The organism is Skermanella aerolata KACC 11604 (assembly GCF_000936425.1).
Lineage (GTDB): Bacteria > Pseudomonadota > Alphaproteobacteria > Azospirillales > Azospirillaceae > Skermanella > Skermanella aerolata.
Window position 1 is genome coordinate 112470 of sequence record NZ_AVFK01000010.1, and the last position, 57278, is coordinate 169747.

A 57278-nucleotide genomic window follows, 5' to 3' on the forward strand; every position below is an offset into this window, starting at 1 on the left:
AAGGCCGCCGGGGTCAAGTACAAGGCCGGCAAGTTCCCCTTCACCGCCAACGGTCGCGCCCGCGCTCTCGGCTACACCGACGGTTTCGTGAAGATCCTGGCCGATGCGGCGAGCGACAAGGTGCTGGGCGTCCACATCGTCGGCCCCAATGCCGGTGACCTGATCGCCGAAGTGACCCTGGCGATCGAGTTCGGCGCTTCGGCCGAGGATATCGGCCGTACCTGCCATGCTCACCCAACCCTGGCCGAAGCGGTCAAGGAAGCAGCATTGGCGGTGGATGGCCGGCCGATCCATATCTGATCCGGCGCCCGGTTCGGCGTTCCGCCTTACGGTGGTGCTCTGCCTTGCCGAGGTTCTCGGCATGGCGGGCACCATGACTTTCCCGGCCCTTCTGCCCGCCTTCTTCGCTCAGTGGGGGATCGGGAATGTCGAGGCGGGCTGGATCAACGGGGTGTTCCACGGCGGCTATGTCGCCGCCGTGCCCGTCCTGGTAACCTTGACCGACCGGGTCGATCCCCGGCGGATATATCTGTTCTCAACAGCCATCAGCGCCATAGCCCTGCTCGGCTTCGCCCTGTTCGCCGATGGACTGTGGAGCGCTTCGCTGTACCGGGCGATCGGCGGCGTGGGGCTAGCGGGAACCTATATGCCGGGCCTGCGCATCCTGTCGGACAATACCGGCGGACCGCGCCAGGGCCGTTACCTTTCGTTCTACACCGCCTGCTATGCGCTGGGATCCAGCACCTCGGTCCTGCTTGCCGGTCTGGTCGGCGGAGCGATGGATTGGCCTGCCGCCTTCACCGCCTCGGCTGCCGCTACCGCCGTGGCGCTGGTTCTGGCATGGTGGGGAATCCCCAGGACGGGGCCGGAGCGGGTGGTGTCGCCACAGGCGCTCTTAGACTTCCGACCCGTCCTGCGCAACCGGGCCGCGATGGGCTATATCCTGGCCTATTCCGCCCACTGCTACGAGTTGTTCGGACTGCGCGCTTGGCTGGTCGCCTTCCTGGCCTTCGCTTTCGCCTATGACCGGGGAGCGGTGTCGGATGGCGGCATTCCGGCCGTGGTGACGATGCTCGGAACCGTCATCCTCCTGCTCGGCCTGCCGGCCAGCATCCTGGGGAACGAGGCCGCGACCCGGTTCGGCCGCCGCCGCTTCCTGATCGGCATCATGACGGGATCGGCTGCGCTGGCCTGTTTCGTCGGGTTTTCGGCGGCGCTGCCATTCTGGCTGGCCGTCATCATCGTCGGTCTCTACGGGATCACCGTCACCGCGGACAGCGCGTCGCTGACGGTCGGCGCCGTTACCAATGCCGCTGCCGGCCAGCGCGGAGCCACCATGGCGGTCCACTCCTTCCTGGGGTTCACGGCTGCCTTCGTGGGGTCCGTCGCCTTCGGCGGCATCCTGGACCTTGCCGGGGGCGGCGCCAGCCTGCTTGCCTGGGGACTGGCCTTCGCGGCCCAGGGCGCCGTCGTCGCGCTTGGGCCGGTAGCACTGATGGTCTTGGGTGACATGGGTGCCGTCAGGCAGCGCTAGCTTGCCGCCTATTCGGTCTTCTTCGTCCGTGCCCTCGGATGGGCGTTCTCGTAGATCCCGAGCATCTGTTCAGGATCGAGATCCGTGTAGAGCTGTGTGCTCGATAGGGAGGCATGGCCGAGAAGGTCCTGGATGGCGCGCAGATCGCTGCCGTCGGCCAGCAGGTGAGTGGCGAAGCTGTGGCGCAGCGCGTGCGGAGTGGCGGTATCCGGAAGCCCCATCAGCGGCCGCAGGTCGCGCATTCGTTTCTGGGCGATCGACGCGTTCAGCCGCCCGCCGCGCGACCCGACGAACAGGGGGCCGTCGGCGGCCAAGGCATAGGGACAGGCCGCGACGTAGCTTTCCAGCGCTTCCCGGACCACGGGGAGCACGGGGATCATCCGCTGCTTGCGGCCCTTGCCGGTAACTAGGAGAGTCTCATCCGGCATGTCGGACCGGTTCAGGCTCAGCGCTTCGTCGATTCGGAGGCCGCAGCCGTACAGCAGCGTGAACAGCGCGCGGTCGCGCTTGCCGATCCAGGCTTCGTCCGCCCATTCCTCGGCTGTGGTCAGAAGGCTGGCGGCATCTCCTTCCGTCAGCGGCTTCGGGAGCCGCGTCGGCAGCTTGGGCGCCTGCATCAGGCCGATCGTCGGGTTGTGCATCCGCCCGCTTCGGTCAAGCCAGCGGAAGAAGTTGCGGACGCCGGACAGCGCGCGGGCACGGCTTGCCGTGCCCAGCCCATCGGCCGCCTGCCGCGCCAGCCAAGCGCGGAAGTCCATGAAGCGGGCTTCGCTCAGGTCGTTGATCGAGGGAGGACGGCCGTGATAGCCGGTCAGAAAATCCAGGAATCCGGAAAGATCGGCGGTATAGGCGCTGAGCGTGTGCCGGGACACCCGCTTTTCCATCTCCAGCCATCGCCGCCACACCGCGATCGCGGCGTTGACGTCCTCGGCGCATGAGAAGCCGAGGACTCGCGCGGGTTTTACTCCGGCAGGTCCAGCCATGCCCGGATACTGCGTTCGATCACACGGGCCAGGAAACAGACGAGTTCGGTGCCCTGACCGGAATGGAACATCTCCGGATCGCGGCTGCCGAAGGCCAGCAGGCCGGCGGGCGTGTCTTCGCTCACCTGAATGCGGATCAACGCCTGCGACCGCACCAGACCGGCGGCGGCGCCGAAGATCGCGGGATCGCCGTTCAGGTCGGAATAGAGCATGACGTCGCGCTTGCCCAGCCAGCCATCGACCGTACCCGACTCGACGACCCGTACGCCGGTGGTGTGTACGTGCGGCTTCTCGGCGCCGTTGGCCTCGACCGCCAGCGCCGCCACGTCCAAGTCCAGCAGGACGGCCAAATCGGTCGTGATGGTCTGGATCAGCTGCTCGAACGTACGGGCATCCAGAAGGAACAGAACAGCGGCGTGGATGCGGTTCTGGTTGTTGATGTTCGCGCGGGTGGTCGAGATCAGCTCGCGCTGCTGGTCTTTCAGCCGCCCAAGCTCACCCCGCAGCCGCTCCACCATGAAATACTGGAAATCCGCCACGCCGTTGCCATGAGACATGGCGGGAGGAGTCAGATGCTGGACCAGATCGGCGTGCTGGTTCAGGAAATCGGGATGTTCGCGCAGATATGCCGCGACATCCTCCGCGTTCAGCGCATCCATCGTCCGGTGGCTATGTCCGCTCTCCCGAGCCATCAGCGTCGGCCCCCTGCCATCATCCAACCCCGTGCCATTTCCCAAGGATATCACCCGTGTCCTAACGGTTTCTCTCCTGGCAACGTCTTGTGAGCTTACTTCGCGGTCTTGTCCAGGATCGACTGACCCGTTTTGGCCCAATCCGCGACGAATTGGGCAAGACCTTTTTCGGTCAAGGGATGGTTGAAGAGCTGGCGCAGCACCGACGGCGGCATCGTCGCGACATGGGCGCCCATCTTGGCGCTTTCGGTGATGTGGATCGGGTTGCGGATCGACGCCACCAGGACCTCGGTCGTGATGCCGGGATACTGGTCGTAGATCTGCACGATGTCCGAGATCAGCTCCAGCCCGTTATGGCCGATATCGTCCAGGCGGCCGACGAAGGGAGAGATGAAGCTGGCGCCGGCCTTGGCGGCCAGCAGCGCCTGTGCCGCGGAAAAACACAAGGTGACATTGACCATCGTGCCGCCGGACGACAGGATCTTGCAGACCTTCAGCCCGGCGGGGGTCAGCGGTACCTTGACGGCGATGTTCGGCGCCAGCGTCGCCAGATAGCGGCCTTCCTCCAGCATCGTGTCGAAGTCGATCGCGGCCACTTCGGCGCTGACCGGACCAGGAACGATCTGGCAGATTTCCTTGACCAGCTCGATGAAATTCTGGCCGGACTTGGCTACCAGGGAGGGGTTGGTGGTAACACCGTCCAGGAGGCCGGTCTCGGCGAGATCCCGGATTTCGGCGAGATCGGCGGTGTCGATGAAGAACTTCATCAGGAATTGGTCCTTGATTGATCTTTGCAGCGGTTGCGGCAAGTGCCAGCCCACCTGGCGGATTGCAAGTGGGCGGCGTGTAAACCCGGAGGCAGTTTAACCCATGGCGGACCATGGTTCCAGTTCCGCCCCCGGATTCGATTTCGGCGATGAAGAACAGGTCGGTGCCAGCCGTGCCGTGCCCCAGGCCCGGCGCGTAGCCGTCCTGCTGCCCCTGCCGCTGCCCGAAGCCTACGACTACAAGGTTCCCGCTGGGATGGAACTGGGGGAGGGCAACTATGTCGAAGTGCCGCTGGGTCCGCGTCACCTGCTGGGCGTGGTCTGGGGGCCGGGAGCGGGCGAGGTTTCCGATACCAAGCTCCGTCCGGTGGCGCAGCGCTTCGACATCCCGCCGATGCCGGAAATCCACCGCCGCTTCATCGACTGGGTCGCTGCCTACACCATGGCGCCGCCAGGGGCCGTGCTGCGCATGGCCCTGAGCGCCATCGGCGGGATGGAGCCGCCGAAGCCTATCACCGCCTATCAGCTATTCGATCCCGGACGGCTGGCGGAGTTGCGGATGACCGCGGCACGACGCCGCGTGCTCGACCTGCTGGCCGACGGGCCGCCGCGTCCTTCGGCGGAACTCGCGCTGGAGGCCGGATGCAGCGCCGCGGTCGTCCGCGGTCTGGCCGATGCCGGCGTGCTGGAACCGGTGCTGCTGCACCCGACCCGCAACATACCGGCGCCGGATTGGCGGTTGCCCGGACCCGTCCTGTCGCCCGAACAGGCGGCGGCGGCGGAGTCGCTGCGCGGCAAGGTCGCGGCGGCCGGCTTCAGCACGACGCTGCTGGACGGCGTCACCGGTTCCGGCAAGACAGAGGTCTATTCCGAAGCCATCGCCGCATGCCTGGAGGCCGGACGGCAAGTGCTGGTCCTGCTGCCGGAAATCGCCTTGTCCGCCCAATGGCTGGAGCGCTTCGCCACCCGGTTCGGAGCACCCCCGCACCAGTGGCACAGCGACCTGTCCGGCACCCAGCGGCGGGCGACGTGGCGAGATGTCGCAACGGGAGCCGCCCGCGTCGTCGTTGGTGCTCGATCCGCCCTGTTCCTGCCCTATCCCGACCTTGGCCTGATCCTGATCGACGAGGAACACGACCCCTCCTTCAAGCAGGAAGACGGGGTGATCTACAACGCGCGCGACATGGCGGTTGCCCGTGCCCATCTCGGCGCCATCCCCATCGTGCTCGTGTCGGCGACCCCGTCGCTCGAATCGTCGATCAACGCCGACGCCGGGCGCTACGGCAGGCTCGACCTGCCGGCCCGCCACGGCGGCGCCAGCATGCCGGACCTCAAGCTGATCGACCTGCGGCTCGACCGGCCGCCGCGCAACCGCTGGCTTGCGCCGTCGCTGGTCACGGCCCTGACCGAGACCTTCGCGGAAGGGGAGCAGGCGATGCTGTTCCTCAACCGCCGGGGCTATGCGCCGCTGACCCTGTGCCGCTCCTGTGGCCACCGCATGCAGTGCCCCAACTGCACGGCATGGCTGGTAGAGCACCGGCTGGCCGGCAAACTTCAATGCCACCACTGCGACTTCACGATGAAGCTGCTGGATGTCTGCCCGTCGTGCAGCGCCGAAGGCTCCATGACCGCCTGCGGACCCGGTGTCGAGCGGATCGCGGAGGAGGTGACGCAGCTCTTCCCCGACCAGCGGATGGCGCTGATGACCAGCGACAGCCTGATCGGACCGCACGCGATCCGGGAGATGGTCCGACGTGTCCAGGACCACGAGATCGACCTTCTGATCGGTACCCAGGTGATGGCGAAAGGCCACCACTTCCCGATGCTGACGCTGGTCGGCGTCGTGGACTCGGACTTGGGGCTGGGTGGCGGCGACCTGCGCGCCGCCGAGCGGACCTACCAACTTCTCCAGCAGGTCGCCGGCCGGGCAGGACGGGCCGAGCGGGCAGGACGCGTCTTCCTCCAGACCTACATGCCGGAACACCCGGTCCTTCAGGCGCTGATTTCCGGTGACCGGGCGTCGTTCTACGAACGCGAAGCGGACGAGCGCCACGAGCACGGCATGCCGCCGTTCGGCCGGCTGGCTGCACTAATCGTTTCGGGCGAGGAGGAAACCACCGTCGATGTGGTTGCCCGCGCCCTGGGGCGGACGGCGCCGCGTTCCGAGACAGTCCAGGTGCTCGGCCCCGCCCCGGCCCCTTACGCCTTGCTGCGCGGCCGCCATCGCCGCCGGCTTCTGCTGAAGGCCCCTCGGGCGGTGTCGGTGCAGCCGCTGATCGCCGAATGGCTGTCGCGGGTAGAAGTGCCGGGGAGCGTCAGGGTGCAGGTGGATATCGATCCCTACAGCTTTCTATAGGGGTAGCGTACACTTGTATTCAATGCGTGATAAACGCTAGTAATGCGCCTTGTTGGAAGTGGGGTTTGTAACTACAATGTAGTTACGGACAGGGTCGTATGGAATTCGAGTGGGCGGAGGAGAAGCGGTTCAGCACGCTGGATGCGCGCGACATCGATTTTTTGGATATGTGTCAGCTTTCCGACGGAAGGCCGGTTTACATCCATGCTTCGACGCAGGGCACGGAGGAACGATGGGTCACCATAGGCCGAATACAGGGTAAATTTTATGCCGTCGTGTGGACGCTCCGCGAAACGCGGGTCAGAATCATCTCGGCAAGGAGGGCGAGGAATGGCGAAGAAAGACGATATCGTACGCTACACGGCGGAGGAAATTGACGCCATGATAGCCGCTGGCGAGAGTCGTACCGACTGGTCGCGCAACGATACCTACGAGGAGATCGAAGCGCAGATTGCCTCCGACCCCGATCTGGCCGTCCCGGACAACCGGGAGGAACTGGCGCGTCCCGGTTTCCCATTTCCCCTGCCTTCGCGAGCGAACAAGCGGCAGGTGACGGTGCGCTACGACGCGGAAGTCATCGACTTCTTCAAGAGCCAGGGAAGCGGCTGGCAGAGCCGGATGAACACCGTACTCCGGGCCTTCGTCGAAAGTCAGCAGAACGGCGGCAAGTCCCGTTGAACGGGACTTGGCTTCCGGTCCTCCACAGTGCCTTCAGTAAGCCTCGCGGACCTGCGCCGGCGGAGCCACGCGGGCCGGCCTGGTACGCCAGATCGACAGGCAATCGGTCGAGGTGGAGCCGGAACCGATGCTGTGCCAGCCCTGGCGATCATGGAACCACAGGGTATAGGTGCCGCGCCGGTCGCGTTCGAAGCGGAAGACCGGGCGGTCCAGGTGCGGGAAGGTCACCAGGAGCTGGTCGCCCTCGGCGCTGGTCTGGCGGGCGACGCCGGCCCATAGGCCACGTTCCATCCGCGGACGGGCGATCTCGTAGAATTCGGACAGGTCGGCCGGAGTGAAGCGGGCCAGGCTGAAGGCGACGACGGTCATGGCATTCGTGATCCGCGGATAAATCCCAGAGGGCTGACAGCGGCCACCGGCCGGCTGACGCACCGCCCATCCGGCGGCACCACCAATGATGCGCACCTAAAGTTAATTCGGGCTTAATTGCGGTCGGCACCCCTTTTGGACTCGCCTTTGCCCCTGGCCTTATTGTCGCAGGAAGGCTTTATACCGGCCCTCAATTGGCAAAATCGGGCGGTATTCCGCCCCAAGTCCCCGAACTTGTTGGCTTTGAGTCGGTTGCGCGACCGTGTTGCCTGTGTTATGTGACCGCTCGCCGTCAGGGGAGGGGGCCTGCCCGACGCATGTCTTGTCTCCAAGGCCCTGAAAATCAACAAGGTCTCATAGACCGAACCGAGGTACCGCGTGGCATCCGAAGGTACAGGAGTATCCGGGCTGGCAGGGCGATACGCGACTGCCCTGTTTGAGCTTGCGGACGAAAACAAGGCGCTGGACCAGGTCGCCCAGGATCTGGCAGCCATCAAGCAGATGCTCGTCGACAGTCCCGATCTGAACCGCATGGTGCGCAGCCCCGTGCTGTCGCGCGGCGACCAGAGCCGGGCGATGAACGCCCTCCTCAAGCAGGCGGGCGTCTCCGAACTGACGCAGCGTTTTATCGGGCTCGTCGCCCAGAATCGCCGGCTGTTCGCGCTCCGGGGCATGATCGACGGCTATCTGGCCGAGCTGGCGCGTCGCCGCGGTCAAATGACCGCCGACGTGACATCGGCTCACAAGCTGTCGGATCCTCAGGTCCAGGCACTCACAGATGCCCTGCGGGCCCAGTTGGGCTCCAAGATCGAGGTCAAGGTCACCGTTGACCCGTCCCTGATCGGTGGGCTGATCGTCAAAGTCGGGTCGCGCATGATCGATAGTTCCGTGCGCACCAAGCTGAATAAGCTGCAAATCGCCATGAAAGGGGTTGGCTGATGGAAATCCGCGCCGCGGAGATTTCCGCGATCCTCAAGCAACAGATCGCGAATTTCGGGAATGAGGCGGATGTCGCCGAAGTCGGCCAAGTCCTCTCGGTCGGCGACGGTGTCGCGCGCGTCCATGGCCTGGACAATGTCCGGGCCGGTGAGATGGTCGAATTTCCCAACGGCATCAAAGGGATGGCGCTGAACCTCGAGTCCGACAACGTCGGCGTCGTGATCTTCGGCGACGACCGAGACATCAAGGAAGGCGACGTCGTCAAGCGGACCGGCGCCATCGTGGAAGTCCCGGTCGGCCGTGGTCTGCTCGGCCGCGTGGTCGACGGTCTCGGCAACCCGATCGACGGCAAGGGCCCGCTGGTCGACGTGACCATGACCCGCGTCGAAGTGAAGGCCCCCGGCATCATTCCGCGCAAGTCGGTCCACGAGCCGATGCAGACCGGCCTCAAGGCCATCGACGCCCTGGTTCCGATCGGGCGCGGTCAGCGCGAGCTGATCATCGGTGACCGTCAGACCGGCAAGAGCGCCGTCGCCATCGATGCCTTCCTGAACCAGAAGGGCATCAACCAGTCCGGCGACGACAGCAAGAAGCTCTACTGCATTTATGTCGCCGTCGGCCAGAAGCGTTCGACCGTCGCCCAGATCGTCAAGACCCTGGAAGACGCCGGCGCCATGGAATACTCGATCGTGGTCGCCGCGACCGCGTCCGAGCCGGCTCCGCTCCAGTTCCTGGCGCCCTATACCGGCTGCGCCATGGGCGAGTTCTTCCGCGACAACGCGGCACACGCCCTGATCGTGTACGACGATCTGTCCAAGCAGGCCGTCGCCTACCGTCAGATGTCGCTGCTGTTGCGCCGCCCGCCGGGCCGCGAAGCCTATCCCGGCGACGTGTTCTACCTGCACTCACGCCTGCTCGAGCGTGCGGCGAAGATGAACGACAGCAAGGGCGCCGGTTCGCTGACCGCCCTGCCGATCATCGAGACGCAGGCCGGCGACGTGTCCGCGTACATCCCGACGAACGTGATCTCGATCACCGACGGCCAGATCTTCCTGGAAACCGGCCTGTTCTATCGCGGTATCCGTCCCGCCATCAACGTCGGCCTGTCGGTCAGCCGCGTCGGCTCGGCCGCCCAGATCAAGGCGATGAAGCAGGTCGCGGGCACCATCAAGCTGGAACTGGCACAGTACCGCGAGATGGCCGCCTTCGCCCAGTTCGCTTCAGATCTGGACGCCTCGACCCAGCGCCTGCTGAACCGTGGCGCCCGCCTGACCGAGCTGCTGAAGCAGGGCCAGTTCTCGCCGCTGCCGGTGGAAGAGCAGGTCGTTTCGATCTTCGCCGGCGTTCGCGGCTACCTCGACAGGGTCAAGATCGAGGACGTGAACCGGTTCGAAGCCAAGCTGCTGGCCGAAGTCCGTACGAAGGGTGCCAACATCCTCGACACGATCCGGACGGAAAAGGCCTTGTCGAAGGAGACCGAGGAGAAGCTGAAGAGCTTCATCGAGAACTTCTCCAAGGTGTTCGTCTAAGCTCGAAAAGATCGGTGAGGGAGAGCCGGCGGACCATTAGGTCCCATGGCTCTCCTCCGCTGATCAGGAAGGCAGGGATCCAACCTCCGGTGTGATGAAGGCGTCGAATGCCAAGCCTTAAGGACCTTAAGAACCGGATCGCCAGCGTCAAGTCGACGCAGAAGATCACGGCCGCCATGAAGATGGTCGCCGCCTCCAAGCTCCGCCGTGCGCAGGAGCAGGCCGAGGCCGGGCGCCCCTACGCCGAGCGCATGGGCCGCATGCTCGAGTCGCTCGCTGCCAACGTGTCGAGCAACGGCCAGGGTCCGAAGCTGATGACCGGTACCGGCAAGCAGGACGTTCAACTGCTTATCGTTATCTCGTCGGATCGCGGCCTCTGCGGCGGCTTCAACGGCACCATCGTTCGCGAGGCGCGGCGCCAGATCGCCCGGCTCGAGGGCGAAGGCAAGACCGTCAAGGTTCTGACCGTGGGCCGCAAGGGCCGCGACCAGATCCGCCGCACCAACCCGAAAGCCGTCGTCTTCTCCTACGAGGATATCGGCCGCAAGCGGCTGTCGTTCTCGGAAGCGGACACCATCACCGCCAAGGTGCTGGAGATGTACGAGGCCGGTGAGTTCGACGTGGCGTCGGTCATCTACAACAAGTTCAAGTCGGCGATGACCCAGATCGTCACCGTCCAGCAGGTCATCCCCTTCGCCGTTTCCGGCGACGAGGCAGCCGCCCAGGACAGCGGCGAGCTGAAGGCCATGTACGAGTTCGAGCCGGACGAGGAACAGATCCTCGCCGACCTGCTGCCGAAGAACCTGTCGATCCAGGTTTATCGCTCGCTGCTCGAAAGCGCGGCCAGCGAGCAGGGTGCCCGCATGACAGCCATGGACAGTGCTACCCGCAACGCCGGCGACATGATCAACAAGCTGACGCTGACCTACAACCGGACCCGTCAGGCCGTCATCACCAAGGAGCTGATCGAGATCATCTCCGGTGCAGAGGCTATCTGAGGTCGAGGTCCTAGGTTTCTAGGCGTCCGATACTGCATATCTGGTTCCGAGGGAGCGAACCCACATGACTGCTGTTACCCAGCCGAGCAACGCTGTCGGCAAGATTACCCAGGTCACCGGCGCGGTCGTCGACGTTCAGTTCGAAGCCGAGCTGCCCGCCATTCTGAACGCCCTGCACACCCAGAACGACGGCAAGACGCTGGTTCTCGAAGTCGCCCAGCATCTGGGTGAGAGCACCGTGCGCGCCATCGCGATGGACACCACCGACGGTCTCGTCCGTGGTCAGGCCGTCAACGATACCGGCAGCCCGATCTCGGTTCCGGTCGGCCCCGCCACCCTGGGCCGCATCCTGAACGTGATCGGCGAGCCGATCGACGAGCGTGGTGATGTCGGCCACACCCAGACCCTGCCGATCCACCGCTCCGCTCCGGACTTCGTCGATCAGTCGACCGAAGCTCAGGTCTTGGTCACGGGCATCAAGGTCATCGACTTGCTCGCCCCCTACGCCAAGGGCGGCAAGATCGGCCTGTTCGGCGGCGCCGGCGTCGGCAAGACCGTTACGATCATGGAGCTGATCAACAACGTCGCGAAGGCGCACGGCGGCGTGTCGGTGTTCGCCGGCGTCGGCGAGCGGACCCGTGAGGGCAACGACCTTTATCACGAGATGATCGAAGGCGGCGTCATCAAGACCGATGGTCCGGGCTCCAAGGTGGCGCTGGTCTATGGTCAGATGAACGAGCCGCCGGGCGCCCGCGCCCGCGTCGGCCTGACCGGCCTGACCTTGGCGGAATACTTCCGCGACGAAGAAGGCCAGGACGTGCTGTTCTTCGTGGACAATATCTTCCGCTTCACCCAGGCGGGTTCGGAAGTGTCGGCGCTGCTCGGCCGCATCCCCTCCGCGGTGGGTTATCAGCCGACGCTGGCCACCGACATGGGCGCCCTCCAGGAGCGCATCACCTCCACCAACAAGGGTTCGATCACCTCGGTGCAGGCCATTTACGTGCCTGCCGACGACTTGACCGACCCGGCGCCGGCCACCTCGTTCGCCCACTTGGACGCGACGACCGTGCTGTCGCGCTCGATCGCCGAAATGGCGATCTTCCCGGCCGTCGATCCGCTGGACAGCACCAGCCGAATCCTCGACCCGCGTGTCGTCGGTGAAGAGCACTACGAAGTCGCCCGTTCGGTCCAGAAGGTCCTGCAGACCTACAAGTCCTTGCAGGACATCATCGCCATTCTGGGCATGGACGAGCTGTCGGAAGACGACAAGCTGGTCGTCGCCCGCGCCCGCAAGATCCAGCGCTTCCTGTCCCAGCCGTTCCACGTCGCCGAAGTCTTCACCGGCACTCCCGGCGTCCTGGTCAGCCTGGAAGACACGATCAAGGGCTTCAAGGGCATCGTGAACGGCGAATACGACCACCTCCCCGAAGCCGCCTTCTACATGGTCGGCAAGATCGAGGAAGCGGTCGAGAAGGCCCGCAAGATGGCCGCCGAAGCCGCCTGATAAAGCGGATCGAGCACATAGCAAGGGGGTGCAGGGGGCCTTAGGCCCCCTCGCTCCATCCTTTTCAGTAATTCAATGACGAGAGCTATCCATGGCCGACAAAGTCGAGTTCGAGCTGGTTTCGCCGGAAAAGCTGCTGGTTTCCCAGCCGGTCGACATGGTCGTGGTGCCCGGCAGCGAGGGTAACTTCGGTGTGTTGGCCGGTCACTCGCCGTTCATCTCCACCATCCGTCCGGGCGTGATCGATATCTTCGAGGGCGAGCGCATCGTCGACCGGATCTTCATCGCCGGCGGTTTCGCCGAAGTGACTGAAACCCGCTGCACGGTCCTGGCCGAGCAGGCGACGAACCTGAACGACCTGGATCGCGCCGCCGTCGAGCAGGAAATCAAGGACCGCGGTGAGGACGTCGAGGACGCGAAGTCCGACACGGAACGCGCCGCTGCAGAATCCAGGCTCGCGATCGCCCGCGCCAAGCTCGAGGCGATCACCGGTGCCACCGCGCATTGATCCCAAAGACGGATTTCGACGGAGCGTCGCTTAACCGGTATCAACGGAAGCCGGCATCAAGGGTGATCGGCTTTCGGCCGTTGTAAATCTGTTATACCGGGCTAATGTGAGACGATGGGTAAATGGCCCGGCCGATACAGGTCCGGGCCATTGCTTTTTCAGGGCAACAAATCGCGGCATTGTCGAATGGCCTACAAACACTGGACGCTGGACGATCTCCCCTGGGATCAGATCGACCATTCCAAAGCGGACCCCGAAATCCTCAAAATCATCAAAGCCGCGGCCCTGGTGGAATACAACGGCCGGGACTACGCGACCTATCTCTGCAACGTCTTCAGCGACGATCCGGAGTTTCAGCAGGTTGCTCGTGATTGGGCTGAAGAGGAGGTCCAGCACGGTGCGGCATTGGGCCGCTGGGCCGAAGTCATCGATCCCGGCTTCTCCCTGGAAGCGGCGTTCAAGCGCTTCACCGACGGCTATAAGATCAAGCTGGAAGCGACCGAATCGATCCGGGGATCACGGAGCGGTGAGCTGATCGCCCGCTGCATGGTCGAAACCGGCACCAGCTCCTACTATACGGCACTCGGCGATGCGACAGACGAGCCGGTTCTGAAGGCGATCTGCCGTCGGATCGCCGCGGACGAGTTGCGGCACTACAAGACGTTCTACCAGTACCTCAACCGTTACATGGAGCGGGAGGAGTTGGGACGGTTTTCCCGTCTGCGGATCGCATTGGGCCGCATCAACGAGAGCGAGGACGACGAACTGGCTTTCGCCTACTACGCGGCCAACTCTCCGCCGACGCCCTACCACAGGGAAACCTATACCCGCGCCTATATGCGCCGGGCCTATGCCTATTACCGGCCGACCCACGTTGATCGCGGCGTAGCGATGATCTTCAAGGCCGTCGGCTTGAAACCGCACACGCCGGTCTATCGCGCCGCGACCCGGATGGCATGGTGGTACATGGACAGCAAGCTGAAGAAGCTGACCAAGGAAGCAGCCTGACGGCGGTGCTGCCGGTGAGGTTCCGCCGGGACCTCACCGCTGCCGCCATTCAAATCTCCAGCAGCAGATCGCTGGAAAGCTCCACACGCTTCATCATCGACTCCTTCAGCTTCAGCATCGCGCGGTGCTCAAGCTGCCTGACCCGCTCCTTGCTCACGCCCAACTCCCTGCCAAGCTCCTCAAGCGTGGCACCGTCGTCGCGTAGACGGCGCTGGGCGATGATGGTGCGCTCGCGAGGGCTCAACTCGCCCAAGGCCTCGGCCAGCCACTTGGAACGCGTCGTGCTGTCGCGCATGCCGATCACGACTTCCTCTGGGCTGGGCCGCTGATCCGCCAGGAAGTCCTGCCAATCGTCCTCGCCGCTGTCGCTGATGGGAGCGTTGAGCGATTGGTCCGCGCCGCTCAGGCGCATCTCCATCGCCTCGACCTCGTGGACCTCCACCTTGAGTTCGGTCGCGATCTTCTGCCGTCCGGCCTGGGTCAGCGACCCGTTGTTGGAGGCATCCTCGATCTTGGCCCGCAGCCGGCGCAGGTTGAAGAACAGGCTCTTCTGGGCGGCCGTCGTGCCGGTCCGGACGATCGACCAGTTCCGCAGGATATAGTCCTGCATCGCCGACCTGATCCACCATGCCGCATATGTGGAGAAGCGGACTTCGCGGTCTGGCTCGAAGCGCGCGGCCGCCTGCATCAAGCCGACATTGCCTTCCTGGACCAGATCGCCCATGGGAAGGCCATAGTTGCGGAAACGGGATGCCGTCGACACGACGAGGCGGGTGTAAGCCCGGACAAGCTCATGAAGAGCATCTTCCTTGCCGTCTTCCCGCCAGCTCCGGGCAAGGTCGAATTCATGGTCGCGGGTGAGCAAAGGCTCCCGCATCGATGCCTTGATGAAGGTTAGATTGGCCCGCTGAGTCTCCGGGTCATCGATATGCGCCATCCTGCTGTCCTTCCCCCTGATGGACGAGCGACCGCGGGGATGGCCCTGTCCTTTGCAGGGTCAACACCGGTTGGTGCCGTCTGTTGCATGAGATACGTAACCCGGAAGGGTTTGGATCACTGCGGGCGAGAAGAATTTTGCAGGCAGGATTCTGGCGATTATCAGGCGCGGAAGTCAGCTTCCGGACCGGGGGTCCGGAAGGTCAGACTTCGATGAGTTCAAGAATTTCACCGGAAGGCGCCAGGCAGCCGCAGACCAATGGACCGCCGAACCCGCATCCTCCGTCAAGAGTGGCGGTGAAGTCCCCGACCTGAACACCGCTCCGCCCCGGATCGAAGCCCCTGACGATGCGGTGAAAAGTCCCATAGGGCCGGTCGATACGGGCGAAACCGGGACCGCCCCACCAGAAATTGTCACCTTGGGCGCCCAGCGGACGCGATGTCTCGATGCCGGACGCCACGATCAGGATGCCGCCCGGCACCTGCTCGACGCCGGCTTCATCCGGCAGGCTGGTGTATGCGGCGCGGCGCAGGGCGCTCATCACGTTTTCGTGACCGGCTGCGGCGCGCATCGCGCCGCGCAGGCTGTTGGTCCACCGGGTGATCGATACGGCGCCGTCACGCGCGCACTTCATCCCCTGTTCGGGGTTGCCGCCATAGGCGATCAGCGTCGCATCGGCACCCTGGCGCAGCATCCATCCCAGGACGACGGAAGGATCGGGCGCAAACTGGAGCTGAAGCAGTTTCTGCCACATCTCCTCCTGCGCACCGCGCAGATAGACTACGTCGCTGGCCAGCATGCCGGGCATGGCGATCAGCGCGCGCCGGAAGGACAGCAATTCGTCCATCGTTTCCCGGACGGCGCTCCCGCGGCCGATCATGTTGCCGGTGTAGACAAGCCTGTCTCCAGGCGTGAAGCGACGGCCTATATCGGTGTGCAAGGCTGAAAGGCGCTCCACATCGGCGTGGATGGCGCCGACGGCCCAGATCCGCCTCGGCTGGCGGATATCCGCAAATTTCTGATTATCTGGCATCAGGACGCGTAAACGCTACTCCGGTCCGGCTTGGACTGAACCCCGACTTTAAGCGTCCGGCGTGTGCAGCAAAAGCGGATAAAAGAGAGTGGCCGGGGATTATGCTCCAATCACCCGGCACATTCGCCAGTCGATCCCATGCCAGCCCGCCGCGAGCCCGACATCTCCCAGGAGAGCACCTCAGGCGGCTGTCTTCGTCAGAACGGCTTCGAGGCGTTCGGTCGCCTTGCCCTCGTCGATCTTCTCGACGGCGGCCAGTTCGCGGGCGAGTCGCTCCAGGGCGGCCTGATAGATCTGACGCTCGCTATAGGACTGGTCGGGCTGATCACTGCCGCGATATAGGTCACGTACGACTTCGGCGATCGAAACCGGGTCGCCCGAGTTGATCTTCGCTTCGTATTCCTGGGCGCGGCGGCTCCACATGGCGCGGCGGGCGCGTGAGCGTCCCTGGAGAGTATCCAGTGCTACCTTGATCCGATCCTTGGAGCTGAGACGGCGCAGTCCTGAGTCCTTGGCCTTACCCACCGGCACCTTCAGCGTCATGCGCTCTTTCTCGAAGGTGATGGCATAAAGGGTTACGGTCTGACCGGCAATGTGATGGGTTTCGATTCCCTCGACACGACCGACCCCATGGGCCGGATAAACGACGAAATCACCGGCCGTGAACTCAAGCTTGTTCATCATTCCTATTGGCTCTCACTTCACGCTCGCTGGCATCCGGCTGTCCCGACCGGATGCCTCGGGACAACGAAAGGCTGAATAACCCGCTATCGGCCCCTACTGAACGTCGGGGCCGGCAGACTCGGCATTCGAAGCCTGGAGCATCGCAAGCCCGGCACGCGCGAGAAAGCAGCCGGGCTCAAGGCCGCCATTATATAGGAAGTGAGCAGTGCGTTACAAAGATATAACGTGTTGGTAATAGGCAACAGGCGCCGGACTGCCGATGGGCGGACCTGCGGGATTCGCATGGCGGAACGGGCGGACGGGCCGGAGCCCGGTCAATTTGCCGCGCCCGGTTACCCTAAGCCCATACCCTCCGGCGCGTCAGGTCACTCGGGATTGCCGGTACCGGGTTCCGCCTTGAAGAACTTCTCGAACTTGCCCGACACGCCCTTGAATTCGTCCGCGTCGGCGGGAGCATCCTTCTTGCGGGTCAGGTTCGGCCACTTCTCCGAGTATTCCCGATTGAACTCGAGCCATTTCTCGGCCTCGGGCTCGGTGTCGGGAATGATCGCTTCGGCCGGGCACTCCGGTTCGCAGACGCCGCAGTCGATGCACTCGTCGGGCTGGATAACGAGCATGTTATCCCCTTCGTAGAAGCAGTCGACGGGGCACACCTCGACGCAGTCGGTATATTTGCACTTGATGCAGTTCTCGGTGACGACGTAGGGCATGCTCGCTTTCCCTTTTTCCTCATACATGGGGTCCGGACCATCTCTGGCGTCCTGACCCGCATGGCTCTATCGATCAACAAGTAATTCCGTCGGCAGCGATCCGGCCAGCCGTCAGGGCGCCTCGATGGTCGGGTCGGCGATGCCCAACCGGTCGAGCACACGCATCCGGGCCGCTCCACGGTCGCGGTCGGAGACGTAGAGCAGACCACCCACCCTGCGCAAGAGGCTCGCTTCCAAATCATGAAGTTCGCCATCGGCGTAGACCACTTCCCAGAGCATTTCAATCATTTGAATGCGCTCTTCCTCGGAAAAACGGTCCTTCAGGGTAGAGGTAAAGCGATGCCACTGGGCCGGACCTTCGGTTTCCGTCTCCGCAGCGGCCAGCAGCGAATCGGCCTCGGGATCGGTCAGCGAGAAGCGCTGCTCCAGCATGCTCCGGATGCGAGCCCGCTCGTTCGGCCCGATCCTGTCGTCCATCCGGGCCGCCTCGACCAGCAGGGTGGCGGCGGCCAACTGCACCTCGTCGTGCGAGCGCCGTCCCATCCTCTCCGCGTCGTCATCCGTAAACAAGGCTTTCAATCGCGCCAGCATGCCGTAGATCCTGTTGTCGTATCGGGTTGTGGATTCAGGTCGGTTGATCAAGTCCACTCACCTGAAGATGGTTGCTCCTAAGCCGATAGCGACCCCCCGAGAGTCATGCTTGCCCTTCGGCGCGGGAGACACTAGCTTTTCGGCCATGATGATTGCAGCCGGCCCTGACCCACGCCGTTACGCCCCGGCGACTCTCCGCAACCGGGGACCCATCCTGGACGTCCTCTGTCAGGTGCTGCCGGCTGCCGGTACGGTGCTGGAGATCGCCAGCGGCAGCGGCGAGCATGCCGTCTTCTTCGCCGAGGCGCTGCCGGACCTGATGTGGCAGCCGACCGATCCCGACCCGGACAACCGGGCCAGCATCCGTGCCTGGATCGCCGAGACCGGCGTGACCAACGTGACGGCCCCGGCGGACCTCAACGCCGCCGCCCGCGCGTGGCCGGTGACCCATGCCGATGCCATCGTCTGCATCAACATGATCCACATCTCGCCCTGGGCTTCCACCTTGGGTCTGCTGGCGGGCGCCGCGCGGACGCTGCCGACGGCAGCGCCACTCTATCTGTATGGCCCCTATCTGCGGAACCGCCGCCATACCGCCTCCAGCAACGAGGACTTCGACCAGTCGCTGCGGGCGCAGAACCCGGAATGGGGCGTCCGCGACCTGGACGAGGTGAGCGATGCCGCGGCCCAGGCGGGGCTGACGCTGGCCGAGGTGATCGAGATGCCGGCTAACAACCTATCGGTCGTGTTCCGGCGCGGCTGAGGCGATCGCCCGCCGCCGGAAGGCCGACAACCCGCCCGCCTTCCTCTTGCGCCGCCGGGTTGCCAGCAGGTTCAGCGCTTCGACCAGCACCGAGAAGGCGATGGCGAAGTACAGGTAGCCCTTGGGGATGTGGAAGTGCAGCCCATCGGCCACCAGCGCCACGCCGACCAGCAGCAGGAAGCTGAGCGCCAGCATCTTCACGGTCGGATGGCCGTTGACGAAGTTGCTGACCGGTCCCGAAGCGAACAGCATGACGCCGACCGCGATCACGACGGCCGCCATCATGACTTCCAGCGTCTGCGCCATGCCGACGGCGGTTATCACCGAGTCGAGCGAGAACACGATGTCGAGCAGCATGATCTGAACCACGACGGACGCGAAGCTCGCAGTGCCGCCGGTGCTGCCTTCCTCTTCTTCCCCTTCCAGGCTTTGGTGGATTTCCGTCGTTCCCTTGCCCAGCAGGAACAGCCCACCGACGATCAGGACGAGGTCGCGGATCGAGATGTCGAATTCCGCGATCGTAAACAGCGGGTTGGTCAGCGTCGAAATCCACGCGATCGACGCCAGCAGGCCGAGACGGGTGATCAGGGCCAGGGCCAACCCGACCTGCCGTCCGCGCGCCTGACGCTCCGGCGGCAGGCGCGCGGCCATGATCGAGATGAAGATGATGTTGTCGATGCCGAGCACGATTTCGAGCGCCGTCAGCGTCAAAAGGCTCGCCCAGGTCTGGGGATCTGTCAGGAGTTCAAGCATGGCGCCTCGAAAACCGCGCCCTGCCGTTATTGTTCCGTCCCCAAGACGGCTTCAGAACTCTTCCCGCAGCTTTTCCGTCGCCCGCCGCTCTGCCTTGGTCGGGCGCCCAGACCCGGATGGACGCTCCGCCGCGCGCGGCATCGCCGTCTCGGGCGCCGGCGGCGACAGGTCCTCGTAGAGCGCCTGCGCCTCGGGAGCGGGGCCGCGCCGGACACCGAGCGCTACGATCTTGATGACCCGGATATGCCGTCCCTGGGCGAAGGTCAGGACGTCGCCCGGCTTGACGGAATGATGCGCCTTGGTGACGGGAGCGCCGCCGATCCGGACGGCCCCGGCGGCGCAGAGCTTAGCGGCAAGGCTGCGGGTCTTGAAGAAGCGGGCGTACCACAGCCACTTGTCCAGCCTCAAACGGCCGGACCCGGTTTCCGCACCGGCCCCCTTCAGGCCGTCATCGTCGTCGTCGCCGTCCGTCATCGGATGAATTCTATCTGCTTGAGCTTGGCAAAAGGCGAGTCGGGCCGGGCTTTCGCCGCCGGCTTCTCACCCTTGCCCCTGTTCCTGTCGCCGCCGCGCCGGGATGGACGCCCGCGCTGCCATATCACAGCCCCGCCTTCTCCCTCCCGGCGGCGGTATCCCATGGCGGTCAGGACGCCTTCCAAGTCCTCCACCGTGCTGCCGATCATCTGGGCCAGATCCGGCGCCGCCGTCAGCGGACCTTCGGTCGTGCGCTTGTATAGCTCCCGTTCCAGCCGTTCCAGGATATCGGCCCGCAAGGCTCGCGGTCCCATCGGAGGATAGCCCACTGCTTCCCAGAAGTCCGTGGGCACGGCATCGGTCGCCACCGAAACCCGGCCGGCCGGCGGAGTCGGGGGCGGCAGCGGCATCGCGGCGTGACCGCCGTGCAGGACAGCCCACAGCAGCCCCCGCGTCTCCACCGCGCGCGGCTTGATCAGGGCAGGCATGAAGACCTGACTGGTTGCCAGCCGGACTCCCAGCTTCGCCAGCGCCTGCCGGTCGGCCTTGCCGAGGCCGCCGATCAGCGACTCCAGGTCTGGCCGGGACAGACTGCCCAGCGATTCCGACAGCTGGAAGGCCAGCCCACGCGCCGGCCCCGACAACTCGGCGTTGCGCAGTCTGAACACCGGCGCCAGCCTGTCCTTGATGAAGGTTTCGACCCAGCGGGAAAGGCGGGTCCTAACCTTGTCGCGCTGGCCCGACTCGAACAGGTCGTCGTGCAGCGGCACTACCGATGGCGTCAGGATGGAAGGTCCTGCACCCAGCCGGGCGACAGGATGGCCCTGCCAGATCAGCACGCCGTCGGGGCGCAGCTCGATGGTGTCGTCGGCAGCCTGCTCCAGCAGCCGCACCCGCCGCCCGATCTCGTCCTTCAGGGCACGGCGCGCGGCGCTCATGAAGGCGCGCACGTCGTCCTCCCGCACCTCGGGGTCGAGCGTGAAGTGGAAGCCTTCCAGCCGGCCGACATGGTGGCCCTCCACCAGGACCTCGCCGGCGGCGGTCACGGCAGCCAGCAGCTCGCCGCCGCCCGCCAGCGTGCGCGCCAGCACGGCGGAGCGGCGGTCGACGAATCGCTGGGTCAGCCGCTCGTGCAGGGCGTCGGACAGCTTGTCCTCGATCGCGCGGGCGCGCTCTTGCCAGTGTGCCGGGTCGGTCAGCCAGTCGGGCCGGTGCGAGATATAGGTCCAGGTGCGGATATGGGCGATCCTCGACACCAGCGTGTCGATATCGCCCTCGGTTTTGTCCATCCTCGCCACCTGCTTCGCCACCCACTCCTCCGGCAAGCGGGCTTCGGGCGTCATCAGGTGGCGGTAGATCTGCGACAGCAGCCTGGTATGGGCGTCCGACAGTACCTTGCGGAAGTCCGGGATCTGGCAGACCTCCCACAGCAGGCGGACCGCCTGACGGTTGGTCGCCAGCTTGGCGATGTCGGCGTCGCGCGACAGGGCGATCAGCGACAGATGGTCGTCGGCGTCGCGCACCCGCATCAGCTCCGGCCGGTTCGGCCGCTCCTCCAGCGTCTTGAGCAGCAGGCCGGGACTGTCGAACCGAAGTGCGGTGTTTCGCCACATGATCGACTTCAGCGTCTCGAACTTGTGGTTTTCGACCGCATCGATGGTCTCGGCGTCCAGCCCGTTGAGGTCGCCGGTGGTGCCGAAGGTCCCGTCGGTCATGTGCCGGCCGGCGCGGCCGGCTATCTGGGCAATCTCGTTGGGGCGCAGCCGGCGCGGCGCGTGGCCGTCGAACTTGTTGAGCTTGGCGAAGGCGACATGGTCCACGTCCATGTTCAGCCCCATGCCGATGGCGTCGGTCGCCACCAGGTAATCGACCTCGCCCGCCTGATACAGCGCCACCTGGGCGTTGCGGGTACGCGGGCTCAGGGCTCCCAGCACCACGGCGGTCCCGCCGCGCTGGCGCCGGATCAGCTCCGCTATCGTGTAGACATCCGTCGCGGAGAACGCGACCACGGCTGAGCGCGGCGGCAGCCGCGTCAGCTTCTTGTGGCCGGCATAGGTCAGCGACGAGAAGCGCGGCCGGCTGATGAACTCGCATCGCGGCACCAGCCGCTGGATCAGCGGCTTGATGGTGTCGGCGCCCAGGAACATGGTCTCGTCCATGCCGCGCGCATGGAGCAGCCGCTCGGTGAAGATGTGGCCGCGCTCCGGATCGGCGGCGAGCTGGATCTCGTCCACCCCAAGGAAAGCGACCGGCCGGTCCAGCGGCATGGATTCGACGGTACAGACGAAATAGACGGCACGGGGAGGAATGATCTTCTCCTCGCCGGTAACCAGCGCTACGGCGTGGCGGCCCTTGGCCTTGACGATCTTGTCGTAGTTCTCGCGCGCCAGCAGGCGCAGCGGAAAGCCGATCATACCCGACCGGTGTCCCAGCATCCGCTCTATGGCGAGATAGGTCTTCCCGGTATTCGTCGGCCCAAGAACGGCGGTGACCCGCCCCTGGTGCTGAGAGGCCACGCCAGAGGATGCTGCGCTCATGGGGAGAGCATTGGGCTTCGGATGCCGCATTGCAAGAGCAGTGATGATGTCTTCCACCGCAAATATTCTACCGGATGGACCGCCAGGGCAGGTATGGGGTATCTACAATTCTCGCTAAATCAATGCCGGAAAGCTCTGGAGCGATCATGCCTGCCAATACGCTACGCGCCGCCGTCGTCTCTCTCGCCCTGTCTCTGGCGCTGGTGCTGGCATGGTCGTCCACCGGGCATGCCGTCATGGCGACGCCGGAGCAGGCGGCCGACATCGCTCGGGTCATCGAACTTCGGATGAGCGAGTGGTTCACGCCGGAAGACGACGAAGACGCCGTGGTCGAGTGGTACGGTCCGGTGAAGGTCGATCCGGAGGGTGAGCGATACGTGATCCATCTGCCGCCCTCGTCGGTTCAGGACGGCAGCGGCACTCGAATCGAGATCGGGACGATCCGGCTGGACGTCGAACCCATTGCCGACGGTGCCTATAAGGTCGCCGCACTGCTTCCCGCTGATATCCCGATGTTCGGCGATGATGACAGCCATATGGCCGATCTGACCATCGGCGCCCAGCGCTTCGAAGGTGTCTGGTCGGCGGCGATGGAAAACTTCCTTTCCGTCGATGCGGATTTCCGGTCGCTGGCGATAAGGAGCCTCGATGATTCGGCCAGGGTCGATCTCGATGCATTGATCGTACGGCAGAACCTGGAGCAGAACTCTCCCGGCAGGTTCAGCGGTCCAAGCAGCCTCGGTTTCGAAAAACTGACGCTGAAGGGTCCTGGAGGCACCCTGTTGCTCAAGATGGACCGGCTGGATTTGGCGTCCGCGGTGGAAAGCATCGACCTCGCGCAACAAGGCAGGCTCAGCCGAGAGTTCGGCGCCTTGGCGTCGACGGATATCGATTCGACCGAGTCCGCCGCTGAAATCAAGCGGCAGTTCCGGTTGCTTTACGATCTACTCGGCGGGCTGAGCATCGATCTGAAGGCCGATGGCATCACCGCACACGATCCGGATAGCGGGACGGATGTCGCCATAGCCGATCTCAGCACCAGTATGAGCGTGAGCGGTCTGAGGGACGGCAGGAGCCGCATCGGATTGGGCTACCGTCATACCGGTTTCTCGCTCGCGCCCGATCCGTCCATAGGCGAATTGATGCCCACGGAGGTCGATGCGTTCGTGCAAGTCACCGGCTTGCCGAACGATGGCTTATGGCGCGCCCTTATCGACTACGTGAACATGGTGCAGAAATCGGGCAAGCGCGTCGCGGACAAGCAAGCCGGCGCAAAGGTTTTCGACCTTCTGGCAAAGGCGGGCAGCCGCTTCGAAGTCAGCAAGTTTCGCTTCCTGTCGGAGAAGGTCGAGAGTTCCTTGGAAGGAAGCGCGGTTCTGGATGCGAAGGCGCCATTCTCTTCGACTGGCGAGGCGCGCGCCGTCATCCGCGGCGTAGAGAACGCCATCAAGACGCTGGGTGCCGAAAATCGGACGGCGGAAGAGCAGCAGGTGCTGGCGCTGGCCAGCATGTTCCAGGTGCTTGGGCAGATCGGCAAGGACGAGGCCGGCAGGGATGTGCGGATCTACGACCTGCGCTTCCCGCCGGACGGCAGCGTGACGCTCAATGGTGCCGATATGGGTGCGTTGCTGGGCCTTCAAGGCACCGGCAATGCTCCCGTCAAACGCAAATGACGCTTGCCGCCTCTGGTCTTTCGCTCAAATTCGAGACATCTCAGGATTGGGCTTGCAGCTTTTCGCAGCATTTCACATATCTGGCACAGCTTACGCACCCAACCCGATTTCGACGCTAAACTTATACCGAAGGTGAAACAGCAATGTCCGAGGAACGGCTTAGTTTCCAGGCCGAAGTCAGCCGCCTGCTCGATATCGTTGCGCACTCGCTCTATAGCGAAAAGGAAGTGTTCCTGCGCGAGCTGATCTCGAACGCCTCAGATGCCTGTGACCGCCTGCGCTATGCGGCCCTGACCCAACCCGAACTTTCGGCGGAAGACCCAGATCTCAAGATCCGCCTGACGACCGATGCCGAAGCGAAGACCCTGACCGTCGCCGACAACGGCGTCGGCATGAACCGCGAAGACCTGATTGAGAATCTGGGCACCATCGCGCGCTCCGGTACCGCCGCCTTCATGAACAAGCTGACCGGTGACGCCAAGAAGGACGTCGGGCTGATCGGCCAGTTCGGCGTCGGCTTCTATTCCGCCTTCATGGTGTCGGACAAGGTCGTCGTGCTGACCCGCAAGGCCGGCGAAAGCCAGGGCTGGCGCTGGGAATCGGACGGCAGGGGCGACTTCACCGTCAGCGAAGCTGCCGACGTTCCGCGCGGCACCCGCGTCGAAATGCACCTGAAGGCCGACGAGGGCGAGTTCCTGGAGGAAAGCCGGCTGCGCCGCATCGTCCAGAAATACAGCGACCATATCGCGCTGCCGATCGTCTACGGCGAGGGCGAGGAAGCCCAGTCGCTCAACAAGGCGTCGGCCCTGTGGACCCGTTCCCGGAACGAGATCACGCCGGAGCAGTACAAGGAATTCTACCATCACGTCGGCCACGCCTTCGACGAGCCCTGGCTGACGATGCACTGGCGGGCCGAAGGCAAGATTGAATACACCAGCCTGCTGTTCGTGCCGGCGACCAAGCCGTTCGACCTGTTCAACCCGGACCGCCGCCACCGCGTCAAGCTGTATGTCCGGCGCGTGTTCATCACCGACGAGGCCGAGGGTCTGGTTCCGCCCTACCTGCGCTTCCTGCGCGGCGTGGTGGACAGCGAGGACCTGCCGCTCAACGTCAGCCGCGAGATGCTCCAGCACAATCCGATGCTGGCCAAGATCCGCAGCGGCATCGTCCGCCGGGTGCTCGGTGACCTCGTCAAGAAGGCCGACGACGCCGAGCAGGCCGAGGCCTACGCCACCTTCTGGGAAAACTTCGGCGCCGTCCTCAAGGAAGGCCTCTACGAGGACTACGAGCACCGCGAACAGATCACCAAGCTGCTGCGCTTCCGTACCACCGGGGCCGAGGGCCTGGTGTCGCTGGACGATTACGTCGGCCGGATGAAGGAAGGCCAGGACGCGATCTTCTACATCACCGGCGATGACATCGACACGCTCCGCCGCAGCCCGCAGATCGAGGGCTTCAAGGCACGCGGCGTCGAAGTGCTGCTGCTGACCGATCCGGTCGACGAGTTCTGGATTCCGTCGGTCGCGGAGTACAAGGACAAGAAGTTCAAGTCGGTCACCCGCGGCGGCGCCGACCTGTCCCGGATCAAGGCTGCGGACGAGCCCGAGAAGCCGGCGGAGGACAAACCAGCCGAAAACGATCTCGGCAGTCTGGTGGCGGCGCTCAAGCTGACGCTGGCCGATGCCGTCAAGGATGTCCGCATTTCCGAGCGGCTGACCGACAGCCCAGTCTGCCTGGTGGCGGACGAGGGCGACATGGACATGCACCTGGAGCGTCTGCTGAAGCAGCACCGTCAGCTCGACACCAGCGCCCAGCGTATCCTGGAGGTCAACCCGACCCACCCGCTGATCCGCCGGCTGACCGATCTGGCGGCCAAGGACGGTGTCAGCGACGGTCTGGAAGACGTGGCATGGCTGCTGCTGGATCAAGCCCGCATCGTGGAAGGCGAACAGATCCCCGATCCCGCCGCCTTCTCCCGCCGCTTGGCGGTGATGCTGGAGAAGGGCCTGCTGACCGGGCTGGCCGCCTGACGATCCCTTGGTGACCATGTTGGGCCGGGGCCCAACATGGTCACCGCATCATCGAATCAGCTTCAATCTCCAACCTGAACACCTCGACCCGCTCGCTCCGGCCACGCAGGTTGCGGATGCCGACGGAGGTCAAGGCGACGCAGCCGCCGCTTTCCTCGGCGGTCGACGCGCCGGCCAGGACGATCACCTCGGCCTCGCCCTGGAGGCCGGCGGCCAGTTCCTCGATTCGCGCGGCTGTGTTCACGCTGTCGCCGACGATCGTGTAGTTGATCCGGCTGGCCGAACCGATGTTGCCGACGACCACCGGACCGCTGTGCAGGCCGATCCGCACGCGGACCGCCGGCAGACCGACGGCACAGCGCTTGACGTTGTCGCCATGTATCGCCACGGCAATCGCATGCGCCGCCCGCAAGGCCCTCGCCGCATGGTCCTGCTGGACTTCCGGCGCGCCCCAGAACGCCATCACGGCGTCGCCGATGAACTTGTCCACCGTGCCGCCCTCAGCCTCGATGCAGGCGGACAGCAGGGAGAAGTGGCTGTTCAGCAAAGCGGCCGTCTCGGCGGCGCCCAAGTCCTCCGCCAGCGCGCTGAAGCCCCGGATGTCGGTGAACATGACGGTCACCTGCCGCTCTTCCGAGCCGATGCCGCCGCCCGTCTTGTCCGATGCGTCGCGCTGGATCAGCCGCAGCACCAGACCCTTGGGGACATAGGTCTCGAACCACCTGAGCCCGGCGACCATGGCGTTGAAGGCGTCCGCCGCGTTCGCCAGCTCGCGGAAGCGGCTGTCGGGCAGGGTAGGGGCGCCCTTGAAGTCCAGCGCGCTGACGCTGGACGCGGCAGCCGCCAGACGGCCGATCTGCCGGCTGATCGCGCGCCCGATCCAAAGCGCCGCACCGACTGACACCAGCAGGATGCCGAAACCGACCAGCGCCGTGGTCCACAGGCGCTCGATCTCCACGCCGACCTCGTCGAGCCGGTAGTTGATGCCGACCGTCCAGGGCTGGGCGCCGTAGCCTTCCAGGCTGCGCAGCAGGAACAAGTGGCTGTCGTCGCCGATCTCGACGACTTCCGCGTTGGTCCGGTTGCGGCCGGTGATCGTGAAGCTGTCCGCCGGCCGGCTGTTGCGCCATAGGCTCGCCAGCACCGGATCGTCCACCTGATCGATGCGCGGCAGCGGCAGCCCGGCCTGTTCGGAAAAATTGAATTCCTTGTAGCGCAAGGCCTGATGCGCCATCACGTGGTCGCGGTCGTAGAGGACGAAGGCGCTCAGCCCCTCGTCGACGTAGAGTTCCGACAGGAAGCGCGACAGGTCGCCGAGCGCCACCGCCACGATCATCATCCCGATGAACTTGTCGTCACGGCGGACCGGCATCCGCAGCGTCAGCAGCGTGGTCTTGCCCTCCGCCGACCAGACCGGCTCCGCCCAGTAGGGACCTTGCCGATCCTTGCCTTCGGCCATGGCCTGGGTCATTTCGGACGAGGCGGAGAGGTCCAATACCGACTCACGCACCTCACCGTTGACCCGGGCCGCTCGAAGTACCACCTGACTGAGAGGTGAAAATCCGACCCCCGTGACCTGCGGAGTCGCAGCCAGCGCGCCCTGAAGCGTGTCGAGCATGCTTTGCCGGTCTTCGGGATCGAGTTTTCCGCTCTCTATCAGCCCGGTAAGGTACGTGATCTGATCCCGTGCCGGATCGAGCTGGTGACGCACCCGAACCACGACGCTGTCGATCGCCAGATCGGCTTTATCGTTCAGCAGGGCAAATGTGTTGCGTCCGGCACTGCTGAGCCCCAGGATCAGGACGCTAGCCACTGCGGCAAGCATCAAAGTCCCGAAACCCGCCACCAGCACGGCGGCGATCGGCAGACGAAGACGGCGGCGCTTTCCGGCGGTAAGGCGCCCGGACATCCGGGCAGCAGGCGGAGCGACCGGAGGTATCGGTGCGTCGGTGGCCGCTTCGGTCATGGCCGGAAACATACCCGGACAGGACCCGAACGGCAATCGCGTTCATACGAATTAGACAGGTGGGTCCACGTAAAATAGGAGGTTTTGCAGGTGGTGTGTGTCGTGCATCGTGATATCGTGTCAGACGTGCCATCGAATGGCACGCCGTTACCGGGGTTCAGGTACAATGGCGTGACGTTCTATGTCATGCGTCGTGTTGACGCTGCCATGATTCACGTGCAGGACTGTTATCATCATGCAGTACTGCAACAGGCTGGAACCTTCTAAACGGAAAATCCACCTCGGAACTGTTAACTGTTGGGGATGCACCATACATTGTGGATAGACGCGGATAACCCACACCGCTTCGCCGCATCGAGTCGTGATGCAGTTCCGGTTGCTCGCAGGGACCAAGGTACAGCCCGGATATGACGAAAGAACACTCGAACCAAACCCTCTACTGCTCCTTCTGCGGCAAGAGCCAGCATGAAGTGGTGAAGCTGATCGCCGGCCCCGCCGTGTTCATCTGCAACGAATGCGTCGATCTTTGCATCGACATCATTCGGGAGGAGAACAAGGAGCGGGATACCAAGGCGGTCGGTACCCCGGCTCCGCGCGAGATCGCGGCGACGCTCGACAGCTACGTGATAGGGCAGGCGCAGGCCAAGAAGGTTTTGGCGGTAGCGGTCCACAATCACTACAAGCGCTTGGCCAATGGCGCCGGCGCCGGCCGGGGCGACGTCGAGATCGCCAAGTCCAACGTCCTCCTGCTGGGGCCGACCGGCTCGGGCAAGACGTTGCTCGCCCAGACCCTGGCCCGCATCATCGACGTGCCCTTCGCCGTCGCCGACGCGACCACCCTGACCGAGGCCGGCTATGTCGGCGAGGACGTCGAGAACATCGTTCTCAAGCTGCTCCAGGCCGCCGACTACAATGTCGAACGGGCACAGCGCGGCATCGTCTATATCGACGAGATCGACAAAATCTCCCGCAAGGGCGAGAACACCTCGATCACCCGCGACGTTTCGGGCGAAGGCGTACAGCAGGCGCTTCTGAAGATCGTCGAAGGTACGGTCTGCTCGGTCCCGCCCCAGGGCGGCCGCAAGCACCCCGGCCAGGAATTCATCCAGGTCGATACCTCCAACATCCTGTTCATCTGCGGCGGCGCGTTCGCCGGGCTGGACCGGGTCATCGCCCAGCGCAACCGGGGCACCGTGATGGGCTTTGGCGCTGACGTCAAAGGCCCGGATGAGCGCGGCATCGGCGAGTTGCTGCGCGAGGTCGAGCCCGAGGATCTGCTGAAGTTCGGCATGATCCCCGAGTTCGTCGGACGCCTGCCGGTGGTGGCGACCCTTGAGGATCTGGACGAGTCGGCTCTGATCAAGGTCCTGACCGAGCCGAAGAACGCCCTGGTCAAGCAGTATCAGCGCCTGTTCGAACTGGAGTCGGTGAACCTGGAGTTCTCCGAGGACGCCCTTGCCGCCATCGCCCGCAAGGCGATGCAGCGCAAGACCGGTGCCCGCGGCCTGCGCTCGATCATGGAAGCCGTCCTGCTCGACATCATGTTCGAACTGCCCGGCATGACCGGTGTCGAGTCGGTCGTGATCAACCGGGAAGTCGTCGAAGGCAAGGCCAAGCCGCTTCGCCTGCTGTCGCAGCGTCGCACCGCCTGATCGGTTCTCGGGTCCGTTGAAGTTGTTGGGCCATGGTCCGACCTACGTTCAGTCGTAGGTCGGACCATGGCCCAACTTCGTTTACGGCAGACTTCTACTGCAGCAGCTCGATCTGTTCGGGATGCGTCAGGTCCATTGCGGGACCGTTGCGTTCATCGATCCAGCCACGGACGCGGATACGCTTTCCCTTCAGCGATTTCAGGTCCATTCCGGACGACGCGAAGGCTTTCGCGTCCCGGGGCGATATCCCGGCGGTGAAGTCCGTCTTGAAGTCCTGGCCGAAGTTCAGGAAGAACCGCCCCCGTACGTCCGCTACCTCGGCAACCGTACCTTCGACGAGCTGATAGGTGTCGGGAGGTCCGACCTTGCCGTCCGCATCCTGCACCCGGTAATAGTTCAGCGCCCAGATGCCGCGTTTCGCTTCCCGCGCGCCCGCTTCGAGCGCCATCAGCTCCGGTGCCGCCGCACGGTTGTCCGAGAAGGTATAGACCCGCGCCAGACCCCGGCTCAGCATCTCTCCCTGTGCCCAGATGCCATCTTCGGTGTGCAGGTGGGCCAGCGTACGCCCGTGCCGATCCATGCGGGTGCCGCCGTACGACAGCGTCACGCGCTTGCTCAGTACCAGCTTTTCCAGTTCCGTTTTCGCCTCCCGCGCCAGTGGCCATTCCTTGAAGTTGGGCCGGTTTAGCGGCAGCTTCGGGGCCTGGATTCCGACGAGCCGAACCTCCTTGCCGTCGTCCAGGACGACCGTGTCGCCGTCGATCACCTCGACCACCCTGGCGGAGGTTCCCTCTGTCAGCTTTCCGTCCGCCGGCCTTTCTTCCAATTGTCCGCCGGTCTTTCCGGCTGCCCAGGATGGAACCGCCAGGGTTTGCAGCAGGACCAGAAGTACGGTAATCAGGCGTAGCAGTATTCGCTTGGCTCCGGTCATTTCCATCAACCTTTTTCAATCTCCCGCATAACGCGTCTTTGCCACGGCGACCGCCGTCCCATAAACTCGCCTACTCACGACACCATACGGCCCACCCTGATGCCTCGCACCGAGTTGTTTCCGCCTATCGACCCTTATCAGACCGGTTTGCTCCAGGTCGATGCGGTACATTCCCTATATTGGGAACAATCCGGCAGCCCTCGCGGGGTTCCGGTCATCTTCCTTCATGGCGGGCCGGGTGCAGGGGCGTCGCCGACCCACCGCCGGTTCTTCGATCCATCGCATTACCGGATCATCATCATGGACCAGCGGGGCGCTGGCCGGTCGACTCCGCTTGGAGAAGTGCGGAACAACACCACCGAGCACCTGATCGCCGACCTGGAACTGCTGCGTACCCAACTCGGCATCGCGCGCTGGCACGTCTTCGGCGGTTCCTGGGGCAGCACGCTGGCGTTGTCCTATGCGCAGGCCTGTCCGGACAGGTGCATCGGGCTGATCCTCCGCGGCATCTTCCTGATGCGCCGGTCGGAGATCGACTGGTTCCTTCATGGAATGCGGACGATCTTCCCGGAAGCGTGGACGAACTTCGTCAACTTCCTGCCGCCGGAAGAGCGCGGCGATCTGCTGGAGTCGTATTACCGCCGCCTGACCAGTCCGGATCACGCCATTCGGATGGGCGCGGCAAGGGTGTGGAGCATGTATGAGGGCGCCTGCTCGACATTGCTGCCGAGTCCCGAACTGCTGTCGGCCTCGGGGGAGGACAACCACGCCCTGAGTCTCGCCCGAATCGAGGCGCATTATTTCCGCAACAATCTCTTTACCCCGGAGAACCGCCTGCTGGACAGGATCGACCGCATCCGCCACATACCGGCGGTCATCGTCCAGGGGCGCTACGACATCGTCTGCCCGATCATGAGCGCCGACGAATTGCACCGGGCATGGCCCGAAGCCGACTATAACGTGGTGCCAGATGCCGGTCATTCGGCGATGGAACCGGGAATCCGGTCTGCCCTGGTCGCTGCCACTGAAAGGTTCAGGAATCTTACCTGAAGGTGAGTGCAATCACTCGCCTCATGCACTATTTACCAATTGTTACACTTCCTACTATAAGCTCTCCCAGGTGTTTGGGATTAGGGGGCTAGGTGATCCAGATGCGTCGCATGGTATTGGCAGCGGTGGCACTGGGACTCTGCCTTGCGGCTGGCACGGCGGTGGCCCAGACCAGTCCGTCGCAGGTTAAGCCGGAATACATCACCGGCGGGGTCGGTTATTTCGACCTTCGCCCGTCCGAGCCTTCCTCGAATGTCCAGCTCGACTGGGGCATCGGCCTGAAATACTGGCTATTCGTTCCGCCGACCACAGGGGCGGCCCTGGCTCCAAGCGATCGCAACGCGGTAACCCCAGGTGGCAGCCATGGCGGCATCGGCCTGGAACTGTCGCTTGGAGAGGGTTTCATCTTCACGCCCAGCATCGCCGCCGGCCTTGCCGACAGGGGTGAGATCCGGGACCCGACCAACCCCGCCAACAGCCAGATCGAGATCCGTACCGGCATCGCAGCCGCTTACGAGTTCTCAAACGACTGGCGGCTCGGGGCTACCTATTTCCACGTGACCAACCCAGGCGGTCAGGATGGCGCTTCTTCCAGCACCGCGGGCGACGTGCTGAACTTCACGCTGGCGGTGCCGTTCGGCGGCAAGTGACCGCTCGCCCAAGCACTCCGGCAGCCGGGCACTATGACAACATACATCTAAAATCCGGCATATCTATATCTACGCCCTTGTTACCTCCGAAGGGGTGCTCCGATAGACTGTGACAGGTAATCACAACTCGGAGCGCCGACCATGTTCGGACATACCATAACGCCTGGAACGCGGCAGGCCGGCAACTTCGTCCCGGTGCCACCCTCTTCCGCATCGTCCGCATTCGCATCCTCGACCCGGCGGTGGACGGACGCTTCGGCATTCCCTGTCAGACAGCCTGCACGCGACTATGCAGCGGACATCCCGGTTCCGCAGGCCGACCGCGTCACCCGCGCCCTTTTGGCCGCGATCTTCTGAACAGGTCGGGATTCACAGCCGTCCATCGTCAATGCCGGCTTGCTTTCCCCCGGCCTCGCCGGTATAACCCACGGCTCATTCGAGCGGCGAGGCTGGGTCGAAATACCCTGTGGACATGCCCAACCGCTCCGAACAGCAACTCCATGGTTAAGGAGCGAAAATGTCCAAGTTGAAGACTCATAGCGGTTCGAAGAAGCGCTTCAAGGTGACGGCCTCGGGCCGGGTCAAGGCTCAGGCCGCCGGCAAGCGCCACGGCATGGTCAAGCGTACCCAGAAGATGAAGCGCAATGCGCGCGGCACGATGGTGCTCGCTCCTCAGGATGGCGTCACCATCCTGAAAAACTTCCTGCGCAACGCCTGATCGGGGGAACTGACCTATGGCACGTGTCAAGCGGGGCGTAACCACTCACGCCCGTCACCGTAAGATCCTCAAGCTGGCCAAGGGCTACCGCGGCCGGTCCAGCAAGTGCTTCCGCATTGCGATCCAGAAGGTCGAAAAGGCGCTTCGTTACGCCTATCGCGACCGCCGCAACAAGAAGCGCGAATTCCGCGGCCTCTGGATCCAGCGTATCAACGCCGGTGCGCGCCAGCACGGCCTGACCTACTCGCGTTTCATGAACGGCATGAAGCGGGCCGGCATCGAGGTCGACCGCAAGGTCCTGGCCGACATCGCCGCGCGCGAGCCGGAAGCGTTTAAGGTCCTGGTCGATCAGGCCCAGGCCGCTCTCGCCCAGGCTGCTTGATTCACTTAGGCGTCCCCTTTTCAGCGGGCGCCGATGGAATTGACGGCAATTGACAAGGGGGCAGCCCGGCTGGGCTGCCCCCTTTTCGCGTTCGGGCTTCTGGTTTCCCAATAGCTGCCCAATGCCCATCCCTTGCTAGCCTGCAACCCTGACGAGGAATCCCATGTCCGCTCTCGAAGCGCTGAAGACGGAACTGCTGGCGGCGGTGGCCGAGGCCGCTGATCTGGCGGCGCTGGAAGAGGTGCGCGTCGCCGCACTCGGCAAGAAAGGCCGAATCACCGGCCTGATGGCCGACATGCGCTCCCTCTCGCCCGACGAGCGCAAGGAGCGCGGTCAGGCGATGAACGCTCTGAAGGACGAGGTCGGCGCCGCCCTCGATATCCGCAAGGCGGAACTGCACCGCGCGGCGCTGGCGCTGCGGCTGGAAGCCGAGCGGATCGACGTCACTCTGCCGGTCCGGGCCGAACAGCAGGGCCGCATCCACCCGATCACCCAGACCATCGACGAGCTGACGGCGATTTTCGCCGACATGGGGTTCTCGGTCGCCGAAGGGCCGGACATCGAAGACGACTTCCATAACTTCACGGCGCTGAACTTCCCGCCCGGCCATCCGGCGCGCGATATGCACGACACCTTCTATTTGCCTGACCGGCCAGCCGACGGCAGCCGCATGCTCCTGCGCACACACACCTCGCCGGTGCAGGTTCGCTCGCTACTGAAGGACAAGGCGCCGATCCGGGTCATCATTCCCGGCCGGACCTATCGTTCCGACTACGACATGACCCACACCCCGATGTTCCATCAGGTCGAAGGTCTTGTCGTGGACGAGAAGACCAGCATGGCGCACCTGCGCGGTTGCCTGGTCGAGTTCTGCCGCGCCTTCTTCGACGTGGACGACCTGCCGCTGCGCTTCCGCCCCAGCTTCTTCCCCTTCACCGAACCCTCGGCGGAAGTCGATATCGGCTGCCTGCGGCGCGGCGGGGAGCTGAAGATCGGCAACTACGGCGACTGGCTGGAGATCCTGGGCTGCGGCATGGTCCATCCCAACGTGCTGGAGAACTGCGGCATCGACAGCACCCGTTACCAGGGCTTCGCTTTCGGCATGGGTATCGAGCGCATCGCCATGCTGAAATACGGCATCCCCGACCTGCGCACCTTTTTCGAGGCCGACCTGCGCTGGCTGAAGCATTACGGCTTCGTGCCGCTCGATACGCCTTCCCTGGCCCAGGGCCTGACCCGTTAAGGAACAGCCGACGATGAAGTTCACCCTTTCCTGGCTGAAGGCCCATCTGGATACCGGGGCCGACGTCGATACGATTTCCGAAAAGCTGACCGCCCTCGGCCTCGAGGTCGAGGAGGTGATCGACCGCTCCAAGGGCCTGGAGCCCTTCAAGGTCGCCTATGTGGTCTCGGCCGAAAAGCACCCCGACGCCGACAAGCTGCGCGTCTGCATGGTCGATACCGGGTCCGAAACGGTTCAGGTCGTGTGCGGCGCTCCCAATGCCCGTACCGGCATGAAAGGCGTCTTCGCGCCGGCCGGCACGACCATTCCGGCGACCGGCGTCGAGCTGAAGAAGGGCGTTATCCGGGGCGTCGAATCCAACGGCATGCTCTGCTCCGAGCGGGAAATGGGCCTGTCGGATGAGCACAACGGCATCATCGATCTGCCGGAGGACGCGCCGGTCGGCGCTCCCTTCGCATCGGTGCTGGGCCTGGACGACCCGCTGGTCGACATCTCCCTTACGCCTGACCGGGCGGACTGCGCGGGGGTGCGCGGCGTCGCCCGCGACCTGTCGGCCGCTGGTCTCGGCCCGCTCAAGCCGATCGACACGACTCCGGTGCCGGGCGGCTTCGCCAGCCCGGTCACCGTCTCCCTCGATTTCCCGGAAGGCGAGGCATCGGCCTGTCCGATGTTCGTCGGCCGGCTGATCCGGGGCGTCCGGAACGGCCCCAGCCCCCGCTGGCTTCAGGATCGCCTGCTCTCCATCGGCTTGCGGCCGATCTCGGCGCTGGTCGACATCACCAATTTGATGACATTCGATGTCGCTCGTCCGCTTCACGTCTTCGACGCCGGCAAGCTGCACGGCGGTCTGATCGTCCGGCCGGCCAAGGCCGGCGAGACGCTGATGGCGTTGAACGGCAAGGAATACACGCTCGAACCCGGCATGACCGTGATTGCCGACGACAGCGGCGTCGTCAGCCTGGGCGCCGTGATGGGCGGCGAGAGCACGGGCGTCACCGAGACGACGACCGACGTGTTCCTGGAAGCGGCGCTGTTCGATCCCGTCCGCACGGCGCAGACCGGCCGCAGGCTGTCGATCGACAGCGATGCGCGCTACCGCTTTGAGCGCGGCGTCGATCCCGCCTTCGTCGTTGCGGGCGCGGAGATCGCGACCCGCCTGATCCTGGAGATCTGCGGCGGCTGTCCCAGCGAACTGGTGATCGCCGGGCAGGAGCCGGAATGGCACCGCACCCTGACCCTGCGCCCGGAACGGGTGCTCGGCCTCGGCGGCGTCGACGTTCCGGTTCCGGAACAGATCCGCATCCTGGAAGCGCTCGGCTGCGGCGTGAAGACCCGCGACGACGGCGTCATGGAGGTCTCGATCCCAAGCTGGCGCGCCGATATCCACGGCGAAGCGGATCTGGTCGAGGAGATCCTGCGGGTCAACGGCTACGACCACATCCCGGCCATCCCGCTGGAGCGTACCTCCGCCATCACCAAGCCGGCCCTGAACGTCAAGCAGAAGCGGGTCGTCACGGCCAAGCGCGTGCTGGCGGAGCGCGGCTTGTCGGAAGCGGTGACGTGGTCCTTCATGTCGTCGGCCCATATCGACCTGTTCGGCGGTGTGCCGGACGAGTTGCGCCTGCTCAACCCGATCAGCGCCGACCTGGACGTGATGCGGCCCTCGATCCTGCCCAACCTGATCCAGGCGGTCGGGCGCAATGCCGACCGGGGCTATGCCGATGCCGGGCTGTTCGAGGTCGGGCCGATGTTCCGCGACCCGTCGCCGCAGGGACAGGATACCGTCGCCGCCGGCGTGCGCTCCGGCGTGATGGTTCCGCGCCAGTGGGCCGAAAAGCAACGCCCGGTCGATGCCTTCGACGCCAAGGCCGACGCGCTGGCCGTGCTCGATCAGGTCGGGGCGCCGACGACCAACCTTCAGTTCACGACCGATGCGCCGGGCTGGTACCATCCCGGCCGCTCCGGCGTGCTGCGGCTGGGTCCGACCGTGCTCGCCCGCTTCGGAGAGATGCATCCGGAAGTGCTGGAAGTCCTGGGCGTCAAGGGACCCGTCGTGGCGTTCGAGGTCATGCTCGACGCCGTGCCGTTGCCCAAGAAGAAGGGCGGGACCGCAAGGCCGCTGCTCCGTCTGTCGATGTTCCAGCCGGTCCAGCGCGACTTCGCCTTCCTGGTCGATGCCTCGGTGGAAGCGGAAAAGCTGGTCCGGGCCGCCAAGGGCGCCGACAAGACGCTTATCAGCGATGTCGCCGTGTTCGACGTCTATCAGGGGCAGGGGATCGAGCCGGGCCGGAAGTCGCTCGCCATCGCGGTGACGATCCAGCCGACGGCCAAGCCGCTGACCGAGCCGGAGATCGACGCCATCGGCGCGAAGATCGTCGCGGCCGTCGCCAAGGCGACCGGCGGCACTTTGCGCAGTTGACGTGCGCCACACGTTTTCATGCTTAAATAGGAGACAGGCGGGTCTTTCCGGCCCGCCTGTCCACCACCGAAGCTTGAAAGCATAAGGGTCATGGGTTCGCATCCGCACGCCAACGACGATGGCCATCACCCCGGGCATGACCATGGCCATAGGCAAGATCATGGACACGGCCATGATCACCACGGGCATGGTCACGGGCACATCCATGCCCACGCCCATGACGAGCGGCGCCTGCTGCTGGCCCTGATCCTGACCGGCGGCTTCATGGTGGTGGAAGCGGTCGGTGGCATCCTTGCCGGGTCGCTGGCCCTGCTGGCCGATGCCGGCCACATGCTGACGGATACGGCGGCGCTGTCGCTCTCCTGGTACGCCTTCGTGGTCAGCCGGCGGCCGGCGACCGACAAGCGGTCATACGGCCAGCACCGCTTCCAGGTCCTGGCGGCGCTGATCAACGGCGTGACGCTGGTGGCTGTCGCCGGATGGATCACGGTCGAAGCCGTCCGGCGTCTGTTCGATCCCGTCCCGATCGTCGGCACCACCATGCTCGTCATCGCGGCGGTCGGCCTTGCCGTGAATATCACCGGCTTCCTGATCCTCCACGGCGGCAATCAGGAAAACCTCAACATGCGGGGGGCCGCCCTGCACGTGCTGGGCGACCTGCTGGGCTCGGTCGCGGCCATCGTCGCGGCGGTTGTCATCCTGTGGACCGGCTGGACGCCGATCGACCCCATCCTGTCCGTGCTGGTGGCGCTGCTGATCCTGCGCAGCGCCTGGACGCTGATCGGCCGCTCCTGGCATGTCCTGATGGAAGGGACGCCGGAAGGGCTGGACGTGGACCGCCTGCGGCGCGAACTGACCGATGCCGTTCCCGGTGTGGAGGATGTCCATCATGTCCATGCCTGGTGCCTGACGCCGGAACGACCTCTGATCACCTTCCATGCCAGCCTCCACACCGATGCCGATCATGACGAGGTGCTGCGCCGGCTGCGCGTGGAACTGGTGAGCCGCTTCAACATCCAGCACTCGACCATCCAGCTCGAGAGCGATGCCTGTACCATCGGTCCCTGCATCGAAAAGGATGCTCCTGGAAAAAAGGCACGTGAATTCAACGTACAGTGATCTCGTTCACAGCGGTATAGCTGGCTCCGGTTTAGTTTCCCGGTCATTCCCCATCCTGGGGACGGAAAATACCAGGAGCGATGCGATGAACGTGATCCCGTTCCCCAGTTGCAGGTTCACTCCAGCCGACTTGTCGGCCTTTTACGAGGTGGCTCTGCCCAAGTGCTCGCGCGGCGCCTGGGCGGGGGTCGCGCGCCAGACGGAACGTCACCACGACCGTCTGCTGATCTCCCTGCCCGGCGTCGGCGAGCCGGTCTTCATCTTCGAGCGGGATGTCGCCGGTCATTACTGCCTGTGGTTCAGGGACGGTAACGGCAAGCGCTGCATCGGCAAGGGGATGACGGCATCCGCCTGCCTCAGCATCTGGCGGCCGGCGCCCGTGCGTCGTCGTTCCGCAGCCGTACCGGTGTGCTGACCGGGCCGGGTCTGTCCAGTTCGGGCGAGCCCGTCAACCAGTCACTACACCAGCTTCTATTATGTTTTTCTTAACCATAATCGCCGAGTCTTGACTCCTGTTCGGCCATGGAACCCTTGGCAAAGGGGTGGTTGCCGAGCAGGCCAGATCAACCCGGTGGCGTCCTTTGCAGCATTTTCCGGTAAGCGCCCCGATAACCGAAGCACGGCTTGGGCGCCTTTAAATGAGCCTCCTGTCCCGCCTGTTCATTCCGGTCCTCGTCGCCATTCTGCCGGCGATCGGCTTCGGGATTTTCGATGAATTCGACGCCCGCAGCACCGCCGGAGCCAATGTCAGGGCGGAAGCGGCCCAGTTGCGCGACACCATCCAGGCGGAGCAGGCGCGGGTCTTCGACGGCATCAGGCAGACCGCGCTGCTGGTCGCCGCCTCCGCCGCCGTGCGCGACGGCGACTCCCATGGCTGTCAGGCGTTCCTAGACCGGTCCGCCGCGGCGCTCCCGCGGGAGCAGATCATTTCGGTAACGGACAGGGTCGGCACGGTGGTCTGCTCCAGCCGGCCCGATCAGGTAGGCCGACCGTTGGGCAGCCGGTTCGATCTTATGGCGGCCCTCAAGACCGACCGTTTCCTGGTCGGCGACTATATCCGCATGGGAGCGTCGGGAGCAGCCTTGCCGTTCGCCGTGCGCTACCAGGGCAGCGACGGCCAGGTCAGGGGGATCGTGGCGGTCATGCTCGACGTGGCCTGGTGGAAGACGGACCGTTCCTTCACAGGACTGCCGGAAAACGTCTCGCTGACGGTGGCCGACCGTACCGGCACTATCCTGGCGCGCCGGCCCGATCCTGCGGATCAGGCAGGCCGGTCGGCCGTCGGACGCACCCTGGAAAACCTTGCCGCTCCCGGCGTGCCGGCCGACTCTCCGGTAGTCCAGGCGACCGTCCAGCCTTCTGCATCGCCCCAGGGGCTCTTCATCGGTGTCGGTATCGATCCGCGCGACATCCAAAGGGGATTGGACTCGGCCACTCTCCGGCGCGTGCTTTTCCTGACCGGCGGTCTGGCGGCGGCGCTGCTGGCGGCCGCCTTTCTGGGACAGCGGTTCATCCGGCGTCCGGTCTCCGCCCTGGTCGAGGCTTCGGCACGCTGGGGTGCCGGCGACTACCGGGCCCGCGTCGGGCTGTCCGACGACCGGTCGGAGTTCGGCGTGCTGGCGCGCGCCTTCGACGCCATGGCGGAAGCGCTGGAGCGGCGCGAGAAGGAGCGCGGAGTGGTGGACGATACCGCGCGCAAGATGGCCGCCGTTCTGGAGAGTTCCACCGACGGGATCTGCGAGATCGACCGCGACTGGTGCATCTCGTTCATGAACGGTCGAGCCCGGGCCATCGTCGATCCCGACCGCGACATGATCGGCATCCCTCTGTTCGAAGTCTTTCCGGAAGCGGCGGGCGGTCTGGTTCAGCGTGAGTGCGAGCGCGCCATGGCCGAACGCGTGCCGGTCAGTTTCGAAGAGTATTTCGGCGTTCACGACCGCTGGCTGTCGATCCGTGCTTTCCCGACATCCGACGGGCTGATGATCTGCTTCCAGGACGTGACCGAAGGCCGCCGGGCGGACCAGCACAGCGCATGGGCCGAGGCCCATAACCGCGCCATCGTCTCCACGGCACCCGACGGCATGGTCGTGATCGACGAGCGCGGCGTGATCCAATCCTTCAATCCCGCCGCGGAGCGCCTGTTCGGCTACCAGTCCGGCGAGATCGTCGGCTGCAATGTCACCGTGCTGATGCCCGAACGGGACCGGGCCGTCCATGACGGCTACATCTGGAACTACCGGCATGGTGCCGACCGGAACGTGATCGGCAAGGGACGCAAACTTGAAGGGCGCCGCAAGGACGGTTCGACCTTCCCGCTCGAACTCTCGGTCGCGGAATGGAAGGACGGTTGCCGGCGCTTCTTCACAGGCTTCATGCGCGACGTGACGGTGCGGCATGAAGCCGACGCGGTCGTGAAGGCCGCCCGTGCGGAGTCGGAGCAGGCCGTGCTGTCCAAATCCCGTTTGCTCGCCGCCGCCAGTCACGATCTGCGCCAGCCGGTACAGTCGCTGCTGTTCCTGAGCGCCGCATTGGCCGACGGACTGCGCGGCCATCCGATGCTGCCGCTGGCCGGCAGCATCGATCAGGCGACGGACGCCCTGAAGCGCCTGCTGGACGGGCTGCTGGACATATCCAGGCTGGATGCGGCTGCCGTCACGCCAAGGATCACGGTATTCCCCGCCGATACGCTGGTCGGCAAGGTGAGCGCCGAGTACGGCCAGCGCGCCGAACGGCAGGGCGTCAGCCTGCGGACCGTAGGGTGCTCGATGCGCATCGCCAGCGATCCGGCCCTGCTGGAAACCATCCTGCGCAACCTGATAGAGAACGCGCTCCGGCACACGACGCAGGGCCGAATACTGATCGGTTGCCGCCGGGTGTCCGGGACCCTCCGGATCGACGTCATGGACACCGGAATCGGCACGACGCCCGGCTGGTCCGACTCCTTTGCGCAATGTCCCGATGGCGGGGAAGGCATGGGTCTTGGAATGGCTGTCGTGCGGCGCTTGGCGGCCCTGCTCGGCCACCGCATCACGGTCGAGTCCGCACCCGGCCATGGTTCCCGAGTCTCGGTCGAAGTGCCGCTTGTCGATCTACCCTGTCCGAAACGCTCGACGACGGAAGAAGTGGCGGCAGCGGCGGAAGAGCGACACGATCCGGATACGCGGGGACTGGTCGTCATCCTCGACGACGAGGCCATCATTCTGATGGGGCTTAGGGTCCTGCTGGAAAGCTGGGGCTATCAGGTGATTTCGGCCATGTCGCTGGACGAAGCAGTCCAGCAGGTGGCGGACGGAACCCGCTCGCCCGACCTGATCGTCGCGGACTACCGCCTGGCCGACGGCAATACCGGACCGGAGGCGATCGATGCGATCCGCGAGATCGCCGGCCCCGGCATACCCGGTATCGTCCTGACCGGCGATACCGCCCCAGGCATCCTGGACCGGGTCGGCCGGCGGGGTTTCGGCATCCTGCACAAGCCGGTTGCCGCCAACGATCTGCACCGGATCGTACTGGAATACGTCGAAGGGGGCGCCGAGGCCCGTCAGATACCGACTTCGACCGCGGCGTTGACGATGTAGATCATCTCGTTCTTGTCGTCCTTGTCCGCCAGGAAGATGCCGCTGGGCGCCAGCATCCCGCCGGGACCGACATGGATGCTGACGTTGCCATAGGGAAAGACGGCGCGGACGGCGTCCTCGTCCAGCTTCTCGGCATCGGCGGGGACCGCCAGATGGACCCGCACCTGCATCTTGCCGGTGTCGCCGCCGACAAGACCGCGCATGCCGGGCATGGAATTGCGCTCGATGGCGTTGCGGACCGCCCGGATCGACGCCTTGGTCACATCCTGACCGTGAAGGTCGGCGCCCATGCCCAGTTCAACGAACATGACCTGTTTCATCGTCGCTTCCTCTCCCTTTTCCGTTCGATGTCGGTATCGATTGCACACGATAGACATCGAACGGAAAGGTGGAAAGCGTCAGAGACCGGCGACCGTGGTTTTCGGAGCGCCGCCGCCCAGCACCTTGTAGAGCGTCACCAGATTGCTGAGCTGCGACAGCCGCGCGTTGATCAGGTCCTGCTGTGCCGCATAAAGCGACCGCTGGCTGTCCAGCGCGTTGAGGAAGCTGTCGAGGCCCCGGTTGTAGCGCAGGATCGACAGGTCGTAGCTGGACTGCGTGGCATCCACCAGGGAGCTTTGCGCATCGAGCTGGTCGTCCAAGGTACCCTGGGCCGCCAGCGCGTCGGACACTTCGCGGAAGGCCGTCTGGATCGATTTCTCATACTGGGCGACGCCGATTTCCCGCTGGAGCTTTGCGCTTTCCAGGTTCGCTTCCCGCCGGCCGAAGTCGAAGATCGGCAGGTTGATCTGCGGCGCGAAAGCCCAGGCGCCGCTGCCGCCCTCGAACAGCCCCGACAGCGAAGCGCTGGCGGTTCCGGCGGAAGCGGTCAGGCTGATGCTCGGGAAAAAGGCGGCCCGTGCGGCGCCGATATTGGCATTCGCGGACCGCAGATTGTATTCCGCCTGCATGATGTCCGGCCGGCGTTGCAGCAGGCCGGAGGGCAGACCGACCGGCAGGTTGGCTACGAAATCGCCGGTGCCGAGCGGCGGTGCCTTGTCCAGCACCTGATCGACGATCGGAGATCCCACAAGTAGGCTCAGCGCGTTCTTGTCCTGCGCGATCTGCCGGACATAGGCGGCGCGGTTGGCCCGCGCCGTGTCGACGGCGGTGCGCGCCTGGGCCACGTCGAGCTGGGTGCCGACGCCCCGATCGAAGCTGCGCGAGGTCAGGTCGTAGGACTGCCGCTGCGTCCGCAGCGTATCCTCCGTCAGCTTCAGCAGCTCCTTGTCCGCCAGCAGCGTCAGATAGGCGTTGGCAACCTCGGCGATCAGCGAGATCTGGGTCGCGACCCTGGCTTGGTCGGTCGCGAAGTAGCTTTCCAGGGCCGACTGCTCCAGGCTCCGGACGCGGCCCCAAAGGTCGAGTTCGTAGGCCGTCGTGCCGACGCTGACGTCGTACTGGCTCGTGATCGAGGCTCTGCCGGTGCGCGACAGGTCGCCCGGCGTCCGCTGACGCTGAAGGCTGCCGCCGAGATCCGCCGACGGCAGCAGGTCGGCCCGCTGGATGCGGTACTGTGCCTGGGCCTGCTGGACGTTGAGCGCCGCTACCCGCAGGTCGCGGTTGTTCGCCAGGGCCTGATCGATCAGGCTGCGGAGCTGGGGCGAGCGGAAGAATTCCTCCCATCCCAGGTCCGCCAGCTGCGGTCCGCTGCCGACCGGCTGGGCGGCGCCGGAGTCGGCATAGGCGGGGCCGGTCGGCCAAGCTTCCGACACCGGGGATGCCGGCCGGATGTATTCGGGGATGAACGAGCATCCGCCGAGCAGCAGCAGCGCCAGCGATGCGGCAGGCGCCAGACGCCTTTTCTTCATGGTCTTGTCCGTCATTTTCCGCCGTCTCGATCCGATTTCGTAGTCCGCACCATCAGGTCGCCCATCAGTCCGCTTGTGCCGGCTGGGCATGGCCATGGTCGTGGTCCTTCTTGGAAGGGAACCAGCGGCCGACCAGCGTCAGCACCGTCACGAAGAAGACGGGCACGAAGAAGATCGCCAGCACGGTGGCCGAGATCATGCCGCCCATCACGCCGACGCCGATGGCGTTCTGGCTGCCCGACCCGGCGCCCGTGCTGATCGCCAGCGGCAGCACGCCCAGGATGAAGGCGAAGGACGTCATCAGGATCGGACGCAGGCGCTGGCGGCAGGCTTCGATCGTCGCCTCCAGCAATCCCATGCCCTCGTCGTGCATGTCCTTGGCGAACTCCACGATCAGGATGGCGTTCTTGGCCGACAAGCCGATGGTCGTCAGCAGGCCCACCTGGAAGTAGACGTCGTTGGGCAGACCCCGCAGATGCGCCGCGATCACGGCGCCCAGGATGCCGAGCGGCACCACGAGGATGACGGAGGCCGGGATCGACCAGCTTTCATACAGGGCGGCAAGGCACAGGAACACGACCAGGATCGAGATCGCGTAGAGGGCGGGAGCCTGCGAGCCGGACAGCCGTTCCTCGTACGACAGACCCTGCCACTCGAAGCCGATGCCTTCCGGCAACTGCCTTGCCAGCTCCTCCATCGTGGCCATCGCCTCGCCCGAGCTGATGCCCGGAGCGGCCTGACCCTGGATGTTGATCGAGGAGACGCCGTTGAACCGTTCCAGGCGCGGCGAGCCGTAGTCCCAGTGGGTGGTCGAGAAGGTCGAGAACGGCACCATCTCGCCGTTCGCATTGCGCATGTACCAGCGATCCAGGTCGGACGGCAGCATGCGGTACTTGGCGTCGGCCTGGATATAGACCCGCTTGACGCGGCCGTTCTCGATGAAGTCGTTGACGTAGCTGGAACCCCAGGTCGCCTGAAGGGTCGCGTTGATGTCGGCCAGCGACAGGCCCAGCGCGCTGGCCTTCTCGCGGTCGATGTCGATCTGCAACTGCGGATTATCGTCCAGGCCGTTCGGACGCACCGCCGCAAGCTTGGGGTTCTGCGCCGCCAGACCCAGCAATTGGCCGCGCGCCTGCATCAGCTTCTCGTGGCCAAGGCCAGCCCGGTCGACCAGCTGCATGTCGAAGCCGGTGGCGTTGCCGAGTTCGATGATGGCCGGCGGCGTGAAGGCGAAGATCATCGCGTCGCGCACCCTGGACAGCGACGCCATGGCGCGCTGGGCGATGGCGAAGACGGAACCTTCTTCCGAGCCGCGCACCGACCAGTCCTTCATGTTGGAGAAGCCGAGGGCGGTGTTCTGCCCGCGTCCGCTGAAGCTGAAGCCGGTGACGGTGAAGATGCCGTTCACATAGTCCTTCTCGTCTTCGAGGAAGTGCTTCTCCATCACCTTGACCGACTCGAGTGTGCGCTCCATCGAGGAGCCGGCCGGGAGCGAAACCTGACTGATCAGGATGCCCTGGTCCTCGTTCGGCAGGAAGGCGGAGGGGAGGCGCATGAACAGCACGCCCAGGCCGACCACGATCAGCAGGTAGATCACCAGGTAACGGCCCGGCTTGTGGATCATGTGGCCGACGCCGCGCTGGTAGCGGACGTTGCCCCGGTCGAAGGTCCGGTTGAACCAGCCGAAGAAGCCGCGCTTGGGCTGGTGCCCATGGCCCTGACCATGTCCAGCGGCACCCTTGGCGGCCTTCTTGGGGGGCTTCAGGAAAGTGGCGCAGAGGGCGGGCGTCAGGATCAGCGCCACGACCACGGACAGCACCATCGCGGAGACGACCGTCAGCGAGAACTGCCGGTAGATGGCGCCGGTCGATCCGCTGAAGAAGGCCATCGGCACGAACACGGCGGACAGCACCAAGGCGATGCCGATCAGGGCGCCGGTGATCTGCCCCATGCTCTTGCGCGTCGCCTCCTTCGGCGACAGGCCTTCCTCCTCCATCACGCGTTCGACGTTCTCAACGACGACGATGGCGTCGTCGACTAGCAGGCCGATCGCCAGCACCATGGCAAACATCGTCAGCGTATTGATCGTGAAGCCCGCGACCGACAGGATGCCGAAGGTTCCCAGCAGCACCACCGGCACCGCGATCGTCGGGATGATCGTCGCCCGGAAGTTCTGGAGGAACAGGTACATGATGACGAAGACGAGCACGATCGCTTCGAGCAGCGTATGCATCACGCCTTCGATCGACAGCTTGACGAACGGCGTCGTGTCGTAGGGATACGCGACCTCGAGCCCCGCCGGGAAGAAGGGCTTGAGTTCCTCGATGCGCGCTCGCACGGCCTCGGCGGTATCCAGCGCGTTGGCGCCGGTCGCGAGGCTGATGCCGAGACCGGCGGCGGGCTTGCCGTTGTAGCGGGCGATCGTGTTGTAGTTCTCGGCGCCGACGTCGATACGCGCCACGTCGGACAGGCGGATCTGGGAGCCGTCGGTGTTCACCCGCACCAGGATGCGGCCGAATTCCTCGGGGGTTTGAAGGCGCGACTGCGCGATGATCGTGGCGTTGAGCTGCTGGCCGGGGGCCGCCGGGGAGCCGCCGATCTGGCCGGCCGAAACCTCGGCGTTCTGCGCCTCGATTGCGCCCACCACATCAGTCGTGGTCAGGCCGTAGCTGATCAGCTTGTTGGGATCCAGCCAGATCCGCATGGCGTGCTGGGCACCGAACAGCGTGATGGTGCCGACGCCCGACACGCGGCTGATCGGGTCCTGGATGTTGGATGCCACGAAGTCGGCGATGTCGTTCTGGCCGATGGTGCCGTCGCTGGAGACGAAGCCCATGACCATCAGGAACGAGTTTGTGCCCTTGGTCACCTGCACGCCCTGCTGCTGCACTTCCTGCGGAAGGCGCGGCATGGCGAGCTGGAGCTTGTTCTGCACCTGCACCTGGGCGATGTCCGGATCGGCTTCCGGATTGAAGGTCAGCGTGATCTGCGCCGTGCCCGAGCTGTCGCTGTTGGACGAGATGTAGCGCAGATGGTCCAGACCGTTCATCTGCTGCTCGATGACCTGGGTCACCGTGCCTTCGACCGTCTGGGCGGAAGCGCCGGGGTACGTCGCGTTGATGCGGACCGAGGGGGGAGCAATCGAGGGGTATTGCTCGATCGGCAGCCCTATGATGCTCAGGCCGCCCGCCAGCATGATCACGATCGCGATCACCCAGGCGAACACCGGCCTGTCGATGAAGTATTTTGACATGATGAAGCCTGATCCTGATCGGGGTCCGGAAGACGGCCCTTACTGAGCCTGCCGCGGGCCGCCGTTGCCGGCATCGGCGACATCGCCGGGTTTTTCGGAGTCCACCGCCACCGCGTTGACCTGTGCGCCCGGAGCCACCTTCTGCACGCCCTCGACCACGACGCGGTCACCTGCGGCGACGCCTTCGGTCACCAGCCACTTGTCGCCGATAGCCCGCTCCGGCTTGACCGTCTTTTGCGAGACCTTCTGGTCCGGCGACACCGCCCAGACGAAGGCGCTGCCGTCGGGACGGCGGACCACGGCCTGCTGCGGCACCATGAAGGCGTTCTCCAGCGCGCCCCAGTCGATCTTGGCGCGGACGAACAGGCCCGGCAGCAGATCGTTCGCGGGGTTCGGGAAGGTCGCCCGCAGCCGGACCGAGCCGGTCGTCTCGTCGACGCTGACTTCGGAGAATTGAAGCTCACCCTGATGGGCATAAGGAGCGTCTTCCGTGCTGCCGACGTACAGCGTCACGGGCGCCTTGGTCTCGCCGCTCTGGATGCGGCCCTTGTTCAAGGCCTGACGCAGCCGGAACAGCTCGGAGCTCGATTGGGTGACGTCGACATAGATCGGGTCGAGCTGGGTCACCGTCGCCAGCACCTGGGTCTGGTTGGCGGTCACCAGGGCGCCCTCGGTATACGCGGAGCGGCCGATCCTGCCGGAGATCGGCGAATTGACCCTGGTATAGTCGAGGTTGATCTGGGCAGTCCGGATCGATGCCTTGGCCGAAGCCACGGCCGCCTCGTTCTCCAGCAGAGTGGCGGCGATGTCGTCGTAGTCCTGCTGACTGACGGCGCGTGACTTTACGAGGTCGCGGTAGCGGGCTGCCTTGGTGCGCGCCGAATTTGCCGCCGCCTCGGCCCGCGCCAGCTCGGCCTTGGCGGTATCGAGCGCTGCTTGGTACGGAGCGGGATCGATCTGGTAGAGCTGCTGCCCCGCCTTGACCTCCGCCCCTTCCGTGAACAGGCGCTTCTGGATGATGCCGTTGACCTGGGGCCGCACCTCGGCCAGCCGGGCGGCCGTCGTGCGGCCGGGCAGTTCAGTCGCGATATCGACCGATTGAGGCTGGAGCGTTACGACACCGACTTCCGTTGGAGGCGGGGCTTGCGGGCTGCCCTGCGCCTCCGCGCCGCTATTGTCGCAACCCGTTGCAAAAAAAAGAATTGCAACCGTCGCCAAAGAGTTTCTGACTGACCGGAAATTCATCACCGCAGCCCCATGACCTGTCTGTTTTTATTAAAGAAGCGACTTGCTTCAGCCATCCGGTGAACGCCCGGATTGAACCTTTCAGTTCTGTACTGTATGATACAGTACATTGTGCATCTGCAAAAAACAAGTCTGTCCAACGGAAGAAAGCCGAATGAGCGAAAGTGACGGGACCATGACCATGACTCCGGATGCCTGCGCCAGGGCCTGTGGGCCGCGGGGCGACGCCCGCCGACGGGCTATCCTGGACGCGGCCTGGACCCTGTTCCTGGAAAAGGGGTTCGAGCGCACCACGCTAGGCGACATCATCGCTTTGTCCGGCGGCTCCCGCTCGACCTTGTATGAACAGTTCGGCGACAAGGACGGCCTGTTCGAAACCGCGATCATGCTGAAATGTTCCGAGTTCATAGAACGCATGCGCCAGATCCCGTTGGACGGCGGCGATCCCGAGCGGACCTTGACCGAATTCGGCATGAACTTCACCGAATGCGTGCTGTCACCGGAGAGCCCGAAGTTCCTGCGCCTGCTGATCGCCAGCGGCGACCAGTTCCCTCAGGTGATCGACGCCTTCTTCCAGGGCGCCCCAGACGCGGTTCGCCAGATCCTCTCCGACTACCTGCGCGAAGCGACGGTACGCGGCCAGCTCCGCGTAACCGACCCCGACCATGCCGCCACGACCTTCCTCGGATTCCTCCACGGCGACCAGCATCTCAAGATGCTGTTGCGCCCGGAACGTCTGGCGACGCCGGCGGAGTTGAAGAAGTTCGTCGAGGGGGTGGTGCGGATCTTCCTGGATGGGGTGCGGTAGGGGGGCGATGGCCGCCGATCCTGGACTACGGTATTTTATCCTTTTGCCTCGACGTGCGAAATCGATTTGGGTAAGTTCGCTGCTCAATTAATTCTGCCGTGTGAGCCGACTTGGACATTCAGGAGTTCTTCCGGCTCGCAACAGGTGAAGCATCTGGTCCAATATATGTGTGCAGTATCGAGCCCCGTCTCAAAGAAGTCATCGGATCAACAACGTGTGCCGTATGGTTGTCCAAATATACCTTGGAAAAAGCAACTGCATCGCCATCCTGAAATGACGCCCGGATTGTATGTTGATGTTCCGTACATCGTCCAAAATGGTGTTTGCGTTCTGGAGAAACGAAACCATTTGTCATTCCTGCTCGATGCGACAGCTACGTTGGGGTATTGGCTGAAGGCCTGTGTCAAAGCTTCGTGTGGTGGCAGTGAGATATACTTGGTCACTTTTCACAAGTGCCGTCAAAGAGACGTGAAGCGAGTTTTGGCAAAAGGCGTGATTGTCCGTCATAGCAGTCAGTAAAAAAGCGCTTCGAAGCTATCGAAGCGCTTTTTATTTATTCCGCTGGTGGGGGCCTGCTGTCCACCCCCAATCCACTCTCAATCATTACCCTTGAAGGCAACAATCGACGCCACGGTTAGCAGGTTGGCATAGCCTCAACTCCGAAGAGTTTTCACCGTGTCCCCAGCGGACACAATGACGATATGTCATTTTAGGCAGCTAGGTCAACCAAACCCGCAAGTTGCCGCTGTGGATCACCGGATATTCTCAAGGACATCGGTGAGATTCTGACCACCGCCTCCTGATGCAAACATTAGAATGTAAAAGTTACTCGATAAGACGGAATTGCGGTCAGCCCTGCCGCATCCCTCGTCCCCGCTCCATCAATCCCATGACCAGCCGCTTCACGGCTGGCCACCGCGCACCATCTCCATGGGCCGCCGCGATGTAGTCGAGCATCATGGCGGTGTCGTCCGGTGTCACCGAGTCGTAGTGCGGGCGGAAGCGGCCGCTGCGCAGCGTGATCGTCTTGAGTACGGTCATCTCCAGCAGCCCTTCGGCTCCGCGCGTCGTTCCGAAGCCGCTGATACCTTGGCCCCCGAAGGGCAGGCGGGGATCGGCGGTCGGGACGATCAGGTCGTTGACGATGACCGATCCGGCGCGCACCCGTCCGGCAAGGGACCGCGCCATCGGTTCCGGGCCGAAGATCGAGGCTCCCAGCGCATAAGGGCACTGGGCGGCGGCGTCGAGGGCGTCGGCTTCTCCGGCGACCGGCACCAGCGACAGGACGGGGGCGAAGATGTCTTCCCGCAGCAGGCCCAACTCCGGCACCGCATCGGCGACGATCACCGGAGACATGCGCGGCTCATCGGCACGGAAGCGGGGGCCGATCAGGCGGCAGCCGGCATCCTCCGCCTCGCCCAGCAGGCTGGCGACCTGGGTCCTTATCCGCTCAGGCACAGCGACCGGCGGCAGCGAGAGCGCCAGCGGGGTCAGCCGCCGCTCAAGCTCCAGGGCGCAGCCCCGGTCGGCGAAGACACGCCGGGGCGCTATGCAGGTGGCGCCGCCGTTCAGGCGCAGACCGTAGGCCAGCGCCTTTGCCGTCAGGTCAAGGTCGGCGCCGGGCAGCACGAAGACGGCGTCGTTGCCGGACAGCTCCATCACCGCTGGCGTCAGATGGGGCGCCAGATCGGCCAAAACCCGCCGTCCGGTTTCCGCCGATCCCGTCAGCACCAGCTTGTCGATTCCGGCGGCGATGGCTTCGCGGCCCGCTTCCACGGTCTCGTCCAGCAGGACGCAGAGGCCGGAGGGCAGGCCGGCGTCTTCCAGCAGTCCAAGCAGCACCCGCATCGGCTCGACGCAGCCGGGAGCCGGCTTGATCAGGATGGCGTTGCCGGCGACCAGCGCCTGGACGATCTGCACGCCGGGCAGGAAAAGCGGATAGTTCGAAGGGGCTACCACCAGGATGACGCCCAGCGGTTCGCGCCTGATTTCAGCCGAGGCGCCCGACAGCCACAGGGGCCGGCCCTTGGAGCCCAGCCGTCTCGGCGCCAGCAGGGCTTCCGCCTCGCGCTCCAGAAAACGGCAGGCATCCGCCAGGGGCAGCACCTCCAGCGCCAGCGTCTCGCCTTCGGCCCGGCCGGGCCGTTCGCCGACAGATTGCGACAGGTAGGATGCGTTCCGGGCAATCAGATGACGCAAGCCGGTAACAACCGCAAGCCGCTGCCGGAGCGAAGTTTCAATCCAGCCGGTTTGTGCGAGCCGAGCGTCTAAAATTAGCCGCGCAATATCAAGTCGGTGCTGGACTTCGGCGTTCATCAATCCAGTTTGGTTCGTGTTACGATGATCCGTCAATCCAACTCTCCCCCTGGCGCAATCTCGCCGTCGTTCTGCTGGAAACAAGCTGTTCGAAAGACTTACCTCAACCTGTTCATTTGGATCTTAAACAACCAGAGAGTGCAGCCAGCATGCCGAACGGGTCCACGCACCCTTTAACCCCAACCCATGATCTCAGGTCCCTTGGCTTCAGTCTCCATGGTTCCGCATCATGAGTCGCCGTATCGTTATCGTCGGTGCGGGACCGGGCGGTCTCGCCTCCGCCATGCTGCTCGCCCGGACGGGGGCGGACGTCACCGTCGTCGAGCGACTGGATAGGGTCGGCGGACGCTCCTCGACCATCGAGGCCGAAGGCGGCTACCGGTTCGACATGGGGCCGACCTTTTTCCTGTACCCGCGTGTGTTGAGCGATATCTTCGCCGCCTGCGGCAAGGACCTGTCCCGTGAAGTGGACCTGATCCGGCTCGACCCGCAGTACCACCTGATCTTCGAGGCCGGGGGCGAACTGCACGCCTCGCCCAACCAGACGAAGATGGCGGAGCAGGTGGCGAAGCTGTCGCCCGCCGACGCCGCCAACCTGCCGCGCTTCATGTCGGACAACCGGCGGAAGCTGGAGGCCTTCCGGCCCGTGCTGGAGAAGGCCTTCAACAGCGTATTCGATCTGGTCGATCCGGCGCTGCTGAAGTCGTTGCCGCTGATGCGGCCTCACCAATCGGTCGACGCCGACCTGTCGCGCTACTTCGCCGACCCCAGGGTCCGGCTCGCCTTCTCGTTCCAGAGCAAGTATCTGGGCATGTCGCCGTTCCGCTGCCCCAGCCTGTTCACGATCCTGTCGTTCATGGAATACGAGTTCGGCGTCCATCACCCGCGCGGCGGCACCGGCGCCGTCATGGCGGCGATGGCGAAGGCGGCGACCGAGATGGGTGTGCGCATCCGCCTGAACGAACCGGTCGAGGAAATCCTGTTCGAGGGCCGCAAGGCCACCGGCGTCCGCACCAATGCCGGCGAGTACAAGGCCGACGCGCTGGTGATCAATTCCGACTTCGCCCAGACGATGACCAATTTGGTGCCGAACCATCTGCGCAAGCGCTGGACCGACGAGAAGATCGGCCGCAAGAAATTTTCCTGCTCGACCTTTATGCTTTATCTCGGGATCGAGGGCACGTTGCCCGATTTGGCGCACCACACGATTTATTTGACCAAGGACTACGCGCGGAACATCAAGGACATCGAGGACGGGCTGGAACTGCCGGCGGAGCCCAGCTTCTACGTCCAGAACGCCTGCGTCACCGATCCGGGGCTGGCGCCTCCCGGCCACAGCACCCTTTACGTCCTGGTGCCGGTGGCGCACCGGATGGACGTGATAGACTGGACGCGTGAGCAGGCCCGCTACCGCGCGCTGGTGCTGAAGCGGCTGGAGCGCATCGGCCTGACCGATATCGAAAAGCGCATCCGCTACGAGAAAGTCCTGACGCCCCAGGGATGGGAAGACGACATGCAGATCTATCGCGGCGCCACCTTCAACCTGGCCCACTCGCTCGACCAGATGCTTCACCTGCGTCCTCGCAACAAGTTCGAGGACCTGGAAGGCGTCTATCTCGTCGGCGGCGGCACCCATCCCGGCAGCGGTCTGCCGGTGATCTTCGAGAGTGCGCGCATCACCAGCCGCCTGATGGCCGATCAGCTCGGTCTGTCGCAGAACTGGGAGCCCGGTACCCTGATGGCCGCCGGACAATCCGCCCTGGTCGAGGAGCGCGTATCATGAGCGCCCGGAACGATAGCACTCAGAGTAACGGTGGACGGGTCGGCGTCATCGGCGGCGGCCTCGGCGGTCTGGCCGCCGCCTGCACCCTGGCGGCGCGTGGTCACAAGGTCGTCCTGTTCGAGGCTAACGCCTGGGCGGGCGGCAAGGCCACCGTGCTGGAGGAAGGCGGCTTCCGCTTCGACATGGGACCGACGATCCTGACGGTGCCGCGCGTCCTGCGCCGCATCTTCGCGGAGGCCGGGCGCGACATGGACCGGGAACTGGACCTCGTTCGGCTCGATCCGCAATGGCGCTGCTTCTTCGAGGACGGCTCGGTCCTCGATCTGGTCGAGAACGTCGAGACGATGGCGGCCGACCTCGACCGCTACGCCCCCAATACGTCGTCCGGCGCCGGCTATAAGGACTTCATCACCCGTTCCAAACGCCTGCACGAGGTTTCCGAGCGCTTCTTCTTCTGGAAGTCGGTCGAGGACATCTGGGACACGCTGGACTTCAAGAAGAACATGTCGGCATCGACCCTGTCCGACGTGATGAGCCTCCGCATGGGGACGACAGTGGCCGGAACGGTGCGGAAGCACGTGCCGGACGCCCGCATTGCCCAGATGCTCGATCACTTCGTCCAGTATGTCGGCTCGTCCCCTTACGGCTCGCCCTCCGTGCTCTGCTCGATCGCCCATATGCAGACGGACGGCGGAGTCTGGTACCCGATGGGCGGCACCCGCGCGGTACCGGCGGCGCTGGAAAAGCTGGCCCGCAGCCTCGGCGTCGAGTTCCGGCTGAACACCGAGGTCCGCCGCATCGTCACCAGGCAGGGCAGGGCTGCCGGCGTGGAGACCGCGTCGGGCGAGACGGTCGAACTTGACGCCGTCGTCTCCAACATGGACTCCGTCCGGACATACCGCGAACTGCTCGGCGGCGACATCGGGGCCAAGTTCGAGCGCCGCCGGAAGCCGGAGCCGGCCTGCTCCGGCGTCGTGCTCTATCTGGGCCTCGACCGCGCCTACGACCATCTGGCGCACCACGACTTCGTGTTCTCCCGCGACGCGGAGGAGGAGTTCGACTGGATCTACCGCAAGGGCGAGCCGGCTCCCGACCCGACCTGCTACATAGCGGCCCCGGCCCGGACGGAACCCGGCGTCGCGCCGCCCGGCGGCGAGGCCCTCTACGTGCTGGTCCACACTCCCTACATGCGACCGCACCACGACTGGAGCCGGATGCTGCCGGAATACCGCCGCGTCATCCTGGACAAGCTGGCGCGGACCGGCGGCATGAAGGATCTGGAAAGCCGCATCAAGGTGGAACGCTGGCTGACGCCCCAGGACATCCACGACCGCTACCGCGTGCTGAACGGCGCCATCTACGGTCTTGCCAGCCATGGCCGGTTCTTCGGAGCCTTCAAGCCCGGCAACAGGAGCCGCGAAGTCCCCGGTCTTTATCTCGCCGGCGGCGCCGCCCATCCTGGGCCGGGAATGCCGATGGTCATGATGTCGGGCTGGATCGCCGCCGATACGCTCGATCAGGATGTCGGAGGCTCCGGCGCCCAGCCCAACACCATGGTCGAGGAAACCGCGGAACGACCGAAGGCCAGCGTCGCATGACGCCAGCCGAAGCGGTGCGGGCGGCGCGTTCGCCCCGCATCGTTCGTCTGTTCGGTCTTTACATGTGCCGCTACGCCGGACGCCGCTTCCACGGCGTGCGGCTGGCGCGCGGCACGCTGCCTTCGCTGCCCGAGGATCGCCCGGTTATCGTCTATTCCAACCATCCTTCGTGGTGGGACCCGGCGATGTTCATCATGCTGGCACGGCTCCGCTTTCCCGACCGCGACGGCTACGGCCCAATGGAAGCCTCGGCCCTTCAGCAATACGGCTTCATGCGGCGGATCGGCATCTTCGGGATCGAAACGGACAACCCTCGCGGCGCTGCGGCTTTCCTGAAGATCTCCGGCGGGTTGCTGGAAGACCCGCGCACCATGCTGTGGATCACGGCGGAAGGCGGCTTCACCGATGCCCGCAGCCGACCCGTGCGTCTGCGTCCCGGCCTCGCCCATCTGGTGCGCCGGATCCCCGATGCCGTCATCGTGCCGCTGGCGCTGGAATACCCGTTCTGGGACGAGCGCACACCGGAAGCGCTGTGCCGCTTCGGCACTCCGATGGTAAGCGGCGCCGGCACCGTCGAGGAGTGGCAGGGTCGGCTCGAAGCGGCGCTGACCGACACGATGGACCGCCTCTCCGCCGACAGCATGACCAGGGACCCGGCCCGCTTCGAACCTCTGCTCAGCGGCGAGGCCGGCGTTGGCGGAGTCTACGACCTCTGGCGCCGCGCCAAGGCCCTTGTCCGGGGCGAACGCTTTCAACCTCAACATGGCAGGGAACGCACATAAATGGCGCAATTCGCCTGGGTCTGCGCGTGGCTCGCCATCATTCCGGCGGTCACGGCAGTATGGAACCTGCTGCTCTACCGCCCGCCGCCGGCACGCGGCGTTAAATCCGCCGTTTCGGTCCTGATCCCCGCCCGCAACGAGGCGGACAAGATCGCAGCCGCCGTCTACGCCGTGCTGGCGAACGGCGCCTCCGGCGGCGGGATCGACCTGGAAGTCGTCGTCCTCGACGACCACTCGACCGACGGCACGGCGGATATCGTCCGCGCCATCGCCGATCCCCGCGTCCGGGTGGAGCAGGCGCCGCCCCTTCCGCCCGGCTGGTCGGGCAAGCAGCATGCCTGCTGGCATCTGGCCCATCTGGCGCGGCACCCGCTGCTGGTCTTCGTCGATGCCGACGTCCGGCTGTCGCCCGATGCGCTGGGCCGCATGGCGGCCTTCATGGACGAACGGCCCAGGGTCGGGCTCGCCAGCGGCTTCCCGCGCCAGGAGACCGGCACCTTCGCCGAGCGGCTCGTCATCCCGATGATCCACTTCCTGCTGCTGGGCTACCTGCCGATCTGGGCGATGAAGCTGTTCATCGCCCCCGGTTTCGGCGCCGGCTGCGGCCAGTTGTTCATCGCCCGCGCTGATGCCTACGCCAAATCGGGAGGCCACCGGGAAATCCGGGCCTCGCTCCACGACGGCGTCAAGCTGCCCCGCACCTTCCGCCGCGCCGGTTTCTTCACCGACCTGTTCGACGCAACGGAGATCGCGACGTGCCGGATGTACAAGGGGAGCACCGAGGTTTGGCAGGGCTTCACGAAGAACGCGACCGAGGGCATGGCGACACCCATAGGCCTGCCGGTCTGGACGGTGCTGCTGGCGGGCGGCCATGTGCTGCCCTGGCTGCTGCTGGTCCTGGGACCTCCCGAGGTGCTGTTCCCGGCCTGCGTCGGGATTGCGGTGTCGCTCGGCACCCGCATTGCGCTGGCGTTCAGGTTCGGCCAGGATATCTCGAATGCTCTCCTTCACCCAATCGGCGTGCTGGTCATGCTGGCGATACAGTGGTCGGCATTCTGGACCGCTTTCCGGGGACGTCCCGCCACATGGCGCGGACGGGCGTATCCGTCCAGCGGTCCTTGAAGGACTCTGGCGGGACGTTTGAAGCCATTCGCCTGTTGACGGTCGGTATCATTGAAATTGCCGGAGCGCCGGATGCTGCAAGCCTCTATGCCGACGGCCTACATCAACGCGATCGGGACAGCGGTCCCCGCACACGATGTCCATGACAAGTTCGTCCAGTACGCCCCGCAACTCCTGACCGACGAACGGTTGCGGAAGCTGTTCCGCCGGATGGCGGACCGCTGCCAGATCGAGCACCGCTATTCGTTCTTCGCCCCCGACCCCGATCCGGCGGTGCTGGACAGCGGCGGCTTCTTTCAGCGTGGTTCCTTCCCTGACACCGCGACGCGGATGAAGTTCTACGAGAACCACGCCCTCGACCTTGCGATGGAGAGCCTGGACGCCGCGGGCATCAAGGCGCACGCGGCGGAGATCACCCACCTGATCGTGACCTCGTGCACCGGCTTCTACGCGCCCGGCCTCGACCTCCAGCTTGCCCACCGGCTGGGCCTCGACCCCTCGGTCGAGCGCACCCTCATTGGCTTCATGGGCTGCTACGCCGCGATGAACGCCCTCAAGCTGGCCCGCCACATCGTCCGGTCGGAACCCCGGTCCAAGGTCGCCATCGTCAACCTGGAACTCTGCACCCTGCACCTCCAGGAGACCGCCAACATCGAGGAAGTCCTGAGCTTCCTGATCTTCGCCGACGGCTGCTCCGCCAGCATCGTCAGCGCCGAGCCCAGCGGGATCGAGCTGGAATCCTTCCGCACTACCGTCATCCCCG

50 protein-coding genes (2 of these 50 cut by a window edge) are annotated in these 57278 nt (G+C 64.8%); 31 read left to right on the plus strand and 19 right to left on the minus strand.

What is annotated here, in order from left to right; all coding sequences use genetic code 11:
- Together lpdA and N826_RS14660 are read left to right on the plus strand one after the other, a co-directional pair.
- Window positions 1-300 carry the 3' portion of a dihydrolipoyl dehydrogenase gene (gene lpdA / locus N826_RS14655; protein WP_044430100.1) on the plus strand. Its footprint begins 1107 nt before the window's first position, so 300 of the gene's 1407 nt are visible here — the last part of the coding sequence; its start codon lies off the left edge, out of view; its stop codon occupies window positions 298-300.
- A complete protein-coding gene (locus N826_RS14660) occupies window positions 278-1534 on the plus strand; it encodes an MFS transporter (RefSeq protein WP_044429972.1) in 1257 nt (418 codons plus the stop codon). The genes lpdA and N826_RS14660 overlap by 23 nt, the downstream gene beginning before the upstream one ends.
- 8 nt (window positions 1535-1542) lie before the next feature.
- Here N826_RS14660 and N826_RS14665 read toward each other — a convergent pair whose 3' ends face one another.
- The 3 genes from N826_RS14665 to fsa all read right to left on the minus strand — a co-directional run bounded on the left by N826_RS14665 (window position 1543) and on the right by fsa (window position 3976).
- Entirely contained in the window at window positions 1543-2517 is a 975-nt protein-coding gene (locus N826_RS14665) for a tyrosine recombinase XerC (protein WP_044429974.1), read from the minus strand.
- Window positions 2496-3236 carry a DUF484 family protein gene (locus tag N826_RS14670; protein WP_244619613.1) on the minus strand — a complete coding sequence of 247 codons (741 nt, stop codon included), beginning with the start codon at window positions 3234-3236 and terminating at the stop codon, window positions 2496-2498. Before N826_RS14670 ends, N826_RS14665 begins: the two co-directional genes overlap by 22 nt.
- 68 nt (window positions 3237-3304) lie before the next feature.
- The gene (gene fsa / locus N826_RS14675) at window positions 3305-3976 is read right to left on the minus strand and encodes a fructose-6-phosphate aldolase (RefSeq protein ID WP_044429976.1); all 672 of its coding nucleotides are present in this window, start codon (window positions 3974-3976) and stop codon (window positions 3305-3307) included.
- 103 nt (window positions 3977-4079) lie between these two features.
- On the opposite strand from fsa, the gene N826_RS14680 reads away from it, so the two are divergent.
- From N826_RS14680 to N826_RS14685, 3 genes are all read left to right on the plus strand, one after another.
- The gene (locus tag N826_RS14680; RefSeq protein WP_084720760.1) at window positions 4080-6332 is read left to right on the plus strand and encodes a primosomal protein N'; all 2253 of its coding nucleotides are present in this window, start codon (window positions 4080-4082) and stop codon (window positions 6330-6332) included.
- A gap of 167 nt (window positions 6333-6499) precedes the next feature.
- On the plus strand, window positions 6500-6709 hold the full coding sequence (locus tag N826_RS45960; protein ID WP_373866637.1) for a BrnT family toxin: 210 nt from the start codon (window positions 6500-6502) through the stop codon (window positions 6707-6709).
- Window positions 6663-7010: a BrnA antitoxin family protein gene (locus N826_RS14685; RefSeq protein ID WP_044429978.1), complete on the plus strand. Its 348-nt coding sequence runs from the start codon at window positions 6663-6665 to the stop codon at window positions 7008-7010. The genes N826_RS45960 and N826_RS14685 overlap by 47 nt, the downstream gene beginning before the upstream one ends.
- A gap of 33 nt (window positions 7011-7043) precedes the next feature.
- On the opposite strand, the gene N826_RS14690 is transcribed toward N826_RS14685, so the two are convergent.
- Window positions 7044-7379 (minus strand): hypothetical protein, encoded by a 336-nt coding sequence (locus N826_RS14690; protein ID WP_044429980.1) that lies wholly within the window; start codon window positions 7377-7379, stop codon window positions 7044-7046.
- Between the two features lie 378 nt (window positions 7380-7757).
- Between N826_RS14690 and N826_RS14695 the strand changes: the two genes are divergently transcribed.
- The 6 genes from N826_RS14695 to N826_RS14720 all read left to right on the plus strand — a co-directional run bounded on the left by N826_RS14695 (window position 7758) and on the right by N826_RS14720 (window position 13865).
- Window positions 7758-8318 (plus strand): F0F1 ATP synthase subunit delta, encoded by a 561-nt coding sequence (locus N826_RS14695; RefSeq protein WP_044429982.1) that lies wholly within the window; start codon window positions 7758-7760, stop codon window positions 8316-8318.
- Window positions 8318-9847: a F0F1 ATP synthase subunit alpha gene (gene atpA / locus N826_RS14700; RefSeq protein ID WP_044429985.1), complete on the plus strand. Its 1530-nt coding sequence runs from the start codon at window positions 8318-8320 to the stop codon at window positions 9845-9847. The genes N826_RS14695 and atpA overlap by 1 nt, the downstream gene beginning before the upstream one ends.
- A 107-nt stretch (window positions 9848-9954) precedes the next feature.
- Window positions 9955-10845 (plus strand): F0F1 ATP synthase subunit gamma, encoded by an 891-nt coding sequence (locus N826_RS14705; RefSeq protein WP_044429987.1) that lies wholly within the window; start codon window positions 9955-9957, stop codon window positions 10843-10845.
- Between the two features lie 64 nt (window positions 10846-10909).
- Window positions 10910-12349 (plus strand): F0F1 ATP synthase subunit beta, encoded by a 1440-nt coding sequence (atpD, locus tag N826_RS14710; protein WP_044429990.1) that lies wholly within the window; start codon window positions 10910-10912, stop codon window positions 12347-12349.
- A 91-nt stretch (window positions 12350-12440) separates the two neighbouring features.
- Complete coding sequence (locus tag N826_RS14715) at window positions 12441-12857, plus strand: F0F1 ATP synthase subunit epsilon (protein WP_044429993.1); 417 nt, start codon at window positions 12441-12443, stop codon at window positions 12855-12857.
- A 186-nt stretch (window positions 12858-13043) separates the two neighbouring features.
- A complete protein-coding gene (locus N826_RS14720) occupies window positions 13044-13865 on the plus strand; it encodes a ferritin-like domain-containing protein (RefSeq protein WP_044429996.1) in 822 nt (273 codons plus the stop codon).
- Window positions 13866-13914: 49 nt separating this feature from the next.
- Here the strand turns inward: N826_RS14720 and N826_RS14725 are convergent, their stop codons facing one another.
- From N826_RS14725 to N826_RS14745, 5 genes are all read right to left on the minus strand, one after another.
- Window positions 13915-14802 (minus strand): RNA polymerase factor sigma-32, encoded by an 888-nt coding sequence (locus N826_RS14725; protein ID WP_044429998.1) that lies wholly within the window; start codon window positions 14800-14802, stop codon window positions 13915-13917.
- 202 nt (window positions 14803-15004) lie between these two features.
- The gene (locus N826_RS14730; protein WP_044430000.1) at window positions 15005-15835 is read right to left on the minus strand and encodes a metallophosphoesterase family protein; all 831 of its coding nucleotides are present in this window, start codon (window positions 15833-15835) and stop codon (window positions 15005-15007) included.
- A 180-nt stretch (window positions 15836-16015) separates the two neighbouring features.
- Window positions 16016-16519, minus strand: a complete 504-nt coding sequence (locus N826_RS14735) for a CarD family transcriptional regulator (protein ID WP_044430001.1) — start codon at window positions 16517-16519, stop codon at window positions 16016-16018.
- Window positions 16520-16884: 365 nt separating this feature from the next.
- The gene (gene fdxA / locus N826_RS14740; RefSeq protein ID WP_044430003.1) at window positions 16885-17229 is read right to left on the minus strand and encodes a ferredoxin FdxA; all 345 of its coding nucleotides are present in this window, start codon (window positions 17227-17229) and stop codon (window positions 16885-16887) included.
- A gap of 111 nt (window positions 17230-17340) precedes the next feature.
- On the minus strand, window positions 17341-17871 hold the full coding sequence (locus N826_RS14745) for a tellurite resistance TerB family protein (protein WP_244619614.1): 531 nt from the start codon (window positions 17869-17871) through the stop codon (window positions 17341-17343).
- A 94-nt stretch (window positions 17872-17965) separates the two neighbouring features.
- Here N826_RS14745 and N826_RS14750 point away from each other — a divergent pair, with 94 nt between their 5' ends.
- On the plus strand, window positions 17966-18583 hold the full coding sequence (locus N826_RS14750) for a DUF938 domain-containing protein (RefSeq protein ID WP_044430006.1): 618 nt from the start codon (window positions 17966-17968) through the stop codon (window positions 18581-18583).
- On the opposite strand, the gene N826_RS14755 is transcribed toward N826_RS14750, so the two are convergent.
- From N826_RS14755 to N826_RS14765, 3 genes are read right to left on the minus strand one after another with little or no spacing between them, the layout of a single operon-like run.
- Window positions 18557-19336 carry a TerC family protein gene (locus tag N826_RS14755; protein ID WP_044430007.1) on the minus strand — a complete coding sequence of 260 codons (780 nt, stop codon included), beginning with the start codon at window positions 19334-19336 and terminating at the stop codon, window positions 18557-18559. The two genes, N826_RS14750 and N826_RS14755, sit on opposite strands and share 27 nt — an antisense overlap.
- Before the next feature lie 51 nt (window positions 19337-19387).
- The gene (locus N826_RS14760) at window positions 19388-19810 is read right to left on the minus strand and encodes an RNA-binding S4 domain-containing protein (RefSeq protein ID WP_044430009.1); all 423 of its coding nucleotides are present in this window, start codon (window positions 19808-19810) and stop codon (window positions 19388-19390) included.
- Window positions 19807-22347, minus strand: coding sequence for a helicase-related protein (locus N826_RS14765; RefSeq protein WP_044430106.1), 2541 nt, complete (start codon window positions 22345-22347; stop codon window positions 19807-19809). The genes N826_RS14760 and N826_RS14765 overlap by 4 nt, the downstream gene beginning before the upstream one ends.
- 236 nt (window positions 22348-22583) lie before the next feature.
- Here N826_RS14765 and N826_RS14770 point away from each other — a divergent pair, with 236 nt between their 5' ends.
- Window positions 22584-24020 carry a hypothetical protein gene (locus N826_RS14770; RefSeq protein WP_147040755.1) on the plus strand — a complete coding sequence of 479 codons (1437 nt, stop codon included), beginning with the start codon at window positions 22584-22586 and terminating at the stop codon, window positions 24018-24020.
- A 143-nt stretch (window positions 24021-24163) separates the two neighbouring features.
- Window positions 24164-26050, plus strand: coding sequence for a molecular chaperone HtpG (htpG, locus tag N826_RS14775; protein WP_044430012.1), 1887 nt, complete (start codon window positions 24164-24166; stop codon window positions 26048-26050).
- Window positions 26051-26090: 40 nt separating this feature from the next.
- Here the strand turns inward: htpG and N826_RS14780 are convergent, their stop codons facing one another.
- Window positions 26091-28016, minus strand: a complete 1926-nt coding sequence (locus N826_RS14780; protein WP_244619615.1) for an adenylate/guanylate cyclase domain-containing protein — start codon at window positions 28014-28016, stop codon at window positions 26091-26093.
- A gap of 407 nt (window positions 28017-28423) precedes the next feature.
- Between N826_RS14780 and clpX the strand changes: the two genes are divergently transcribed.
- The gene (clpX, locus tag N826_RS14785; protein ID WP_044430013.1) at window positions 28424-29668 is read left to right on the plus strand and encodes an ATP-dependent Clp protease ATP-binding subunit ClpX; all 1245 of its coding nucleotides are present in this window, start codon (window positions 28424-28426) and stop codon (window positions 29666-29668) included.
- A gap of 94 nt (window positions 29669-29762) precedes the next feature.
- On the opposite strand, the gene N826_RS14790 is transcribed toward clpX, so the two are convergent.
- Window positions 29763-30605, minus strand: coding sequence for a thermonuclease family protein (locus N826_RS14790; RefSeq protein ID WP_244619616.1), 843 nt, complete (start codon window positions 30603-30605; stop codon window positions 29763-29765).
- A 93-nt stretch (window positions 30606-30698) separates the two neighbouring features.
- On the opposite strand from N826_RS14790, the gene pip reads away from it, so the two are divergent.
- The 10 genes from pip to N826_RS40025 all read left to right on the plus strand — a co-directional run bounded on the left by pip (window position 30699) and on the right by N826_RS40025 (window position 41758).
- Window positions 30699-31649 carry a prolyl aminopeptidase gene (gene pip, locus N826_RS14795; protein WP_044430014.1) on the plus strand — a complete coding sequence of 317 codons (951 nt, stop codon included), beginning with the start codon at window positions 30699-30701 and terminating at the stop codon, window positions 31647-31649.
- Window positions 31650-31750: 101 nt separating this feature from the next.
- Window positions 31751-32299 (plus strand): hypothetical protein, encoded by a 549-nt coding sequence (locus N826_RS14800; protein ID WP_147040757.1) that lies wholly within the window; start codon window positions 31751-31753, stop codon window positions 32297-32299.
- 141 nt (window positions 32300-32440) lie between these two features.
- Window positions 32441-32656, plus strand: coding sequence for a hypothetical protein (locus tag N826_RS14805; RefSeq protein WP_044430016.1), 216 nt, complete (start codon window positions 32441-32443; stop codon window positions 32654-32656).
- Between the two features lie 160 nt (window positions 32657-32816).
- Window positions 32817-33017, plus strand: a complete 201-nt coding sequence (rpmI, locus tag N826_RS14810; protein ID WP_044430017.1) for a 50S ribosomal protein L35 — start codon at window positions 32817-32819, stop codon at window positions 33015-33017.
- 16 nt (window positions 33018-33033) lie between these two features.
- A complete protein-coding gene (gene rplT, locus N826_RS14815; RefSeq protein ID WP_044430018.1) occupies window positions 33034-33399 on the plus strand; it encodes a 50S ribosomal protein L20 in 366 nt (121 codons plus the stop codon).
- A gap of 163 nt (window positions 33400-33562) precedes the next feature.
- Window positions 33563-34642, plus strand: coding sequence for a phenylalanine--tRNA ligase subunit alpha (pheS, locus tag N826_RS14820; protein ID WP_044430019.1), 1080 nt, complete (start codon window positions 33563-33565; stop codon window positions 34640-34642).
- Window positions 34643-34655: 13 nt separating this feature from the next.
- Entirely contained in the window at window positions 34656-37061 is a 2406-nt protein-coding gene (gene pheT / locus N826_RS14825; protein WP_044430020.1) for a phenylalanine--tRNA ligase subunit beta, read from the plus strand.
- A 90-nt stretch (window positions 37062-37151) separates the two neighbouring features.
- The gene (locus tag N826_RS14830; RefSeq protein ID WP_044430021.1) at window positions 37152-38180 is read left to right on the plus strand and encodes a cation diffusion facilitator family transporter; all 1029 of its coding nucleotides are present in this window, start codon (window positions 37152-37154) and stop codon (window positions 38178-38180) included.
- 85 nt (window positions 38181-38265) lie between these two features.
- Complete coding sequence (locus N826_RS14835) at window positions 38266-38595, plus strand: hypothetical protein (RefSeq protein WP_044430022.1); 330 nt, start codon at window positions 38266-38268, stop codon at window positions 38593-38595.
- Window positions 38596-38818: 223 nt separating this feature from the next.
- Complete coding sequence (locus N826_RS40025; protein ID WP_052831269.1) at window positions 38819-41758, plus strand: PAS domain S-box protein; 2940 nt, start codon at window positions 38819-38821, stop codon at window positions 41756-41758.
- On the opposite strand, the gene N826_RS14845 is transcribed toward N826_RS40025, so the two are convergent.
- The 4 genes from N826_RS14845 to N826_RS14860 all read right to left on the minus strand — a co-directional run bounded on the left by N826_RS14845 (window position 41722) and on the right by N826_RS14860 (window position 48079).
- A complete protein-coding gene (locus tag N826_RS14845; RefSeq protein ID WP_044430023.1) occupies window positions 41722-42078 on the minus strand; it encodes a Lin0512 family protein in 357 nt (118 codons plus the stop codon). The genes N826_RS40025 and N826_RS14845 overlap by 37 nt on opposite strands.
- A gap of 78 nt (window positions 42079-42156) precedes the next feature.
- Window positions 42157-43623, minus strand: coding sequence for an AdeC/AdeK/OprM family multidrug efflux complex outer membrane factor (gene adeC, locus N826_RS14850; protein WP_280178471.1), 1467 nt, complete (start codon window positions 43621-43623; stop codon window positions 42157-42159).
- Between the two features lie 49 nt (window positions 43624-43672).
- Complete coding sequence (locus N826_RS14855; RefSeq protein WP_044430024.1) at window positions 43673-46861, minus strand: efflux RND transporter permease subunit; 3189 nt, start codon at window positions 46859-46861, stop codon at window positions 43673-43675.
- Window positions 46862-46900: 39 nt separating this feature from the next.
- Complete coding sequence (locus N826_RS14860) at window positions 46901-48079, minus strand: efflux RND transporter periplasmic adaptor subunit (RefSeq protein WP_280178472.1); 1179 nt, start codon at window positions 48077-48079, stop codon at window positions 46901-46903.
- Window positions 48080-48260: 181 nt separating this feature from the next.
- Between N826_RS14860 and N826_RS14865 the strand changes: the two genes are divergently transcribed.
- Entirely contained in the window at window positions 48261-48914 is a 654-nt protein-coding gene (locus N826_RS14865) for a TetR/AcrR family transcriptional regulator (protein WP_044430026.1), read from the plus strand.
- Window positions 48915-49763: 849 nt separating this feature from the next.
- Here N826_RS14865 and N826_RS14870 read toward each other — a convergent pair.
- Complete coding sequence (locus N826_RS14870; protein ID WP_084720763.1) at window positions 49764-51230, minus strand: aldehyde dehydrogenase family protein; 1467 nt, start codon at window positions 51228-51230, stop codon at window positions 49764-49766.
- Between the two features lie 229 nt (window positions 51231-51459).
- Here N826_RS14870 and crtI point away from each other — a divergent pair, with 229 nt between their 5' ends.
- The 5 genes from crtI to N826_RS14895 all read left to right on the plus strand — a co-directional run.
- Complete coding sequence (gene crtI, locus N826_RS14875; RefSeq protein ID WP_044430027.1) at window positions 51460-53013, plus strand: phytoene desaturase family protein; 1554 nt, start codon at window positions 51460-51462, stop codon at window positions 53011-53013.
- Window positions 53010-54611, plus strand: coding sequence for a phytoene desaturase family protein (locus N826_RS14880; RefSeq protein WP_044430029.1), 1602 nt, complete (start codon window positions 53010-53012; stop codon window positions 54609-54611). Before crtI ends, N826_RS14880 begins: the two co-directional genes overlap by 4 nt.
- On the plus strand, window positions 54608-55393 hold the full coding sequence (locus tag N826_RS14885) for a lysophospholipid acyltransferase family protein (protein WP_052831273.1): 786 nt from the start codon (window positions 54608-54610) through the stop codon (window positions 55391-55393). Before N826_RS14880 ends, N826_RS14885 begins: the two co-directional genes overlap by 4 nt.
- On the plus strand, window positions 55394-56515 hold the full coding sequence (locus N826_RS14890; RefSeq protein ID WP_044430030.1) for a glycosyltransferase family 2 protein: 1122 nt from the start codon (window positions 55394-55396) through the stop codon (window positions 56513-56515). It abuts the gene before it with no gap.
- 72 nt (window positions 56516-56587) lie between these two features.
- Window positions 56588-57278 carry the 5' portion of a type III polyketide synthase gene (locus N826_RS14895; RefSeq protein ID WP_084720764.1) on the plus strand. The gene runs 407 nt beyond the window's last position, so 691 of the gene's 1098 nt are visible here — the first part of the coding sequence; it begins with the start codon at window positions 56588-56590; its stop codon lies beyond the right edge, outside the window.

Bases quoted from the DNA above. Each gene is read 5' to 3' on its own strand.
- N826_RS14760 (WP_044430009.1), bottom strand. From the start codon at position 19,810: ATGACGGACGGCGACGACGACGATGACGGCCTGAAGGGGGCCGGTGCG.
- htpG (WP_044430012.1), top strand. From the start codon at position 24,164: ATGTCCGAGGAACGGCTTAGTTTCCAGGCCGAAGTCAGCCGCCTGCTC.
- pheS (WP_044430019.1), top strand. From the start codon at position 33,563: ATGTCCGCTCTCGAAGCGCTGAAGACGGAACTGCTGGCGGCGGTGGCC.
- clpX (WP_044430013.1), top strand. From the start codon at position 28,424: ATGACGAAAGAACACTCGAACCAAACCCTCTACTGCTCCTTCTGCGGC.
- crtI (WP_044430027.1), top strand. From the start codon at position 51,460: ATGAGTCGCCGTATCGTTATCGTCGGTGCGGGACCGGGCGGTCTCGCC.
- N826_RS14680 (WP_084720760.1), top strand. From the start codon at position 4,080: ATGGCGGACCATGGTTCCAGTTCCGCCCCCGGATTCGATTTCGGCGAT.
- N826_RS14690 (WP_044429980.1), bottom strand. From the start codon at position 7,379: ATGACCGTCGTCGCCTTCAGCCTGGCCCGCTTCACTCCGGCCGACCTG.
- N826_RS14835 (WP_044430022.1), top strand. From the start codon at position 38,266: ATGAACGTGATCCCGTTCCCCAGTTGCAGGTTCACTCCAGCCGACTTG.
- N826_RS14715 (WP_044429993.1), top strand. From the start codon at position 12,441: ATGGCCGACAAAGTCGAGTTCGAGCTGGTTTCGCCGGAAAAGCTGCTG.
- pheT (WP_044430020.1), top strand. From the start codon at position 34,656: ATGAAGTTCACCCTTTCCTGGCTGAAGGCCCATCTGGATACCGGGGCC.
- N826_RS14845 (WP_044430023.1), bottom strand. From the start codon at position 42,078: ATGAAACAGGTCATGTTCGTTGAACTGGGCATGGGCGCCGACCTTCAC.
- N826_RS14685 (WP_044429978.1), top strand. From the start codon at position 6,663: ATGGCGAAGAAAGACGATATCGTACGCTACACGGCGGAGGAAATTGAC.
- adeC (WP_280178471.1), bottom strand. From the start codon at position 43,623: ATGACGGACAAGACCATGAAGAAAAGGCGTCTGGCGCCTGCCGCATCG.
- N826_RS45960 (WP_373866637.1), top strand. From the start codon at position 6,500: ATGTGTCAGCTTTCCGACGGAAGGCCGGTTTACATCCATGCTTCGACG.
- N826_RS14890 (WP_044430030.1), top strand. From the start codon at position 55,394: ATGGCGCAATTCGCCTGGGTCTGCGCGTGGCTCGCCATCATTCCGGCG.
- fdxA (WP_044430003.1), bottom strand. From the start codon at position 17,229: ATGCCCTACGTCGTCACCGAGAACTGCATCAAGTGCAAATATACCGAC.
- N826_RS14705 (WP_044429987.1), top strand. From the start codon at position 9,955: ATGCCAAGCCTTAAGGACCTTAAGAACCGGATCGCCAGCGTCAAGTCG.
- N826_RS14885 (WP_052831273.1), top strand. From the start codon at position 54,608: ATGACGCCAGCCGAAGCGGTGCGGGCGGCGCGTTCGCCCCGCATCGTT.
- N826_RS14735 (WP_044430001.1), bottom strand. From the start codon at position 16,519: ATGATGAACAAGCTTGAGTTCACGGCCGGTGATTTCGTCGTTTATCCG.
- N826_RS14830 (WP_044430021.1), top strand. From the start codon at position 37,152: ATGGGTTCGCATCCGCACGCCAACGACGATGGCCATCACCCCGGGCAT.
- N826_RS14790 (WP_244619616.1), bottom strand. From the start codon at position 30,605: ATGGAAATGACCGGAGCCAAGCGAATACTGCTACGCCTGATTACCGTA.
- N826_RS14855 (WP_044430024.1), bottom strand. From the start codon at position 46,861: ATGTCAAAATACTTCATCGACAGGCCGGTGTTCGCCTGGGTGATCGCG.
- pip (WP_044430014.1), top strand. From the start codon at position 30,699: ATGCCTCGCACCGAGTTGTTTCCGCCTATCGACCCTTATCAGACCGGT.
- N826_RS14765 (WP_044430106.1), bottom strand. From the start codon at position 22,347: ATGAGCGCAGCATCCTCTGGCGTGGCCTCTCAGCACCAGGGGCGGGTC.
- rplT (WP_044430018.1), top strand. From the start codon at position 33,034: ATGGCACGTGTCAAGCGGGGCGTAACCACTCACGCCCGTCACCGTAAG.
- atpD (WP_044429990.1), top strand. From the start codon at position 10,910: ATGACTGCTGTTACCCAGCCGAGCAACGCTGTCGGCAAGATTACCCAG.
- N826_RS40025 (WP_052831269.1), top strand. From the start codon at position 38,819: ATGAGCCTCCTGTCCCGCCTGTTCATTCCGGTCCTCGTCGCCATTCTG.
- N826_RS14750 (WP_044430006.1), top strand. From the start codon at position 17,966: ATGATGATTGCAGCCGGCCCTGACCCACGCCGTTACGCCCCGGCGACT.
- fsa (WP_044429976.1), bottom strand. From the start codon at position 3,976: ATGAAGTTCTTCATCGACACCGCCGATCTCGCCGAAATCCGGGATCTC.
- N826_RS14755 (WP_044430007.1), bottom strand. From the start codon at position 19,336: ATGCTTGAACTCCTGACAGATCCCCAGACCTGGGCGAGCCTTTTGACG.
- N826_RS14870 (WP_084720763.1), bottom strand. From the start codon at position 51,230: ATGAACGCCGAAGTCCAGCACCGACTTGATATTGCGCGGCTAATTTTA.
- N826_RS14770 (WP_147040755.1), top strand. From the start codon at position 22,584: ATGGCGACGCCGGAGCAGGCGGCCGACATCGCTCGGGTCATCGAACTT.
- atpA (WP_044429985.1), top strand. From the start codon at position 8,318: ATGGAAATCCGCGCCGCGGAGATTTCCGCGATCCTCAAGCAACAGATC.
- N826_RS14805 (WP_044430016.1), top strand. From the start codon at position 32,441: ATGTTCGGACATACCATAACGCCTGGAACGCGGCAGGCCGGCAACTTC.
- N826_RS14665 (WP_044429974.1), bottom strand. From the start codon at position 2,517: ATGGCTGGACCTGCCGGAGTAAAACCCGCGCGAGTCCTCGGCTTCTCA.
- N826_RS14780 (WP_244619615.1), bottom strand. From the start codon at position 28,016: ATGACCGAAGCGGCCACCGACGCACCGATACCTCCGGTCGCTCCGCCT.
- N826_RS14725 (WP_044429998.1), bottom strand. From the start codon at position 14,802: ATGGCGCATATCGATGACCCGGAGACTCAGCGGGCCAATCTAACCTTC.
- N826_RS14730 (WP_044430000.1), bottom strand. From the start codon at position 15,835: ATGCCAGATAATCAGAAATTTGCGGATATCCGCCAGCCGAGGCGGATC.
- N826_RS14660 (WP_044429972.1), top strand. From the start codon at position 278: ATGGCCGGCCGATCCATATCTGATCCGGCGCCCGGTTCGGCGTTCCGC.
- rpmI (WP_044430017.1), top strand. From the start codon at position 32,817: ATGTCCAAGTTGAAGACTCATAGCGGTTCGAAGAAGCGCTTCAAGGTG.
- N826_RS14880 (WP_044430029.1), top strand. From the start codon at position 53,010: ATGAGCGCCCGGAACGATAGCACTCAGAGTAACGGTGGACGGGTCGGC.
- N826_RS14720 (WP_044429996.1), top strand. From the start codon at position 13,044: ATGGCCTACAAACACTGGACGCTGGACGATCTCCCCTGGGATCAGATC.
- N826_RS14800 (WP_147040757.1), top strand. From the start codon at position 31,751: ATGCGTCGCATGGTATTGGCAGCGGTGGCACTGGGACTCTGCCTTGCG.
- N826_RS14865 (WP_044430026.1), top strand. From the start codon at position 48,261: ATGAGCGAAAGTGACGGGACCATGACCATGACTCCGGATGCCTGCGCC.